Here is a 40,585-nt window from a genome sequence, read left to right on the forward strand (position 1 = left end):
AGAAAGCCTTCGCCGTGTTCGCGTATATATCGCCGTTTTTGGCCGCCAAATTCCTTGTCATTAGAGAGCTTTTCTTCATTGCTAAATATCAGATTAGGAAAGGAACTAAAGCCGATGAGCAAACGACAAATACTACCCTATAGTTACATATCGTAAAAACAGATTTATATTTATCAGAGGGGAAATAAAATGATTAAAGTAGGCAGCCCTACACTTGCAAGAATCGAGGATATGACTATACTGTCTGTTTCAGTAGACAACGGCTACGATGGAACACTATCGGATTTAACATTTACGTTTGAAAGTTCATACGAAAATGGTCTTGCTATTGATCGAGCGGATGGTTTACTTGTGTGTATGCTTCACTGGTTGGCAGCTCACAATTACGATGTAACATTTGATTTGCCGATTTCTGAAAGGCTTTACTATCAAATAACTGAATTTATCATACCAGCACTAAAAAGAGCAACCAAGGTTTATTGTCCATCCATGGCCTCTCCCCTCCCCCGTGGTAAGTATGTGGGAACAGGAATGACCTGCGGAGTCGACAGTTTGACTACTTTTAAACTGAATGTCACAAAAGACATTCCTGCGGAAAACAAAGTCAATATTCTCACATTTTTTGACGCGGGCACGTTCGCGGGACACAATGCTAAGGCGGATATAACTTTGGATAGAAATGGCAATCTGATAGGTGACGCAAGCATCCGAGCTAGTGAAACTTTTCAGAATTCAAAAAAATTCGCGGATGAAGTCGGACTTCCATTATTCTATATTCGGTCGAATTTGGGACAGGTTTTGAAATATAAGGAATTTCAACCGCAGGAATTCTCGTTTACGCTAAATGGATGTATACTACTTTTTCAAAAAATGTTTCGAATATACTATTTCTCTTCGACTCGTAGTTTGGACGATTTTGGGGTTGATCGCGAGCAACTCCTCGATACTTCGCGTTATGATGTTTTTACAATGCCGATGATTTCAACTGACATACTGACATTCTATTCAGCTGGCTCACCCTATAGTCGTTTGGAGAAAACGTCTTTGATAGCCGCGGATAAACTCGCTCAAAAGTACCTTTCTGTTTGCACTGGCTCTGCCCACAACTGTGGTTACTGCGACAAATGCACACGCACTATTCTTTCACTTGAAGCTCTGGGATCTTTAGATTGTTTTTCTGAAGTGTTTGACCTTGAACGATACAGTCATACTCGAACAAAACAAATAGGGAAGGTTATAGCACGGAAATTCACAAGAGACGTATACTTGACGCCAATATACTCTATGTTGAAAAAGCAACATAAAATTCCATGGTTAAGCTACATCTGGGCATTAATCTTTTTAGCAATGAACCCATTTACGCGGATGTTCAAAAATATGGATATTGAAACCAAGAATAAATTGAGACGGTGGGGTGTTAAGCACAACCTTATAAACCCATTTCACTAATATCTTCCTGCTTATAACCTTGACTGTGATACCCGTTACATTTAGCCCAACAGGTATATACCCATACTCTTTCAGTTTTACCCAGCCTAGGCTGGGTATCTTGATTCGATGCTGCCGCGCTTCCGTGTCCTTTTCATTGGATAGAGTTAGATTTTTTGCGGCAAAAAGTACAAAAGTACAGTAGATGATCGCGCGTGATCTTTGGCTTTTGGTAGCCCCAGAATAGGGGGGAGCTATTTTCTCGTGCTCCCCCCTATAAATACAATGAAGTTAAAATATTTCAGCACGCCTAACCGAACACGAGGTTCGGCAGGAACAGTACGACCTGCGGGAAAAAGATCAACACCATAACGAGAATGAATAGCATAATATAAAAAGGAATAGCTTCTTTGGCTGTTTCTTGCGGTGAGCAGCCCATGATTTCGGAGGTGGAGTAAAGCGCCACACCGACAGGAGGCGTCATGATGCCCGCCGTCACCGTGGTCATCATGACAACGCCGAAGTGTACCGGGTCGATGCCGAGCCTCGTGATGACGGGGATAAACACCGGCGTCAATAACAGAGCGATGACTCCCGTCTCAATGAACATCCCCGCCAGAATCAGGAGGAAAATGATCAAGATCAACAGGATGTGTTGGTTCGAGGTGATGCCCAGTAGCATCTCCGCGATCGTCTGAGGCATCCTGTCGAACACGATCGCGTAGCCGAAGGTACCTGAAAGTCCCAGGATGAGCATCAGCACCCCCACGTCCACGAGGGTTTGTTTCGCGGTATCCCAAAACGCTTTGAGCGTCATTTCCTTATAAATCACGCTACCCACAAATACGGCGTAAGCCGCCGCGAAAGCCCCGGACTCTGAGGGGGTAAACACTCCGAAACGAATACCCGCGATAAGAATGAACGGGAAAATTAGCGCCCAAACGTTTTGCACCAAGGCACGACCCACCTCGTTCGCTGTCGGCGCCCGATCGGTGATGGGCATGTAACCCCGTCTCTTTGACGTAATGTGAACGGTGACCATGAAAAACACCATCATCAAGAGACCGGGGAGGACGCCTCCCACGAACAGCCTGCCGATCGATACCTCTCCTACCGAGCCGTAGATGACGAAGCCCATACTGGGGGGGATCGTGCAGGTGATCAGCGCGGTAAGGCCGTTGACAGCGGCACCGTAGCCCCTGGAGTAGCCCTGTTTGATCATTTCAGGACCAAGGATTCGGCTTTCCATGACGGCGTCGGCGTTAGCGGAACCGGAAACGCCTCCCATCAAGGTGCTCATAATGACGCTGACCTGGGCCAGGCTTCCGGGCAGGTGACCGACTAAAACTCTGGAAAGGTTGACCAGACGCTCGGTGATGCCGCTCGAGTTCATGAGGTTTCCGGCGAAAATAAACAGGGGAATCGCCAGTAGGGTGAAGTTCTGCGTCTGCGAAACGATGCGCTGCACGGTAATGCTCACCGGAATATCTGGGCTCGCCACGATAAAAATAAATCCAGAAAGGCCAATGGCAAACGCCACCGGCATCCCCAGAAACAGCAAGATCAAAAACACAGAGACCATCAAAGTCATGAGTTACATCCTCCGCTCGGATAATTTACACGGCGTCGAGTCCGGTGTTTTTTAGCGTTGAAGAATAATCGAGGATCTGTTTTTTCAGTTTGATCGAGGCGGAAATGATCATAAAGAACGAACAGATCGGAAGGCTGGCGGTTACGTAGGAGTAACTCATAGCGATGTTCTGAAACTGCCGTTTTGTGTTGCTGATGCAGAGCGGAATGCCGTAGACGATCAAAATCACGAGGAAAACGATGACCACCAGTGACCATGCAACGGCGATTGCTCTCTGGCAATTCAAAGACAGCCTCGACGTGAGGAAATCCACGTTGATAATCCTGTTCTGGCGTATGCCCACGTCCGCCCCCATGAACGAAACCCATGAAAAAAGAAGCAGGGAAATGTCGACCGCCCAATTCTGAGGTCGTCCTACGCACCGCCCTATAGCCGAGATTAGAATGAGAACGGTCATCACGATAAGGCCGAACGTGGCCAACGTTTCCTCCACTTTGCAGACTATTTCATAATATCGTTTAATTCCGGCCATGACGCAACGTTCCTTTCGTTGTAAAACGTCGCGAAGGCGTATTGGGGGCCGCCGCGACGTTTTGAGATTTTCGTTACTTGCCGATCTCCGTGTAGATTTGCTTGCGAAGCTCGGTAAAGCCAAGAACTTCGTAAGCGGTGTCCGCGGCTTTCTTGAAAGCGTCCAGGTTTACCTCGACAACCTCCATGCCTTTCTCCACCATCTGAGCCTCGTACTGATCGCTGAGCTTGATGTTTTCCTGGGAGGTCAGCTCACCCTGTTTCGTGAACTCCTCTACCAGAAGGTTTTGATAAGATTCCGGGAGAGTTTTGAACCATTGCTCTCCGACCATAAGACCGTTGAGGAGCTGGAAATGTCCCGTTTTATCGATATATTTCAGGACTTCGTACACGCGTGCGCCCCAGTTCGCGGAGTGTTGGCTTTCGCAGCCATCGATGGCCTGTTGCTGTACGGCGGTGTACACTTCGGTCCAGCCCATCGCGACGGGAGTGGCGCCCAACGCCCGGACCGACTCGGACCAAGCGGGCGCGCCGGGAGTACGAATCCGAAGACCTTTCAGATCCTCCGGGGTTTTGATCGGCTTGTTCGTCATGAAATGACGGGCTCCAGCGAACCAGTTGAATGCCAAGATGCGGATGTTATTTTCATCGGCCAGCTTACGAATACATTCCTTCCAGTAGTTGGTGGCTTCGACTTTCAGCAGATCGTCGTAATTGTCGGCGAAGTAGGCGACACCAACGATACCGACGTCCTTGACGTAATTCGCCATACGTCCGGCGTCCGTCACCACAGCGACGTTAACGCCCTGGATCGCCTGCTCGATGACATCCTCGTCGCTGCCCAACTGCGCGCTGGGATAGACCAGAACTTTGAATTTTCCGCCAGTACGCTCGGCCACACGCTCGGCGAGGGCATAAAACCCCTGACAGAATGGGTCGGAATCGGCCATTTGCGTGGAAATTCTGAGAGTATATCCTTTGCCGTCCCCTTCGACCGGTTCGCCGGCTGACGCGGCAAAAGCGGGAAGCACCGCTGACAATAGAAGCATAGACACTACAGATAGTACTGAAAGAAACTTTTTCACATTTCATCCCTCCACTTCAGATTGTGTTTAGTACTTGTTATTCACGACTTGTTCGAGCCAAACGCCGAAAACCCACATTAAAAATTCGATTACTCCGTGTATAATCTCACCATAGTGATCATATTATAGTATAGATATAGAAATTAATATTTAATTATCCTACTATAATGCAACTCTCCTCCGGAATGCAACTCTCCTCCGGGCTTGAATAAAGGTGACAGCAAACCGAATGACCGGGCGAAATTTCCCGCATTTGAGGGCGCGTTTGCTGGCAGATAGGCATCTTTTCCCGGCAGCGCAGGTGGAAAGCGCATCCTTGGGGCACGTTGACGGGGCTGGGGATTTCACCGGAGGAGATAATCTTCTCGGACTTCAGCTTCTCTTCTTCGACCGTTGCAACCGGTATCGAGGAGAGCAACATCTGGGTGTAGGGATGGCGGGGGTTCTGAAAAAACTCCGAGGTTCGCGCCTGCTCGCACATCCGGCCCAAGTACAAAATCGCCACGCGGTCGGCCACATTGCGCATGAGACTCAGATCATGGGTAATGAAAAGATAAGAAAGATTTCGCTCGCGCTGAAGCTTCACCAGCTTCCCAATAACTTTGGCTTGAATCGAAACGTCCAGAGCCGAGGTGGGCTCGTCGAGAACGATCAGAGATGGGCGCGAGGCAAGAGCGCGGGCCACGGAGATCAATTGACGTTCTCCGCCTCCCAAAGCGTGAGGGTACTTGTCCGCGAAGTCACCCGGTAGTCCCACCTCTTCCAACAGTTCTTCGGTCCTCTTGTACATTTGTTCTTTCGAGAGTTCCTTATCGTGAACGGTCAGCGGCACCATCAGACTTTTACGCACCGTTCGCTTGGGGTTAAGGGAGGATCCAGGGTCCTGAAAGACGATCTGGATTTCTCCCTTTTGCCGCGGAGTACGGTAAAGCCCGGCGAGTTTTTCCCCCTTGTAGACGATGTCGCCCTCCGTCGCCTCGTACATCCCCACCAGCATGTAGGCGATGGTGCTCTTGCCAGACCCGGATTCCCCCACCAGACCCAGGGTTTCTCCCTCGCGCAGCTCCAAGTCCACGTCGTCGATGGCCTTCACCACAAGGCGATTTTTCAAGGGGAAATATTTCTTCAAGTGTTTGATTTCAAGTATTTTTCCTGTCGTCATTTTTTCTCGTCCTAATTTTTTTATCGCCCTATTTTGCGAAATGGCAACTGGTGCGGTGACCCAGGGAAATTTCCCGATGTGGTGGTTTCTGTGCGCGGCAAACTTCCTCCACGTGGGGGCAGCGTGGAGCGAAACGACACCCCTTCGGAGGCTGCGTGTAGTCTGGGATGCGCCCCGGAATTCCCTCGGCGAGGCTGTCCCCCGTCAACTTTGGAACACAGGCCATCAGAGCCACGGTGTAGGGGTGTCGGGGGTTCTTGAAAACGTCTTCGGTCGCCCCGCTTTCCACCACCGTTCCGGCATACATGATGTTGACATAACTGGTGGACTCACGGATGACGCCCAGAGAGTGCGAAACCATGATGACCGACAGCCCTTTATCCTCCGTCAGTCCATTGATGAGACGCAAGATTTGATCTTGAATCGTCACATCCAAAGACGTACCGGGCTCGTCGGCCAACATCAGCCGGCGTCCGGCCGCGATAGTGATCGCGATACACACCCTCTGCTTCATTCCTCCGGAAAGCTGGTAGGGAAAGCTCTTCATGATCCGCTTCGGGTCGGGGAGCATCACGTTGTTCAGGGCTTCGATCGCCAAGGCATAAAGTTTTTTTTTCGGTGTGCTCTTGGGGTTGGCGTATTGGAGAGCGGTCAAAAATTGCGATTCAACGCTGAAAACGGGGTTCAAGGCGCTGGAGGGGTCTTGAAAAATCATCCCGGCCCCCCTGCGGCGCATGGCGTTTAGGTCAGTGTCCGGCATTTCGAAGACGTCGCGCCCCTCGAATAAAATCCTCCCTCCGTTCACAATGGCGTTTCTGGGCAGAACTCTGAGGATCGTCTTCAGCATCGTGGTCTTGCCGCAGCCGGACTCCCCCACCAGGCCGACCCGCTCTCCCTCCCCGACGCGAAAGGAGATACCGTCCAAAACGTGGCTGCTCTTTCCATACACGTCGAAGGAAACGGACAGATCCTTGACTTCCAGTAAAGCCTTTTTTTCACTTTCTTTTTTAGCTTCTTTTTTAGCCGCGTTTTCTTGTCTATTTTCGCTGACGCTTGTCAACTTTCATCCGCTCCCAACATGTTGCTGATGCCGTCCCCAAAGAGGTTGAAACCCAAAATGATGACGATAATCGCCAGGGCGGGGAAAACGGTAAACCACCATTGCCCCGGCATATACTTGACTCCCTGTGAGATCATGCTGCCTAGAGCCGGTTTAGGCGCTTGCTCGCCGAGGCCGGCGTAGCTCAGAGTGGCGCCCATGATGATCACGTAGCCCATGTCCAGGGTCATTTTCGTCAGCAGCGAAGAGAGGCAGTTCGGCAAAATTTCCCTGAAAAGGATGTGGAATGTTCCGGCCCCCGTCAGTTCGGCGTAGACGATGTAATTTTCGGTCCGCAGCGACGAGGCCACACCATAAGACAAACGAGCGTACCAAGGCCACCACATGACCGTGATCGCCAGCATCGAGTTGATCATGTTCGGCTCCAGGACGGACGCGACGGCTAAGGCCAACACCAGAGGCGGGAGCGCTAAAAAAATATCGGTGAGCCGCATCAAAACAGTGTCGATTAGCTTTCCTTTGTTATACCCAGCGACGACCCCCACGATGAAGCCCACCGGCGCGGAGACACAAAGCACAATCACCCCCATCAGCAGGGTGTTGCGGAATGAACCGACAATACGGCTCAAGATGTCTCGCCCTATTAGATCGGTGCCGAAGGGGTGTCGGAGGCTCGGAGGCTGGCTCGCGTTGGCGAAATCCACGAAGGAACCGATGTGCTGGGGATACGGAACGACGTACTCTCCCACGCAGGCCAAAAGGACAAAACCAACCACGATCACCAGGCCCAACACCGTGATCTTGCTTTCGGAGTATTTCAGCCAGCTTTTTTTCAGCGTATTTTTAAAAGATTCTTTCAAGAACATCATGATGCCACCTTTATTTACTTGGCACGAGACTGGCGCATACGGGGGTCGAGAATCATCACCACCATGTCCACCAGCACATTGGTCGAGATGAAGATGACGCCCAAGACCAGCACCACACCGCAAACGGCATTGATGTCCTTACCCAAGATGGCGCTCATGGCGTAACGGGACATGCCGGGCCAGTTGAAAATCGTCTCCACCAAAAACGCGTTCCCGAAAATAGCGGCAATATCCAGCCCCATAATGGAAACAGTGGGAATGATCGACGGTTTCAAAAGATACTTGCGGTTAATGACCTCGCGCGGTACCCCCTGAGAGGTCATCATCGTGATGTAATCTTTTCCCTCGTTTTCTAGCATGTAGGAGCGGGTCAAGCGCGCCTCCTGCATGGTGTGCCCCAGAGAAAGTGCCAGTGCCGGCAAAAGCAGATGAGTGAAGGCATCCCACGCCGCCGCTGGCTGCCCGGCGATCAACGCGTCGAACACCATCAGCCCCGTAACCGGCGGAACCTCGAAGCCCATGCTCAGGCGTCCACCGATGGAGGGCAAAATCGGCACCCAGTAGCCGAAGGTCAGCAAAAAGAGAACGGCCCACACAAACGTCGGTGTGGCGATGATAACGTAGCTGCAAAAGCGTATCAGGTAGTCCGGCCAGCGATTTTTGTACATCGCCCCCAACACACCCAAAAGCAGGGCGAAGAATATGGGAGGAATACCCGCCCATATGGCCAGCTCCAGCGTGGCGGGCAAAAATTCGCGCAGGTCTTGGAGAACCCCGCGCTTCGTCACCGTCGAAACCCCTAGGTCTCCTTGCAGCATGTCCGTGAGCCAGTAGTAATATTGAACCGGCAGAGGCTCGTTATAGTGCATACGCTCTCGATACCTTTCCACCACCTCTTCTGGGGCGCTGGGGCCGAGAGCCAGGCGAGCCGGGTCGCCTGGAATGATGCGCATCAAAGAAAATATCAACATGGACAAGCCGATCAGTACGACCAACGCCCAGCCCAGCCTTTTCAAAACGGTTATCAACAGTGACGGCAAGCCCTTAACCCTCCAATACGATGGCGCTCTTGCTACTTTTGACGGTCGGGGTAGATTTTGATGTCTCTAAGGTAAAGCGAAAAACCTTGCAGCCCGATCTTTGGAGCCATTTCGACGTAAGAAGACTGGTACACCAAACGTTCCGGCGTTTCCGTGAGGGGAATGAAGAGAAACCGCTGGGCGCAGTACCTTTGAATTTCTTTATAGGCGGCCGCGCGCTCATCGATGTTCACCAAGGCCAACGCTTTGTCGATCATGGCGTCCAGCGTCGAATCGTTGACCCAGTTCATGTTTTCCCACGTGCCGGTAGTCTTGGATCGCAGTTGCGATACGAACTGAGAGGCCGAGTCGGAGGTGACCGGGGTGATGGACACCAGGGTCGCCATAGGGGATGTGTCCACGTTGGCGGAGTTCGACACAATGGTGGACCAAGGTAGTTCCACGATGGAAACTTTCAGTCCTATTTGCGAAGCCAAAGCCTGGATCATCAAAGCGACCTTTTCCCGGTCGGCGGACTCCGAGTTCCAGACCAATTCAATGGGATAGTCGGCGATCGTCGCCGCGTACTTGGACTCGGAGAGGGTTTTTTTCGCCTTTTCCAGGTCCAGGGAAAGGTCGAACACGGCCTCGTAACCCAGGGAGTTTGAGGGTACGACGCTCTTTTTCTGAACGGAGTCCGGAAGAATCATCGTGCACAAGGTGGTGTAATCCACCAGATATCCCAGAGCCTCCCGCACTTTGGGATCGTCCACCGGCGCTTTCTGGTTGTTCATCCAGAAATTGATGCCGCTGCCCGCGTAGTTGAAGGCCAGTTTGAGGGTGTTATCGGAGTCCAGCATCGACTGGATGTTCTCCGTTGTTTGATAATGGTCGGTGCACTCCAGCTCCTGGCGGCTCATCATGGTCTTGACTCTGACGGCTTCGTTGGAGGCATAAATCAGGAATTTTTCCGGCACATTCGTTTCAAAACCGGTCCAGTAGGCGCTGAAAATGCTGCCTCCCACCGACATATTGGTGCTGACGCTGTCGATGACGTAAGGGCCGGAACCGACGTCGTGCTCCAGCAGGTAGGTCTTGCCGTAGTCGCCCTTGTCCCCATAGTCGCCCACTGAGGTGTAATTGGCCTCCAACAGTTTCTGATCCAGAATGTAGAAGCGAACTAGACTATTCAGCAAAGGTCCGTAAGGCACTTTGCAGTTTAAACGCACCGTGTAGTCGTCCACCGCCTCCACGGAGTCGACGTAAGAGTAGAAGAGGAAGGCAAATCCCTCTCCAATCTCTAACAGCCGCTTCATGGAATAGGCCACGTCGTTGGCGGTCAGCTTGTTGCCGCTGTGAAAGACGATGTCTTGACGGATTTTAAAATCCCACGTCAAGCCGTCCTCTGAAATTTTCCAGCTTTCGGCCACCCAGGGTCTGACCCCGCCGTCCGGAGTCGGAAAAACCAAGCTGTCGTAAACGTTGATCAGAACTGTTCCGGAAGCGTAATCGGAGCCCACAGCCGGGTCCCATTTCGGCATGATGACCTGCGTCACCCGAAAAATGCCGTCTCCTTTTTCGGCGGCTCCCGCCAGGTTGGCCGCTAACAACGCGCAAAGCACCAAAAAACACACGGAAAATTTTTTCATGACTCTTGCCCCCGTTTTCTTATTCAAGCTCAGGAGGGCAGAACTCGTTACCAACCCCCCTGTGAACTCTAATCAATATCCCGGCACGCCAAGTTTTCGACACAGCTTTCGCACGCCCTCGTCCACGTAAATGCCATCTCGCTCGAAGACGTTGCCGTCGAGAACAATTGTGGGGCGCAACAACGTTCCGTCGGTATGGGACGCCGCCGTCCAAAAGGCGCCCATGATCGCTTTTCCCTGACTGCCAATGCCGAACTCCATGCAGCCGAACACCCGCTCGTCCTCCACGATGCGCCCAGTAACAGCTAGCACTCCCGGATTGAAACCCAGAGAATAATGGGCCAGCCGGTACATGTTTTCGTCGCTGAACCCATCGAGCCACGCGCGGAACGTTTCCGCCTGAGCGCCTCCCGAAACCCGGACAACGCGGCCTTCTTTCAACAGAAGTTCTACAGGAGCGTTCAACTTGCCAATGGAAAGAGGCGGCCACAGCGCTCCATCGAACACCAGCTTGCCCTCGATCGTCTCCTCCACCGGACACCAGCTTATCTGTCCGCCCAACATGATGGGGTATCCCTTGCGTGTGGCCTTCTGCCCGGAATGGCGAATCTTTCTCCCTTTATTGTATGCCTTCAGGTCGGTGCCGTTTTGGGCTTTGACGATGATCTCGTCTGATTCTTCCAGAGATTTTTTCATATACTCGCCCAGCCCGATCATTGCGTCATAGTCCACTCTGGCGACGGTCTTCACGATCATTTCCACGTCCATGCCGGTCAAGCAGATATACCGCGTTCCGAAGTCCATCGAATCGCGAAAAGCCTGAGAATGCATGATGTAAGAATACGCCAATTCGATCCAAACGTCCGCGCGGCTCACGGCAGCTCCGATGGGGGAGGGAGGCTCCATGCAGGCGTTAGGAGCTGTGGCGTAAGTGATGACGGTGGGGATTCCGCCCACGGCATACGTCGCCTGAGCGACCGCATCGATTACTCGCCGATCGGAAGACGTGTCTCCGGTGATGACGACGTTCTCCCCAGGCTCGATCAGCATGACGTCTTTGACGAGTGTCATCGCGCCCTTCATGAGTTCCAAATACAGGTATTCATTTCTCGTCTCAATGCCTAAATTGAGTTCCATAACTCGACAAACCCCACAATCCTTTTTTTAGTCTATCGACTCGGTATGAAAATATCGTACAATTCGACTGATCGACTGATCGACCGAGCGCATTGTCTCTCAAACATTGTCTCTCAAAGAAGAAGCACAAAATTATCGATTTTTCGATTGTTGAGCATATTTTATATCCTGGTAATTTTAAGGTAATCTACATAGAATTTTACGATAAAGCGATGAGAATCGCAACGCCGTTGTTGGCGGCGTTTGTTTTATATTTGGTTTCTTGCCATATGTCTACTTTCATGTTAAACTCCTTTTATGGCTTATCAACGCGAGATGCTGGGCGGAACACGACCGGGATATTAATGTGGCTGTAAATATTCTAAGAGTTGGGGCATCCACTCTTAAAGGAAAAGACGTAAGACCGGTTTCAAAGGAGAAGACGTAAGACCGGTTTTAGTCGGCTGTTTTTGTCGATCTTAGAATCTCACAACTTTAGTCGTGGGAGTATGTTAATCCATTATCAATCAATATTCGTTATCATACTCGATAAAAAATAAAAATATTGATAAATATTGATACATTAAATATTGATATATTAAAGAAGAAGAGATTCGAGAGTATAGCGTCGAGGCCAGCAACTGACCCGCTATCTAAACAGGGTATTGCGGGATTGTCACGAAAGAGGGCAGAAAAGAAGGCAGAAATCAAGAGAGATAGGCAAGAGCGGGCTGTGAGAAAGAAGGGCGTCTCTCCCTGGATACATTTTCCTTTTCGGATAGGAACAACTTCCTACATCCGCGAAGCTTGCATTTTGGACAACCTGAAATGGCTTTCTGGCAAAGTGGACGAGGTGCAGCTCGTGCTGTTCGAGACCCCGGAGTTGTCCAACATCCCAACAGCCTCCGACGTGGAGGAGTTCAAACGCATCGCCGAGGACGCCGGGCTCGCTTTTACGGTACACCTTCCTGGAGATATAGAGCTTGCCAGCTCTGACGAAACGCAAAGAAGAACCTCGATCGAGCGTTTCAAAAGAATTGTCAAGCTCTCCCAGCCGCTGTCCCCGATATGTTGGGTGTTGCATCTCTCTCTTCCGCCAGAGGGCGAGGATCCAGAAGTCCATATCGACAGACTGAGAAGCAGTATGAACCAACTGACCGGGGAATTTTCCTCGCCGCGAGATCTCGCGGTAGAAAATATTCACAAGACATTCGAAGTTGAGACCGTCATTGTGGAGTTGTTCGACACGTCAGTATGCGTCGACATAGGGCACTTGCTCTTATTCAACGCGGATATATGGCAGCATTTGGACCAATGGCTGCCGAGATGCCGTAACGTCCACCTTCACGGGACGAAGGACGGACGTGATCACGAAAGTCTCGACTGTCTCCCTTTTGGCTTTGCTGGCGACCTCTTTCGAAGGCTCTCTCTCGAACCCGGTCTGGAGACTGTAACTATGGAGGTCTTCGGGATGGAAGACTTTGAAAAATCCGTCACAGCGCTGTGCGCGGATGATGTGAAAATATATTGATGATGTGGGAATATATGGTCTAACAGAACCTAAAACGAGATTCAGAGGTGGACAGAGACTGAGCATATCGAATTGATTATAAGCGCGACAAATTTATATTAAATTTATATCATACTCCTTCTTATTGACATTACGATAGTAGCTTGTTATGCTCCTTTCGTATTTTAAAAACTGAATATAAGAGGTTGTTTGGAGAAGTTCCGAACGTAAAATATTCAACGAAAACATCGATATTGAAACCGAAAACCAAGATTATATCGAGATATCGAGAATCAATTTTTTAAAAAGTGTTTATCTTTGGATAAACTTTGCAAGATTCAGCTTTTCCTTAGATTATATGGTATATGGTCTTCAGAATACTATGCGAAATGTATCTACTAGCTATAAGTAGATATTAGTACGCTCAAAAAATCGGAAGATCGAAAGACTGCGTTTCAATATTCCCTGTGCATAATTCCCTGTGCATAGGCAATGAGGACACCCAAATTGGTAATGAATATTCCATAACGGCATATCAATATTCGCATATCAATATGCCACTTTTGTCTCTTCTCAAAAAACAGTACGGCGATATAGTGAAGTGACTTATCATAAACAAACCCGATGATCTGCCCATCTGTATTGAGGAGGTAAAATTTATGAGTTTTTTCGTGAAAACCACTATCTCCAAAAGCTACAGTTTTCAGGATTTCCTGCGGCAGTGGCGGATAGGAAATGAAGATCTGCTTATCAGCAGTCAGCGTATAGCAAAAGCCGTATTTACTGAAGAGCCGTTGTCATGCGACGTTCTGTACCAGGACCGCGAAGGTGAACCAGATGACGAAATGGTGGACGCGATGCTCGAAGCCATCGACGAGAACGAAACAAAAAACGGACGGGCGTATAAACATATTGTCGCCGTCGGAGGAAGCACGATTATCGGCATTTCAAAATTGCTCGTGTTCGGAAGCAAGTTACGCTGCGAGGAAATTTTTAACAAGAGGGCAGAGCTTCCACGCAAATGCAAATTGCTGGCTGTTCCAACTACTTGTGGGATTGATGGCGAGGTTACCGACACCACGACTATTGCTGTCGGAAAGCAGCAAACAAAACGAGAGCTTTCCGCGCCCGCTCTATTCCCGGACGAAGCTATATTGATCGGAGACTTGTTGCGCACTCTTCCTTATGAGGTCTTTGTGACCAACTCGATTGACGCGTTGAGTCACGCGATGGAAGCCTACATTTCCCCAAACTCCACCTTGTTCACTCGAACGGTTGTAGAATCGGCCATAGAGCGGCTTTTGACGGGATATAAGAAACTGGCCGAAACAGGAGGCGTAAAAGCTGAAATTGTATCGGACGATCTACAGTCGTTCCTGACGGCAAGCACAATGGTAGGAATGGTCGCTGGCAACGCGGGGCTCGTGCATGCTCTTTCTCATCCCATAAGCGCCACGTGCAACGTACCGCACAGGAAAGCGAATTACCTGATCTTCGAAGAAGTTTTCGCAACGTACCGGCGATTGAACGCGGATACCTCAAGTTTGGAAGCAATGTTGAGGACTCTTCTGAGCTGTGGGCAACGCGATGTAACTGGATCCGATGTATGGAAAAGCCTTTTCGGACTCTTGGCGTGTGTCTCGCCTCGCCAAACGCTTCGCGAGTTCGGCGTCAATGAGGCCGGATGCCGAGAGATGGCGAGGTGGACCGTTCGAGAAGGACAAAGATTTTTGAGCGACAACCCGCTCCCAATCTCGCAAGAAGTTATCGAAGATATTTACAGAAATTGCATTTGACATACTCCCACGACTAAAGTTGTGGGAGTCTCAGATCGACAAAGACAGCCGACTGAAACCGGTCTTACGTCTTCTCCTTTAAGAAGTGGATGCCCCACTCTGAGAATATTTACAGCCGCATTAATATCCCGGTTGTGTTCTACCCTGCATCTCGCGCCGCATCTCGCGTTGATAAGCCATAAAAGAAGTTTAACATAAAAGTAGACATATGGCAAGAAACCAAATACAAAACAAACGCCACCGTTGGCTGTTTTTGTCGGTCCTAGAATCTCCTCGCTTTAGCTGGGGGAGTATGTCAATGACATGGAACAATCTCCCGATAACAAAATTTCTACCGCGTCCGCCAGATCCTCCAGCGTGGCCTTTTTCGCAACCTTGACCTCATAGCCCGCTTCCCGAGCTGTTTTTCCTGTTTGTTCACCGATGCAGACAGCCTTGACGCGGGCATCCGGGCACAGTGCCGCGAAATTAAGGACCGAGGACGCACAGGTGAAGGCCACGGCGTCCACATCTCCAAGATCCGCTCTGGAGATGGCCGGGAGCGTTTGGTACAGTGGCATCTCGTCGAAGCTAAGACCCCCGTTCCTCAAAATCCGCGCCAGGTCCGGCGCGCTATTCAGGGCTTGGAGCAGCAAAAGACGCTGGGGAGGCGTTTGCCTGCTGGACTGATATTCACGAAGCAAGCTCTCCCCAAGCGCGGCTCCACTGTAGAGGGGCGGAATCAGGTCGACCCTCAACCCGTGAGATTCTATGGCGTCTTTCGTAGCCGGACCTACCGCGGCGATCTTCGCGTCCCCGATTTCTCGGATATCTCTGCGGTCCCTCTTTAACCTCTCAAAAAAAAACTCCACGCCCGCTGTGCTGGTGAAGACGAACCACCCGTAGCCGCTCAAAGCGGGCAAAGAATCGAGGGTTGCCTCCATCCGAGAAGGACACGCCTCCAGAACTTCCGCGCCTCGCGAACGCAAAAGCGCCGTCAGACGACCGTTTTTATTGCCTTGAGAAGCTTGGCAGACAAGCACGCGCTTGCCGCCTAAAGGCAAGCGCGCACGCCAATCCAGCGCTTCGGCCAGAGTGACAACGCGCCCAACAACCAAGAGTGCTGGAGACCGAATCGACGGCGAGGCAAATTCGGATTTGACGCGATCCATCAAGTCGGCCAGATCGGCCAAAACCCCCGTGACTCGTCTTTGACGCGCTGTTGTCCCCCACTCGACCACCGCCACTGGCGTGCTTTCGTTCATGCCAGCCTCAGTCAGCCGTCGGCAGATTTCCCCCAACTTCGAGGCCCCCATTAAAAAGACCAAGGTCCCTTCCAATCGAGCCAGAATGTCGTAGTTGATCGGCGCGCCTCCGCGCTTGTGAGCCGTGATGATGTGGAGCGACGAAGCGTAGTCGCGGTGCGTGACAGGGATACCCGCAAAAGCGGGAACCGCCAGCGCCGAGGTTACCCCTGGGACCGGCTCGCAAGGAATTTCCCTGCTCATCAGGGCTTCCATCTCCTCGCCACCGCGCCCGAACAAAAACGGGTCACCTCCCTTTAAACGCACGACGCGTTTACCCTCCAGGGCTTTTTCGATCAGGATTCTTTCGATTTCCTCTTGAGGTATAAGATGGTGTCCTCCGCTTTTGCCTACGTCGATCAGCTCCGCCTCTGGAGAGGCATACCCCAAAACGCCGGAGCCGATCAAATGGTCGTACACGACGGTGTCCGCCTGCTCCAAAAGCCTCCGCCCTTTCACCGTCAAGAGTTCCACGTCCCCGGGCCCCGCTCCCACCAGCCAGACTTTACCTTCCAAAAAATTCACCCTTTTGCAAACGAGACGCCAACGTTTCGCCCAACTTCACCGCGTCCTTTCGATCTCCAGAGAGGGAGCCCACACGGTAGAGATCCTGGTTTTCGTTCACGTAAAGCCCCATGAGATTCATCTCCGTTCCGCTCACCCGCGCGTAGGCCGCCACGGGCAGAGCACACCCTCCCCCCAGGCTCGCGACAAAGGCGCGCTCGGCCCTGGCGCAGCTCTCGGTGTTGGGGTCGTTTATGGCCTCGATAAACTCGCAATCTTCCTGGCGTCCTTGACAAGCCAGGCATCCCTGCCCCGCTGCCGGGATCATGTCTTCTGGAGCGAAGATTCTGGAGATACGCGACTCCAACCCAAGACGCCATAATCCCACCGCGGCTAAAACGAGAAAAGCGTATTCTCCTTTGTCCAGTTTTTTCAAGCGCGTCAGGATATTGCCGCGGATCGGGCGCACGCGGCCGGGCATCAGTCTCGCCAGCTGCACGCGACGACGCGCGGCAGAACAGCCGATGTCTCCGTTTTCGTTTATCTTGCGCTCCAAAGGCGACACCAGCGCGTCCCGCGGATCACCTCTCTCGAAAAAGGCGCAGATCGGGAGACGCTCGTCCTGTTCCATAGGCATATCCTTCAGGCTATGGACCGCCACATCGATTTTCTCGTCCAATAGAGCCTGTTCCAGTTCCTTCACGAAGAGTCCCTTGACACCGAAGCGGTTTGTTCCGAGGCCGTCTTCTCTTTGCACCAACTGATCGAAGGGGCGAAGGTTCAGGTCTCCTGAGGTCTTCATCGTCACCAATTTCACGCGAAGCTCAGAGTAGGCGTGGGTGAGAGCTTCCATGACCAGGCGAGCCTGTTGCACGGCCAGCACGCTATCGCGGCTGCCGACGCGAATAGTTTTCTTTACGCACCTCACGATCTTTCCATTCGAGTTCCCATTTGAGTTTCCATTCGAGTAATCCTCCATTGAGCGTGAATTTTAACTCTTTTTTAGCTCATAATGCAATCCTTTACGTTTTTACTGACTGACGCGTTTGCCCTGAGTGGTAGGTTTTTCGTCGTCTGCCCGCCACTCTATGGCGAGTAGCGTGATGTCGTCGGATTGTTCCGCGCCGTCCGTGAAAGCGTCAATTTCGGCGTTCACCGCGGACACCAGATCTTTCACGGATGATCCGGTGAGGGCTCTCAGTTTTTTCTTCAGGCGCGTTTCGCCAAATAATTCTCCTTGACGATCAGTGGCTTCGGTCACGCCGTCGGTGTAAAGAAAGAGAACGTCGCTTTTGTCCAGAGTCACAAAACCTTCTCGATACCTGACGTCCTCCATAGCCGCCAGAGCAAGCCCAGACTTGAGCTTCATATACTCGAACTCGCCACTCTGAGATAAGAGCGGTGGATTGTGCCCGGCGTTAACGTAGGCCAAATCCCCCGTATTAAGGTCGAGAAAACCCATAAACGTCGTCACGAACATCGAAGTCTCGTTGTTTTCGCAGAGCGCGTTATTAACGTTCGCGAAAACTTCGCTGAGCAATTTACCGGACTGCGCGTAACTCTTGATGAGCGTCCTAGCTACGACCATAAAGAGCGCCGCCGGCACTCCTTTGCCCGAAACGTCAGCGATCACGATGGCTAAAACGCTGTCGTTGACGAAAAAGAAGTCGTAGAAGTCGCCGCCTACCTCTTTCGCCGGGCGCATGGAAGCATAGATGTCGATCTCGCGGCGGTTGGGGAAGGGAGGAAAGACGCGTGGAAGCATATTGGCTTGGATATTCGCCGCTACTGATAGTTCCGCTCCAATACGCTCCTTTTCGGCGGTGACCATGCTCAAGTTCAGAATATAGACGTGAAGTTCGCGCGCCATGCGGGTAAACGCGTCCGCGAGGGATTCCAGCTCGTCGCCCGTCTTGATGTTCACGGAAAACGTGGCAAGATCGTCCATTTGTTCGCGCACAATGGTTTTTGCGGCTTTGCCCAGTGTGTCGATCGGTTTCAACACCGTGAGACGGATGACGAAGAAATACCCGATGATGAACAACGACAAAACACTCGCGATAATCAGAACGATCGTGGCGATAAGTTTGTTTATCCGCGCGTTGATCATATCCATGGATATGTCGACACTGGATAGCGCGACAGGGTTGCCGCGCGAGTCCCGAATGGTGACGTATGCCGACGCGAGATAACCATACTCGTCGTTATTGGTGATTAAAATATGTTCCTCCTTCTCCCGATTCAGAAACACGCCGCGCATAATTTCTTGCCCGCCGCCGTAATAATCGTCGCGGTCGCCGAGGTCACAAACGCCTGCTTCGCCTTTGTCTCCAGCGTCCCAGACATAAAACATCTGGTCTTCATAGGGAATCACGACATAAAAGTATTTGAGCCCGACGATACGCTTCACTTTCTGGAGCGTTTGCCGCACCTGTTCGTAATAATCGTCCTTGGTCAATGTGGAGGCGTATTCCGCGATTTTATTTCCATCGATGGTTTCGGCGGCTATCTTCGCTTCGTTAAACACGACGTTCGCGTAGTAAGCTTCCATGCTTCTACGGTAGTTACGGGCGATGACGACGCTCAAGACCGTGATGAGCACGAGCGCCATGACGAATAACCCTGAAAGGAATTTCAGTTGGAGTTTCCCGCGCCATTTCAGCGCCAGACCAGATTTTTTCATATCTCTCCGCTTCATATCTCTTCGCTTCATATCTCTTTGCTTTATACCTCTCCGCCGTCGGAACTGACGCAAAGTCGTAAGTGTCCGTCCACAACACCGTACAATATTTTATTCTCACGAACGAATAGAATATCCGCGTCACCAGCGCCGATTTTATACATTCCTGTCGCGAGCTCGTTGACGTTGAAGAATAAACCGTTCACAATGACTCTCGTAAGTTTGTTGTATTTGCGATAGACGCTCTTGGCCTCCGCTAGCGTCATATCGTGATGCAACATCATAATCGCGTTTTCAGGACGCTTCCAATAGGGGAACGTTTCGGTCTGTGGCGCCGCAGCGCTCCAATATCGCTCGAAACCACTCATCACTTCCCGCGTCATGTCGTGCGCCGCCGCCGCGCATTTCAAATAGACGTCTACGCTGTCCTCGTTTTCCATTATCGGGAAATGGCGCTGTATTAAAATATCCCCTTTATCGATTTGCGGAGTGATTTTGTGAAGCGTCACGCCGGTTTTCTCCATGCCGCGCTCCATCGCGCACTCCACCGGATAATAACTTCGTCCGACCGGCAGAAGCGAAGCGTGAATATTCATACCTCTAAAACGAGAATCCTCCGGTACGGGAATCTTATAATTATACTCCGCGACGAAAAACAATTCGCAGCCCATCTCGTTTATATACTCCATCATACGCGCTTCCGTTATCTGCGTATAGTGAACGGGTATCCGGTGAAGCCGCGCTAGCGCGACGACATTTCTCTCGCAAAAATAATCCTCTTCTTTACGGTAAGTGTAGAGCGCCACGATCTCGTGGTTGAACAATAAATGTTGAAAAACCTTTAAAAACACGTCGGATCCGAAATAAACTATTTTCATACGTTCACCTATATTTTCACCACAAGGGAATTGAATCCGCCGTACTGCCTGTAAAAGAAATCCTTCGCCTTCTGTTTGACGACGCTCATACCCATAGCGTCCATGTCGAAACCGCCTTTCTCACTCGCTTTGTTCGTGCTCAGAGCGAACGGGTTGAAAAACCTGGCGTTGTCGCGTATGTGCAGCGTGAACATCCCGTCTGTTTCCGCCACAATCGTTATCTTTATATAACACTCGCGAACGTTTAGACCGCGAAAACCGTTTTGCACGATAGCGAGACATAATTCCTCTATGGTCATAGTAACGTAGAACACTTGCTTTGCTTCCGCTCTCCACATTTCGCAAAACGCTTCTGCCTGTACGCTTGCCGCGACGATTTCCTCGTTTTTGCCGCGCACGGAACCATGGTAAATTCGGGAAGAGTCGAATTGTTCTTTTGTGCGACCGTGCAATTTGGCGTAAAGCATCCATGTCGGCAAAGACAAGGCCTCCGTCACGGGAAATAACCACCAGAACATATCTGCGTCCCAAAGCGCGAACGCTACGGTCATGGGCAAAAGCACAACGCAGCCGCGAAGCGTCGCGACGACAAAACTCTCGCGGTCCCTACCACAAGACTGAAAATATCCAGCCGACAGAAGGGATATTCCCGCAAAGACCGACCCCACGCAAAACAATCTCAAAGCGAAAACGCCGGTGCCTATCGCTTCTGCGTCCCAAAGCCCGAACAGCGCGCAGGTCTGTGGCGCGAAGACGGCGATAACGAGGGCCATGAGAAGGCCAGCCGTTCCCCCGTAAATAAACGATAACCGCAGAGCCGAACGCTCACCCTCTTCCCAGTGTTCGCCGTGATAAGTGCTTGCGATAGGCTGCGTGGCCCGGATCGTTCCCTCGTAAAGATACAATATCAGGTACGCGGCGTTTTGCAACATATCGAACACGGCAACAGATGTTTCGTTCCCCGCGCGGATCAGATAATTGTTGCTGAACATGATAAAGACGAGCGAGAAGAGATATTGCACCGAACCGGAAAATCCCTCGCCGAACGCGGAAAAGGCGTAACCGGGCGCAAAGGCAGTTTTTTTTACTTGAAGAACATGCTTTTTTCCAAAAAGTCCGGGCAAATAAATTAGGATGGCGACAACCTGTCCTATAGCTGTTGAAAGCGCCGCTCCCGCCGTTCCCATCCCGAGCGCCAATACGAACAGCACGTTCAAGGTGATATCCAGTATGTTCCCCACGACCGAGCCTATTCCAGCAAGTTTCCCGTTGTCGTCGTTGCGCAGATAGTAGTTCAGCAGGTTCGACAGGTAAAAAAGTGGTGTCGCCGTCACGAGTATCCTTAAATAGCTTTTTGTCGCGCCGTACAATACACCGTCGGTTGGAACTGTGCCGAGAGCCCAAAGCAATTCTTCCATAAAGGCATTTCCCAAGACAGCAGTCAGTACGCTCACGCCGAGCGCCGTCTGCGTAACGCGGTTGAAACTTGAAATCGCGTCTTCGACCCTGCCGTCGCTCAAGAGTTGGGAATAGCGGACGGACCCGCCGATGCCAAAACCGTGAACCAGCGCGCAGTTGATCATATATACGGGCAAAATCAGCGAAACGGCGGCAAGCCCAACGGACCCCATACGCTGGCCCACCACGACAGCATCGGCGATATCGGACAACGCCCAGCCTATGGAAGATACGATGGCCGGGATCCACAGTTTCCGGAAAATATTCGTGGTGAATCTGTCGGTCATGCTTTCGTGCTGCCTATTTCCTTTATTATGGTGAGAATATTCTTATTTTTATCACGGCGATAAGAGATGCTATCCATAAGAGATTTTGCCATAAAAATACCAAGTCCTCCAATCTCACGTTCCTCGGCGGAGAGCGTGATGTCAGGGTCGGCTTTTTGTAAGGGGTCATAAGGAACGCCGCTATCCTCAAACTCAATTGTCGTGTCGCCACTGCTGGCGACACGCACGACCACTTTGCCAGTGTCTGATGTGTAGGCATATTGGGCTATATTGACGAAAATTTCCTCAGCAGCTAACAATATTTTATTCCGTACTTTTCCCGGCAAACCAGATATCGCGTCGACGATAAATTCGAGCACCGTGTCGAGATTCTGCACCTCCGCCTCTATTTCCAGTTCTCTCATTGTCGTTTATCGCTCTCAATATTGAGTATATCCGCGAATCCCGTCATCTCGAACACCTCCATAATCGCGCTCGATATATGGGTGAGCTTCAGATAACTCCCCACGGCCGTCGCGCGTTTGTGCCCCGCGAGCAGTATCCGTAGCCCCGCGCTGGAGATGTAAGGTACATTAGAAAAATCCAGCGTGACATTTTTGTACTCGTCAATCGCGGCGTTAATTTCGGGTTGGACCTGCGGCGACGTGACGGTGTCGAGTCGTCCGTCAAGTGAAAAAACGCATCCACCGTCGGTGGCGATTTGTGTCGTCTTCATGAAAAACTCCTCCTCGCATTTAAAGCGTTACCTCTATGATGTGTATAGATTCTCATGACTTTTCTTTTTTGTCTATACTACTAAAGGCTAAAGGAAATTATTGTTTCTCTGTGATAATGGGGTATATGGCCTAACGGAACCCACTCTTTGGACGTGAGGGCGTAGATTGTGAAGGCCATCGTATAGTATAGATATAAATATCTATTCATATTCACTTATATTATCAGATTCCTTCTTATTGACATCACGATAGTAGCTTGTTATGCTTCTTTCGTACTATGAATAAATACTTATGTCTATATTATACAATGGCCTCCCTACGAAGCCTTCTAAGCTTTTTGTAACAACCTGTTTATTATTCGAACTGTGTTCAGTCAAGATGTTGACATTAAAAACGGAAGGTTGACATTAAAAACGGAAGTGTTAAAATACATCTTAAATTTATAATACATATTATAGATATTATATTTATATATTATATATACGATATTTATGTATTCGAGGTAATTTTTGATGTTTGTCATGATGTGGCGTTGCGCCGGGTCTCCGCTAGAAGAACCGTCCCACGAACGGTGTATTTCCTGAAGAAGCGAAGTAGCTGTTGCTGTAGGAATTTTTTTATTCACCTAAAGACCTAAAGAAAAGAGGATATTACCCATGAAAACGTTATTTTCCCAAACAACGAGAAAAGCCCTGGCCTTTGTATGGCTCACCATTTTCTTCATGACATTCGTCGCGTTCGCGTCTTACGCGGCCGAGGCCGCCAATTTAAAACCCGTGGAAATTACCAACGTGTCTTACGACCCCACGAGGGAGTTCTACGAGGACTATAACAAGGCATTTCAGGAATACTGGAAGAACAAAAGCGGACAGGACGTGACTATCGTTCAATCTCACGGCGGTTCGGGCAAACAGGCCCGGTCGGTGCTGGAGGGTAACGAGGCCGACGTGGTGACGCTGGCCCTGGAACAGGACATTGTGGAACTGGAGAAGGGCGGTTTGATCGAACCAGGATGGATACAGGAACTTCCGAGGAACAGCGCGCCCTATACCTCAACCATCGTCTTTCTGGTGAGAAAAGGGAACCCCAAAAACATTCACGATTGGGACGACATCGTGAAGCCGGGGGTTAAAATTATTACCCCGGATCCCAAAACATCGGGGGGCGCGCAGTGGAATTTCCTGGCAGCCTGGGCCTTCGCGCTCAATTTGTATCAGGGAGACGAGGCCCAAACTACGCAGTTTCTTAAAGACTTGTACGGCAACGTGACCGTGCTGGATTCCGGCGCACGGGGCTCCACCACGACCTTCGTGGAAAACGGACAGGGTGATGTGCTGCTGGCGTGGGAAAACGAGGCATTTCTGTCCCTTAAAAAATATCCGAACGACTTTGAAATCGTGACTCCCAGCATCAGCATTCTGGCTCAGCCTTCCGTGGCGGTCGTCGATGAGGTGGCGAAAAAGAGAAGCACCCAGGAAGTCGCGAAAGCGTACTTGGAGTACCTCTATTCCGACACGGCGCAGCGCCTGGAGGCCCAACACTACTACCGCCCTTCTAATCCGGATATCCTGAAGGAATTTGCCTCCGTTTTCGACTTGCAGGCGAAACTGGTCAACATCAACGACGATTTCGGAGGTTGGCAGGCGGCAAAGACAAGGTTCTTCATAGACGGAGCCATTTTTGACCAGATCTACAGAAAATAGTCTCCGCGCGAACAGGGGGATCTTCATATTGATGGGAAAATTGATTTGATGGGAAAATTGATGGGAAAATTGAGGCTGGCGCGGGGAAACAACGTCATTCCGGGATTTGGGTTGTCGATAGGCATCACCCTCGCCATGCTGAATTTCATCGTGTTGATTCCCCTGCTCTCGATTTTGCTGAATCTTTCCGGTATGTCGTTGGGCGAATTTTGGAAGACCATTACTGACAGGCAGCTTCTCGCGGCCTACAAGCTCAGTTTTTCCTGCGCTCTAGTCGCCTCTGTAATCAACGTTTTTTTTGGTATTTTATTGGCGTGGATTCTGACGAGGTATGAATTCACCGGCCGGCGTATTCTGGATGGATTTATCGAACTCCCTTTCGCGCTCCCCACGGCAGTCGCCGGCGTGTCGCTCACCACGTTGTATTCCGATAAAGGCTGGATCGGAGGGCTGTTCGACAAAATCGGCGTCAAGATATCCTACACCGCTACCGGTATCACGATAGCCATGATTTTCATAGGCATACCCTTTGTGGTCCGCTCCATCCAACCGGTCTTGGAGAAATTGGACAGACAGTACGAAGAGGCTGCTATGATTTTGGGTGCAAGTCGGTCCCGCACGTTTTTCAAGGTGGTTTTCCCGGAGATTTTCCCCGCCGCCCTCACCGGTTTCGGACTGGCTTTCGCTAGGGCCGTAGGAGAGTATGGCAGTGTGGTGTTCATTGCCGGGAATATTCCTTACCGGACGCAGATCGTGCCACTTTTGATCGTGAGCAAGCTGGAACAGTTCAACTACGCCGCCGCCACATCCGTAGCGCTGGTGATGATCGTCTTCGCCTTCGTGGTGTTGTTCTCGATCAACATCATCCAGGCTCGGGTCAGCAAGCGCGCCGGAGAATAACAGAGATGGACGCGGAGCAAAAATTTGTCAAGAAAGCGCTGATTTTCGCGGGAATGGCTTTCATCGTCGTCATGCTGGTCGTTCCGCTCGTCACGGTGCTGGTGTACTCCCTGCGAGAGGGATATGCCGTTTTTTCCGAGGCAATTACGGACAACTACGCGATCAAAGCCTTAAACCTCACTTTATTCGTCACGGTCATTACGGTCGTCGTCAACACGTTTTTCGGAGTGGCCGCTTCTTGGGCGATCACCAAATTCCGGTTCAGAGGCAAACAATTTCTGACCACACTCATCGATATCCCCTTTTCCATTTCACCGGTCATCGCGGGCCTGGTGTTCATTCTGGTCTTTGGTCGGATCGGTTGGGCCTATCCTTTGCTGGAAGCGCACGGCGTCAAAATCGTCTTTGCCGTACCGGGTATCGTACTCGCAACCCTGTTCGTCACATTTCCTTTTGTGTCAAGGGAACTCATTCCCCTCATGCAGTCCCAGAGCAGCGACGAAGAAGAAGCCGCGGCGCTAATGGGGGCGAAATGGCTCCATATTTTTCGCAAAATCACCTTTCCACACATCAAGTGGGGATTGCTCTATGGAGTGATTTTATGCACAGCCAGAGCGATGGGGGAATTCGGCGCCGTATCCGTCGTGTCCGGGCATCTGCGCGGAAAGACCAACACTCTGCCTTTACACGTGGAAATTCTGTTCAATGAATTCCATTTGACCGCCGCTTTTGCCGTTTCTTCCCTCCTGGTCGTCATAGCCGTGATTATCTTGATCCTGCGGAACATCGTCGAATACAAAGTGAAAAAAGGGGACTCGCTTTAAATGTACGTGGAACTGAAAAATATCGACAAAAGTTTCGGCGGTTTCCGCGCCGCCGCCGGTGTGTCCTTTTCCATCGAAAAAGGGAAGCTGGCAGGTATGTTGGGTCCTTCCGGCAGCGGTAAAACCACGATTCTGCGCATGATAGCCGGATTGGAACACCCCGACTCCGGTGACATCTATATCGATGGGGTTCGAGTCAACGACATCGCGGCATCCAGACGAGGGGTCGGGTTTGTTTTCCAGAACTACGCGCTGTTTCGCTACATGAACGTATTCGACAACATTGCTTTTGGACTGGAAGTCCAAAAAAAGGACAAAAAATTCATCAATGAACGCGTGAGCGGTTTGATTAAGCTGATCGGCCTGGAAGGAATGGAAAGGCGCCACCCCCATCAGCTCTCCGGCGGGCAAAAACAACGCGTGGCCTTTGCTCGTGCTTTAGCTCCGAATCCGCATCTGCTCCTCCTGGACGAACCGTTCGGCGCGATAGACGCCAAGGTCCGCAAAGAGCTGCGGATATGGCTGCGGGAAACCATAGTCAAAGTGGGCATCACGTCAATTTTCGTCACCCACGATCAGGACGAGGCAATCGAGGTGGCGGACGAGATTATCGTTACGAACAGCGGGCGTATCGAGCAAAAAGGCTCTCCCTCGGATATTTACAAGCACCCCGCTACGCCTTTTGCCGCGAAATTCATCGGTCAGTCGTCGATCCTGGAAAACTACGCCGTACTGAAGGGGTTCGAGCCCACAGAGGGATACGATAGGGCCCTCATACGGCCAGAGTTCATTCATGTCACGAAGTTCGGCAAACAACAGTACGTCAACGCCGCCGAGGAAGGAATCCTTGAAGGCGTGTTTTTCCGCGGAGGGCTTTTGGAGTTGCGGGTGAAGATCAAAGAAATGCATTTCACCACCTACCGTTCGCCGGAAGAAGAGGAATTATCACCCGGCGAGCGCGTCAGCGTAGTGATTTACCGGCTCTTTTTGTACGACGACACGCGGGTGCTCTTGGTCAAAAACAGTATGCTGGAAGACACGAACCCGGTCTTCATCTAATCGGGTCATGGTTCAGGTCATAAGGTTCAGGTTATGAGGAAGAAATTATCTTTGAAAATATTGTCCACCGACTTTCTCTGTATCGGCGGTGGCGCGGCAGGGTGTTACGCCGCGCTGACTTTCTGTGGGCAGTCCGATGGTTCGGTGATCGTTGTCGAAAAAGCGAACATTCGGCGCAGCGGATGTCTGGCTGCTGGGGTCAACGCCCTCAACGCCTACATCGTTCCCGGTAAAACGCCGGAGGATTACGTCGCTTACGCCCGCGCTGACGCGGAAGGCATCGCGCGGGAAGACCTGCTTCTGACGATGGCGGAGAGGCTGAACAAAACCGTGGCCCGCGTGGAAAAGCTGGGATTGACCATCCTGAAGGACGAACACGGCGCCTACGCCACACGCGGCAATCGAAACATCAAAATCAACGGAGAGAATATCAAACTGCTTCTGGCTGCTGCTGTGGAGCGCGAACCCCGGATCACCGTTCTAAACCGTGTAAACGCCATCGACTACATCATTCAAAATGGGCGCGCTGTGGGGGTTTTCGCGGCGTCCGCGGAAAAAGAAGTTTTGTACGCGATCTACGCCCGCGCCGTGCTCTGCGCCACCGGGGGCGCGGCTGGGCTGTACAAGCCCAACAACCCTGGCTTTTCCCGGCACAAGATGTGGTACCCGCCTTTCAACACTGGCGCTGGGTACGCGATGGGTATTCGCGCTGGGGCGGAGATGACCACCTTCGAGATGCGCTTTGTCGCTCTGCGATGCAAGGATACGCTGGCCCCGACCGGCACGCTGGCGCAAGGAGTGGGCGCAAAGCAAGTCAACGCCTTAGGCGAGGAGTACGAGCGAAGATATGGTTTCACGACCGCGTTACGAGTATACGGCGCGACGCGCGAAAACTTGGAAGGACGCGGGCCTTGTTGTTTGCGCACCGCGGGAATCACCCCGGAACAAGACGAAGATTTGTGGCGTGCCTACCTCAACATGGCGCCGATCCAAACGCTGAAATGGATCGAGAGCGATATGCCGCCGAGCGCGCGCAATGTGGAAGTCGTCGGCAGTGAACCCTACATCGTCGGCGGGCACACCGCCAGTGGATATTGGGTGGATGCCAGCCGCGAAACCATGATTCAAGGGCTTTTCGCGGCCGGTGACGTGGCTGGCGGCTGTCCGCAAAAGTATGTTACGGGCGCGTTCGCCGAGGGGGAAATCGCCGCGGAGTCCGCGCTGAAATACATGGCGGATGAAGCGCCGCAACCCGATCTTGTGAAAATCGAGGATTTTCAGTCTCGTTTGGAAAAAATCCTGAACAGACCGAGCGCCGATAGAGCCGATAGAGCCTATAAAATCGATAAAGCCGATAAAATCAATGGCTCGGAAAGTTTTTCGCCGTCCGCGGACGACCTGGAGGCGGAAATGCAGGACGCCATGGATCGATACGCCGGAGGAATCGGATCGGGTTATGCCTTTTCGGAGGCGAGTCTTCGGGTTGCGGCGCAAAAAATCAACGAGATCGAGGCGCAGACTCAATCGCTTCTCGTTCCCGATATGCGGTCGCTGTTAGAAAGGTTCGAGCTGACGGATCGGCTGACGGTGTGCCGATCGGTTCTCGCTCATTTGGCCGCGAGGAAGGAAACCCGCTGGCGCGGCTTCGCGGAGAACCTGGACTACCCCGATAAAAGCGATGAAGGGTTGAAATTCGTCAACTCCAGATTAGAAAACGGCGAGCTGAAAGTCTTCACCCGCGAAATCGGTCGCGGAGAAAAGGCGGGAGGTGTCGCGTGAGTGTCGAGATTTTGCGGGACCGATGCAGGGGCTGCGGGCTTTGTTCTCAGGTTTGCCCCGGCGGTCTGATCGAAGTATGCGACGGCCGGGCGTATATCGCCAAACCCCAGAACTGCTGGGGCTGCGCTTCATGCCTGAAAGAATGCCCAGAGGGCGCGCTGCGGCTCTACCTGGGCGAGGACATTGGAGGGTTGGGCGGTCGCCTGTGGGTTCGGCGCGACGGCGTACTGCTGCGCTGGCATATCGCAATGCCGGATGGTTCCGTGAAGGTCCTCACTGTGGACAGTCGGGACGGAAATAAATATTGAGCTGACGAAGGTGTTGTCATGACGCATTTGAACGAATTGGAAGCCGAAGCGATCTATATCATTCGGGAGGTGGCGGCGGAGTGTGAACGCCCTGTCATGCTTTATTCCATCGGAAAAGACAGCTCCGTGATGCTGCACTTGGCTTTGAAGGCGTTTTACCCCGAAAAACCTCCTTTTCCATTTCTGCACATCGATACGGGTTGGAAATTTCGTGAAATGATCGAATTTCGCGACCGCCGGGCGAAAGAACTGGGCATTACTCTGTTGGTCTACCGCAACGAGGAGGCCATCGCTCAGGGCATCAACCCCTTCGATCACGGTGCGGCTTATACGGATATTATGAAGACGCAGGCTCTCAAACAGGCACTGACACAGTACAAATTCACAGCGGCCTTCGGAGGTGCCAGGCGGGATGAGGAAATGTCCCGCGCGAAAGAGAGGGTTTTCTCTTTCCGCAACGAACAACATGCCTGGGACCCGAAAAAACAGCGCCCGGAGGTTTGGAAACTGTACAATACGCAAATCGGCAAGGGCGAAAGCATTCGCGTCTTCCCGCTCTCCAACTGGACAGAAAAAGACGTCTGGCAGTACATTAGGCGCGAGCATATCGAAATCGTTCCGCTGTACTTCGCGGCGAACCGCCCGATTGTCGAGCGGGAGGGCAATTTGATCATGGTGAACGATGAACGCATGACGCTTTTGCCTGGCGAAACGGCGCAAATCAAGAAGGTGCGTTTCCGTACTTTGGGTTGTTACCCGCTGACCGGAGGCTACGAATCCGACGCGGACTCGCTGGACGCCGTCATAGAGGAAACGCTGTCCGCGATCACATCTGAGCGCGCCAGCCGGGTTATCGACAAAGAAAGCAAGGGTAGCATGGAACGGCGCAAACGAGAAGGATATTTTTAAGAGAAGATCGAGGGGCTTGATACATGAACGGTTTATTTATGAACGGTTTATTGAAGTTCATCGCGTGCGGGAGCGTAGACGACGGAAAATCCACTTTGATTGGACGTATTTTATACGACGCCAAGCTGCTGTATGCCGATCAGGAACAGGCGCTGCTTCTGGACAGCCAACTGGGCAGCCGCGGCGGGAAAATAGACTATTCTCTGCTGCTGGATGGCCTGATGGCCGAACGGGAACAGGGCATTACCATCGACGTGGCGTACCGCTATTTCACCACCGACGCCCGAAGTTTCATCGTGGCCGACACGCCGGGGCATGAGGAATATACTCGCAATATGGCGGTTGGCGCCGCTTTTGCCGACTTGGCGGTTATTTTGGTGGACGCCGTCAAAGGCGTGTTGAGACAAACACGTCGTCACGCGCGGATTTGTGCGTTGATGGGAATTAAATTCTTTGTTTTCGCGGTCAACAAGATGGATCTGACGGAGTACGACAAATCCCTTTTCGAGGGTATTCAAGCCGATATTTTCGCGTTGCGCGATGAACTTTCCTTAAAAAACGCCGCCGTCATACCCCTTTCCGCCACCGAAGGCGACAACGTTACGCAGCGCTCGGAACGCGTTGCGTGGTACGATGGGCCGACGCTGCTGTCCTATCTCGAAAACGTGGACGTTTCGGATGACGTCTTCGAGACGGGTTTTTACCTTCCGGTACAGCGGGTTTGTCGTCCCGACCAAAGTTTTCGCGGTTTTCAGGGGCAGGTAGAATCCGGAGCGGTGCAGGTAGGAGACGTGGTCACGATTTTACCTGGCGGAGAAAACGCGGTGGTCAAAAGTATTTACGTTGTCGATCAAGTGAATCGAAACATTTCCGAGGCCGCCACCGGTCAGCCGGTCACCCTTCAACTGGACCGGGAGGTGGACGTGTCCCGCGGGTGGGTGCTGGAGCGGGGTGCGAAACTCTCCGTGGGAAGAAATTTTGTCGCCTCTCTGCTGTGGATGGACGACAACGAGCTGACGCCGGGCAAGGAAGGAATCTATTGGGCCAAAATCGGCACGCGGCTGCTGCCCTGTGCCGTAGAGAAAATTCTCCACAAAACCGATGTGAACAGCGGAGAGAGCCTTCCCGCCTCGTCGCTTTATAAAAACGAAATCGGTCTTTGCGACGTCGCCCTCTCGCATCCGGCGGTTTTCGACGTGTTCAAGGCGCACAAAACACTCGGAGAGCTGATTTTAATCGACCGAGTGACCCACTCCACAGCCGCTTGCGGCGTCATCGAGGCAATAGGAGAGAGTCACGAACTTAAAAAGTGTGAACTTAAAAAGCGCGAACTTGAAAAGTGCGAACTTGAAAAGAAGAGTGACGGCCCTATGAAATTCAATACTCTGTTGCTGCACGGCTTCCAAAAATCCTTCGCCGGAGGTCCTTCCGTTACCGATGGAGACGCTGGCGCGACCCTGCCGCCCATTTATCAGAACTCGGCTTTTGCCTACGAATCCGCGGAAATATTGGGGCGGGTGTTCGACAACAAGGCTCCAGGTTTTGTGTATACCCAGATCAACAATCCGACGATTAGCGCTTTTGAGCAACGCATGGCCTTCATCGAGGGCGGGGCGAGCGCGGTGGCCTGCGCTTCTGGTATGGCGGCGATCTCCATGACGCTTCTCAACATTCTGCAAAGCGGAGACGAAATTATCAGCAGCAACGCGCTCTTCGGCGGTACGTTGGATTTATTCGGCGATCTGGAACACTTCGGAATACACACCCGTTTCGTCGAGGACATGACCGGACAGGGAGTCGAATCCAACATCACCGAGAAAACGAAGGTGGTGTTAACGGAACTGATCAGTAATCCCAAACTCAACGTCGTCAACGTGAGGGAGCTGGCGAGTGTGACCAACCGACGGGGCATCCCATTGATCATCGACAGCACTACCGCCACCCCGGCGCTCATTCGTCCGCTGGAAGAGGGCGCGGACATCGTGGTCCATTCCTCGTCGAAATACATCAACGGCAACGGAAGCGCCATAGGCGGAGTCATTATCGATGGAGGAAAGTTCGAGTGGGATTTCGCGAAATTTCCTGTTCTGCAGAAATACGGCAAAATGGGAAAGTTGGTTTTTACCGCTCGACTGCAACAGGATATCTGGCGTAATTTCGGGTCTTGCATGTCCCCACAGCACGCTTACCTTAATTGTCTAGGGCTCGAAACTCTGGGCCTGCGAATGGAGCGCCTCTGCGCCAACGCTCTGGCTCTGGCGAAATCCCTCGAACGGAACCCGGATATCGCGAACGTAAACTATCCAGGACTCGATGGAAGTCCCGACAAAATCAACGTTGATCGTCAAATGAAAGAGGGGCGCGGCGGCGCACTTCTGACGTTGCGGGCAGGGTCGAGAAAACGAGCTTTTAGGCTGCTTGACAACCTACAATACGCGCGTATCGCGACAAACATTGGGGACGTGCGTACCCTGGTGATCCACCCGGCCTCCACAATCTACGCCCATTTCACAGAGGAACAAAAGCGCGCGGCTTCTGTATACGATGATTTGATTCGCGTGAGCGTCGGTTTGGAAAACGCCGAGGATCTGATCGACGACTTTGCACAGGCGGCGGCCCAAGCAAACCGCGACGAATGAGCTGTCGTGAGAGTGGACCTCCGCGCGATGTCTATCCCTGTATTTTTCCCCTTTTTCCGTTTTTCATGAATATCGCGGGACGCAAGGCACTCGTCATCGGTGGGGGCTCCGTGGCTCTGCGGCGTACCCGCGCTCTCCTGACTTGTGGCGCGACCGTGACGGTTATCAGCCCAGAGTTTCACGAAGATTTTTCTGTTCTTTCCCAGATCTACGGGGAAAATTTACGGTTGGTCAAAAAACGTATTGAAAAAGTTAAAGATCTCGATTTTGCCGGTGTTTTTATAGCGGTTCTGGCGACAAACAACAGAGAACTCAACCGCGACCTGGGGGAGCAAGCGCGAAAGGCGGGTATACTCGTTTCCGTATCCGACGCGCCGGAAGAATGCTCTTTTTTCTTTCCCGCCCTGGTGACCGAGGGGGAGGTGGCCGTGGCGGTCTCGGCGGGGGGTTGCCCGTCGCTGACCCGGCGCCTGAGTGATCGCCTGCGCGCAGTGTGGAGCGGTTGGGTTCAGGAAGCGAAACGGGGCGAGGTTATTTTTCTAGATTAGGACTTAGGGTTTCAATTTACTTTACTACCCGTTTTGTTTTTATGACCCGTATCGTTTTCAATACTTATGTTGTTTTCAGGTCCCATTGGAAAAGAGATCAGACACTCTGAGAATATTTACAGCCGCATTAATATCCCGGTCGTGTTCCGCCCCGCATCTCGCGTTGATAAGCCATAAAAGGAGTTTAACATGAAAGTAGACATATGGTAAGAAACCAAATACAAAACAAACGCTGCTGTTGGCGGCGTTGCGATTCTTATCCAACGGCTGAAGCCGTTGGATAAGAATCGCTTTATCGTAATTGATATTATGCAAAGAAAGGGAGTCTGCTACGTTTTTGAAACGTTTTTTTAAACCGCTTATTGTCGTGTTCGCCGTGCTACTCAGCGCAGCCGATGCCGTCGACGCTCGCTTTCGTTAATTTACTGGTGCTGTTGCATTCTCGTCGAGTAAGTCCTCACAAAGATCGAGCTGTGCCTCAACAAATTTTGCAAAGACGCTTTCCTCTCTATTCTATTCTATTCATGATCATAACTGACGCTTTCTGGGAACGCTTCTTTAAGCGCCTCTACGTTGACATAATCACGCACGTCAAACACGTTTTTTATGAAACCTGCTCCCCGGCCCCATTGATTTATAGCGTCGAGCGTGTCGAGTGTGGTTTGGGTAAAATTGACGCTGATTTCGTTCCGCTGCAGATTCATCAACACCTGCTCGGCGGGAATGTTGATCTGTTTCTGTACGATTTCGGCGGTTTTTTCCGGTTCCGCATTGATGAACCGCACTATTTCTTCAAGGGCTTTCACGTAATTCACGACAATGTCTTTATTCTCAGTGAGAAATTTTTGCGTGGACAGCAAGACTGTCACCGTTTGTGAGTCGATGGTCGCGAGATCAGCGATCCCCCGGACGGAGGGTATTTCCGCGAGCGCGACGGACGCCTGTCCACCTCCCCACATCCCTGTCGCTTGTTTGGATTTCAGAGCAGCAACGCCCTCTTGTGGGCTCCCTATGGGCAGTTGTTTGATAGAAACCGGATCGACGCCAACGGTTTGCAGCAGCCTAGCTGTCCAATATTCCTCCACGGTGCCCTTGCGCAGCGCGATGGATTTTCCCGCCAGATCCGACGGAGAGGTGACTGTATCGTCATTGACGTAAAATGCCCAGGAGAACGGCGTGCCCGCTTTTGAAACAGCGAATTTGGTGTAGATACGAAGGTCGCTTTTTTCCATAGCCCCGATGCGGTTCAAAATCGCGAAGTCCGCCGCCATGCCAAAATCGAGCTGGCCAAGCGTGAGCGCGTCGATCGTATTGATCCCGGCTGAAAACGCTTGAGAAATAACGTTCAAACCGTATTTTTTGTAAATTCCCAGTTCTTCCCCGACCGCTGGCACGAAAGAATCGGTTTCTCCTGCCATCACACCCACGCGTATTGTGGGGAGGGTTTCCGCCCCAAGAGCGGAAAACACGAAAGACAAGAAGAACAACATTGTGACCGCGGTTATTTTTTTCAAAGCCCTCATCTCAATCGAACCCCTTTGTTGTTGTTATATCGTTATATCTTGACATACTCCCATGACTAAAGTCATGGGATTCTAAGATCGACAAAGACAGCCTACTGAAACCGGTCTTACATCTTCTCCTTACGTCTTCTCCTTTAAGAGTGGATGCCCCCACTCTGAGAATATTTACAGCCGCATGAATATCCCGGTCGTGTTCCGCCCCGCATTTCGGACACGTCCATCCGCATTTCGGACACGTCCATCCACGGGCCGAACGGGCTCCGCTCCCCTGAGCTTGAACAATGACGTTATATGAAACACAGTTTTATTCAAAAATTCGCGTGCCCTTTCGGCGTTCTCTGGGCAGCAGGTTGATCGCTGGGTACTCGAAAGCCGAGAGACGTTCCAGCCCGACGCCCGTCACCAGGACCGCACTTTCGGAGTTTTCCCCGACGGGCGAACCTGGCACGCGATAATACCGTATATCGGGCGCCGCTATCGATTCTTCTTTTGGTAGATCCCGTTGAGGTATCCACTCGTAGGGCACCCGGTAGGCTCTGTACACCATGTTGTGAGTGCCTCCCATAGAATTTGAGTAGTATGGGTTGATGTACTCCCACACGGTCCTGTGATCGATGGTCACCTCGAAAATTCGCCCGTCCGAACCTTCAGTGATGAGAGTGTTCCCGTTTGGCAGGCGCTGCGCGGAACTCACATACGGACTGTAAAAACGAAATTCATCGGAGAAGCCTGCGTTGACCGCGTTATATTCCCACTCGACCTCCAAAGTGACGGGGTTGAACTCGATCACGCGCGAATAATCCCTGTGCACGCTGTTTTGTCCCGTTTTGGACGTCCCGCCCGGTAGGCCGTACCCTCCCCACCCACCGTTGTCGAACACGAGCAGGTTGCCCTCTCCGGGCAATCCTTTGGGAATCATGTGAAGATGATGCTGCCCTATGATCCAACCCAGTTGTTCAAGCGCCGCGTTCTCCCGAAAATCGGGCCCGATGCGCCAAGCCACCTTACCGGTGGCCTTGCTGGTGATCGCGAGGATATTCGCGTTGCGGGCGTCCCAGATCATATTGTCGGGATGAAAGCGCTCATCGCCTGAGTCGTACCACTTATTGGGGCCGAGCGTCGAAAGACAGTTGACATGCAGCCAATCGCCGAGTCCGCTTGTGACCACCGAAGGATTGCGGAACAGTACGTTGAGAGCCTTTTCGTCGAAACCCAGTTCATCGAAATGTTCATTCGCGTTCCACTCCCAGAGGAGATTTCCCTCCCAGTCGACTTCGATGAAGCGGTCATCCAACAATTTTTTGTCGGATATCCTGTTGTTGACGATGTCCTTATGGACCAAGATCAGCGTGTTTCCTCCATCGACGCGTGGTTTCGAGAGCGGGGAGTAATAACCCACCGACGACCCCTCACGTTCAAAATCGTGATGCTGACGCGCGATGTACTCGGCTGGCCTGTCGGGGTCCTCTATGAATTCGTTTTTCTCGAACTTCCACACGACCTTACCGTCCCAGTCCACTTGCAGCAAAGCCAGGTGATCCTGAAAGCCGTATTTTGGATTTCGCGCGCCTGGAGAACCAAAGACCTGTCCACCCGGCAGGATCTTGTTGGGAAAACCGAGCAAACCCTCCCAAAGTTGCACTTCATTGCCCCTCATGTCGATGAGCAAAGCCCCTTTAGCCGAAGGAAATATCGTGTACCCGCTCCACGCGGACGCTGAATCGTAGTACGTCGTGCCTGTCGGGTATATTCTTGGATGTCCCATGATCATCTCCTCCTATTTCTCAAATTTCTCAAAATCGACGACTTTCTCAAAATCGACGACGCAGAAATTCGACAGCTCGGCCGCGCCGGACGGAGAAAGTTCACGGAAAGGATCGGCGACAAGTTTTTCCGAGCCGCCGGCCACTCCCTCGACCTTGGTCACCTTGCCTCCTGGCCCAAGAGGAGCTCCAGGGACACGGAATTCGCTGACATTCGGAGCCTCTATCGAGTTCTCGTCTGGCGGGTCGAGCTGCGGTATCCAACCGTAAGGCACACGATAGGCCCTATAGGTCATGTTATTCACTAGAATTCCGTCGCGTCCGCGTGTTATCGTGCGAAAATAAGGTGAGACATACTCCCATACTGTTTTGTGTTCCGGAGTCACCTCGAACAGCCTGCCGTCGCGCCCTTCGGTGATGAGCGTATTGCCGTTGGGCAGACGCTGGGCCGAGCTGACAAACGACGTGTAGAATTTGTACGAGTCGAGAGGGTGAATGTGTCCCGCTTCTTTGGGAGAATACTGCCACGCTATCTCAAGCGTCGTTGGGTCGAATTCGAGGATGCGCGAATAATCACGGCGTACATTCGCCGTTCCGTACTTCGAGACGGAGTTCGGCGCTCCATACCCCGCCCAGCCTCCGTTGTCATAGACGAGAAAATTTCCCTCTCCTGGAAGTCCCTTTTGGATGAGGTGCAGATGGTGCTGGCCTATGATCTGCCCAAGAGCGCCCCCGGTTTTCTCGAAGTCAGGACCCACGCGCCACACTATTTTCCCCGTCTTTTTGTCGATGATCGCCATCACGTTCGCGTTCCGGCCATCCCACACGATATTGTCCGGGTGAAAGCGGCCGTCCCCGGCGTCGTACCACTTATTTGGGCCAAGCCTGTTGATGTTATTGATCGCGAGCCAAAACCCCTGCCCGCCGTGCGCCACGTCGGAAGACGGAAGCCGGTATAGAACATTCTTCGCCGCCTCGTCGAAACCCAATTCGTCGAAATGCTCATTCGCGTTCCACTGCCAGACGATCTCTCCATCCCATGTGACCTCGATTATGGAGCTGTCGAGCAGCACTTTGTCCGATACGTGAGGATTGAACACGTTCCGCGTGACGATCATCAGCGTATTGCCGCCATCCGCGCGCGGCGCGCCTCCAGGCGAGTAATATCCGGTCGCGGAGCCCTCCCTCTGGTAATCGTGATTCTGCCTGGCGATCCACTTTGGGGGCCTGCCGGCGTCGGCGACGTATTCGAACCTGTCGAACTTCCAGACGATGTTTCCATTCCAATCCACCTGAACGAGGTCCAGGTTGTCGAACGTGTGACAAGCCGGGGCGCGTTCACCGGTGCTGCCCATCACGTAACCTCCAGGCAAAATTTTGGGAGGATCGCCCTTGAGTCCGCGCCAAACGCGAACTTCTTTCCCGTTCATGTCCATGAGGATCACGCCCTTGGCAGACGGCAGAACAGTGTAACCGCTCCAGGCGGCGTCCTTGTCGTAAATAGTCACTCCGGTCGGATAAATTGTCGGATGGCCCATCTCATACCTCCTCAAACATATTAATCATTTCACGCCATACCTTTTCAGTGCGGTGCTCCCGAAAAGCCTGAGCAGTCTATCGGAGAAATATCCCGACAACCCCAGGGTCAGTATGCCGACGAAGATCCAGTCTGTCCGAAAGTAAAGGCGCGACGTGTAGATCAGGTAGCCTATTCCGCTCTGCGCGGCCAGCATTTCCGCCGCGACGATCGAAACGATCGCCCCGGAAAGCCCAAGCCGTATGCCGGTGAATATGGATGGCGCCGAGGCGGGGACGGTCACGGTGTAGAAAATCTGAAATGGGGAGGCTCCTTGAGACTGAGCGACCCGCGTTTTTATCTTATCGATGCTGACAACGCCCGCAATAGTGTTGATGGTAACCGGAAAGATCGTCGCGTACACGATGATGGCGATTTTCGACTCCTCCTCAACGCCAAACCACATCAGAAACAAGGTCAGAAAACCGATGGCCGGCACAAACCGGAAAAAATTCACGAACGGCTCAAAAATCTCTCTGACGAGGGCAAATTGCCCAACGGCCAACCCGATGGGGATTGCGCACACTATCCCGATACTCCAGCCCGCGAATATTCTCATGAAGCTGATCGCGACGTAATCGAGTAACACTCCGTTCTTGAGGATCTCCCACCCCCCTATCAAAGTCCGCGCCGGTCCCGGCAAAAAATTGGCGTCGTTGTACATCGAAGCCGCCTGCCATACCGCCAACAGCAACGCGAACGTCACGATTCCCTTTTTCAACAAAAAACCGATAATTTTATTTCCTCTGTTTTTTCCTTGTAACGCCATATCTCCACCAGCCCTCATATCTCGTATTCGACGTCAAAGAACCCCTGTATTTTCTGGATAAACGCGGAAACCTGGCTATTGTCGATTTTGCGCGGATAAGGAACCCCGATCTCAATCGTTTCGATGATCGTCGCGTTGGGTGCGCGGGACATGACACTGACTTTTTGTCCGAGAAAAACCGCCTCCTGGATGTCGTGCGTGACGAAAAGAATCGTTTTTTCGGTTTCTCTCCAGATACTGATGACCTCTTTCTGCATCAGCCTGCGCGTTTGAGCGTCGAGAGCGCCAAAGGGTTCATCCATAATCAAAATCTCCGAGTCGTTCGCGATGCTTCGCGCGATTTGCGCGCGTTGCTTCATACCTCCGGACAGTTCATCAGGATACTTGTTCTCGTGCAACTCGAGTCCTACCAATCGGATGCACTTTCGCGCTGTTTCACCACGCTCTTTTTTCGGTGTCCCGCTGAGCCGCAGGCCATACTCGACGTTCTTCTGCACCGTGAGCCACGGGAATAGAGCAGCGTCAGCGTTTTGGAACACCACTCCTCTATCCCTGCCGGGGCCCTCGACATCGTTTCCATACACCGTCACCTTGCCACCGCTTTTCGGGACAAAACCCGCAATAATGTTGAGCAATGTCGACTTTCCGCACCCGCTCCACCCCAAAAAGACGTGAAATTCTCCTCTCGCTATGTCGAGATTGATGTCGTCGAGTATATTGCTTCCGGCCCCGTTTCCCGCTTCCGAATCGTAGGATTTGGAAAGATGCTCGATTCGGATCGCTATTTCTTTCTCCATTTGTCCTTCCCCACTTATTCTTTCTTGTGATATACATAACGCTATAGCGTGTCGTATTGATAAAATATATTAATCATATATGAATTATATAATTACTTTTACACATTATTTCCCCTTTGTCAAGAGAGAGGACAGGAGAAATCAAGGCAACAGTATTTACTTTCCATCAAGCATTCCAATCACTAGCTTCGCATATTCGCATAGGTATTTTTACGATAAAGCGATGAGAAAGCCAACGGCTTCAGCCGTTGTTGGATGAGAGGTGAGATTGGATGAGAGATGAGATTGGATGAGAATCGCAACGCCGCCCACGGTGGCGTTTGTTTTGTATTTGGTTTTTTGCCATACGTCTACTTTTATATTAAACTCCTTTTATAGCTTATCAACGCGAAATGCGGGGCGAAACACGACCGGGATATCAATGTGGCTGTGAATATTCTCAGAGTAGGGACATCCACTCTTAAAGGAGAAGACGTAAGACCGGTTTCAGCCGGCTGTCTTTGTCGATCTTAGAATCCCACAGCTTTAGTCGTGGGAATATGTCAATCGTCGTGTTATTGCTTTCCGATATAAAATGTGGTATAAAAATAGGTATAAAATATGAGATGTGTTTGGCGGAGAAAATTGGGATTCTAAATTTTGTGTCAAGGTTTTGATCGAGTTAATTTAGGGGAGAAAATCATGATTTCAACGCTTGTTTTTCACGTAAAATCGGATATAATAATAAACAAGCAACAAGCAACAAGCAACAAGCAACAAGCAACAAGCAACAAGCAACAAGCAACAAGCAACAAGCAACAAGCATTATCTTCTTAAATTCTTCAAAGCTCTTTGTCTCTTTGATATAATAACTATTGCGGCTTCGT

The 40,585-nt window shown here is 51.7% G+C and carries 35 protein-coding genes; 12 read left to right on the forward strand and 23 right to left on the reverse strand.

Annotated elements, in window-relative coordinates:
- Nucleotides 1-189 precede the first annotated feature (189 nt).
- Entirely contained in the window at nucleotides 190-1,449 is a 1,260-nt protein-coding gene (locus tag LBJ36_01500; protein ID MDR1377716.1) for a hypothetical protein, read from the forward strand.
- Nucleotides 1,450-1,738: 289 nt separating this feature from the next.
- Here LBJ36_01500 and LBJ36_01505 read toward each other — a convergent pair whose 3' ends face one another.
- The 9 genes from LBJ36_01505 to LBJ36_01545 form a co-directional block, all read right to left on the reverse strand.
- The gene (locus LBJ36_01505) at nucleotides 1,739-3,019 is read right to left on the reverse strand and encodes a TRAP transporter large permease subunit (GenBank protein MDR1377717.1); all 1,281 of its coding nucleotides are present in this window, start codon (nucleotides 3,017-3,019) and stop codon (nucleotides 1,739-1,741) included.
- Nucleotides 3,020-3,044: 25 nt separating this feature from the next.
- Nucleotides 3,045-3,551: a TRAP transporter small permease gene (locus tag LBJ36_01510; GenBank protein MDR1377718.1), complete on the reverse strand. Its 507-nt coding sequence runs from the start codon at nucleotides 3,549-3,551 to the stop codon at nucleotides 3,045-3,047.
- A 73-nt stretch (nucleotides 3,552-3,624) separates the two neighbouring features.
- On the reverse strand, nucleotides 3,625-4,635 hold the full coding sequence (locus LBJ36_01515; protein MDR1377719.1) for a C4-dicarboxylate TRAP transporter substrate-binding protein: 1,011 nt from the start codon (nucleotides 4,633-4,635) through the stop codon (nucleotides 3,625-3,627).
- Nucleotides 4,636-4,789: 154 nt separating this feature from the next.
- Nucleotides 4,790-5,797 carry an ABC transporter ATP-binding protein gene (locus LBJ36_01520; protein MDR1377720.1) on the reverse strand — a complete coding sequence of 336 codons (1,008 nt, stop codon included), beginning with the start codon at nucleotides 5,795-5,797 and terminating at the stop codon, nucleotides 4,790-4,792.
- Nucleotides 5,798-5,825: 28 nt separating this feature from the next.
- Complete coding sequence (locus LBJ36_01525; protein ID MDR1377721.1) at nucleotides 5,826-6,857, reverse strand: ABC transporter ATP-binding protein; 1,032 nt, start codon at nucleotides 6,855-6,857, stop codon at nucleotides 5,826-5,828.
- A complete protein-coding gene (locus LBJ36_01530) occupies nucleotides 6,854-7,726 on the reverse strand; it encodes an ABC transporter permease (GenBank protein MDR1377722.1) in 873 nt (290 codons plus the stop codon). The genes LBJ36_01525 and LBJ36_01530 overlap by 4 nt, the downstream gene beginning before the upstream one ends.
- Nucleotides 7,727-7,740: 14 nt before the next feature.
- Nucleotides 7,741-8,766, reverse strand: coding sequence for an ABC transporter permease (locus LBJ36_01535; protein ID MDR1377723.1), 1,026 nt, complete (start codon nucleotides 8,764-8,766; stop codon nucleotides 7,741-7,743).
- A 32-nt stretch (nucleotides 8,767-8,798) separates the two neighbouring features.
- Entirely contained in the window at nucleotides 8,799-10,394 is a 1,596-nt protein-coding gene (locus tag LBJ36_01540; protein ID MDR1377724.1) for an ABC transporter substrate-binding protein, read from the reverse strand.
- A 72-nt stretch (nucleotides 10,395-10,466) separates the two neighbouring features.
- On the reverse strand, nucleotides 10,467-11,531 hold the full coding sequence (locus LBJ36_01545) for a hypothetical protein (protein ID MDR1377725.1): 1,065 nt from the start codon (nucleotides 11,529-11,531) through the stop codon (nucleotides 10,467-10,469).
- A 793-nt stretch (nucleotides 11,532-12,324) separates the two neighbouring features.
- Here LBJ36_01545 and LBJ36_01550 point away from each other — a divergent pair.
- Together LBJ36_01550 and LBJ36_01555 are read left to right on the forward strand one after the other, a co-directional pair.
- Nucleotides 12,325-13,041, forward strand: coding sequence for a sugar phosphate isomerase/epimerase (locus LBJ36_01550; GenBank protein MDR1377726.1), 717 nt, complete (start codon nucleotides 12,325-12,327; stop codon nucleotides 13,039-13,041).
- A 638-nt stretch (nucleotides 13,042-13,679) separates the two neighbouring features.
- Nucleotides 13,680-14,816: an iron-containing alcohol dehydrogenase gene (locus tag LBJ36_01555; protein ID MDR1377727.1), complete on the forward strand. Its 1,137-nt coding sequence runs from the start codon at nucleotides 13,680-13,682 to the stop codon at nucleotides 14,814-14,816.
- 278 nt (nucleotides 14,817-15,094) lie between these two features.
- On the opposite strand, the gene cobA is transcribed toward LBJ36_01555, so the two are convergent.
- The 7 genes from cobA to LBJ36_01590 form a co-directional block, all read right to left on the reverse strand.
- A complete protein-coding gene (gene cobA / locus LBJ36_01560; GenBank protein ID MDR1377728.1) occupies nucleotides 15,095-16,624 on the reverse strand; it encodes a uroporphyrinogen-III C-methyltransferase in 1,530 nt (509 codons plus the stop codon).
- On the reverse strand, nucleotides 16,605-17,531 hold the full coding sequence (gene hemC, locus LBJ36_01565; GenBank protein ID MDR1377729.1) for a hydroxymethylbilane synthase: 927 nt from the start codon (nucleotides 17,529-17,531) through the stop codon (nucleotides 16,605-16,607). Before hemC ends, cobA begins: the two co-directional genes overlap by 20 nt.
- Nucleotides 17,532-17,633: 102 nt before the next feature.
- Entirely contained in the window at nucleotides 17,634-19,286 is a 1,653-nt protein-coding gene (locus tag LBJ36_01570) for a SpoIIE family protein phosphatase (GenBank protein MDR1377730.1), read from the reverse strand.
- Nucleotides 19,287-19,327: 41 nt separating this feature from the next.
- A complete protein-coding gene (locus LBJ36_01575; GenBank protein MDR1377731.1) occupies nucleotides 19,328-20,134 on the reverse strand; it encodes a hypothetical protein in 807 nt (268 codons plus the stop codon).
- Between the two features lie 35 nt (nucleotides 20,135-20,169).
- Nucleotides 20,170-21,906 carry a polysaccharide biosynthesis C-terminal domain-containing protein gene (locus LBJ36_01580; GenBank protein ID MDR1377732.1) on the reverse strand — a complete coding sequence of 579 codons (1,737 nt, stop codon included), beginning with the start codon at nucleotides 21,904-21,906 and terminating at the stop codon, nucleotides 20,170-20,172.
- Nucleotides 21,903-22,310 carry an ATP-binding protein gene (locus LBJ36_01585; protein MDR1377733.1) on the reverse strand — a complete coding sequence of 136 codons (408 nt, stop codon included), beginning with the start codon at nucleotides 22,308-22,310 and terminating at the stop codon, nucleotides 21,903-21,905. Before LBJ36_01585 ends, LBJ36_01580 begins: the two co-directional genes overlap by 4 nt.
- Complete coding sequence (locus LBJ36_01590; protein ID MDR1377734.1) at nucleotides 22,307-22,621, reverse strand: STAS domain-containing protein; 315 nt, start codon at nucleotides 22,619-22,621, stop codon at nucleotides 22,307-22,309. Before LBJ36_01590 ends, LBJ36_01585 begins: the two co-directional genes overlap by 4 nt.
- A gap of 723 nt (nucleotides 22,622-23,344) precedes the next feature.
- Between LBJ36_01590 and LBJ36_01595 the strand changes: the two genes are divergently transcribed.
- Genes LBJ36_01595 through LBJ36_01635 form a run of 9 tightly spaced genes read left to right on the forward strand, consistent with a single transcriptional unit; the run spans nucleotide 23,345 to nucleotide 33,291 of the window.
- On the forward strand, nucleotides 23,345-24,325 hold the full coding sequence (locus LBJ36_01595) for a sulfate ABC transporter substrate-binding protein (GenBank protein ID MDR1377735.1): 981 nt from the start codon (nucleotides 23,345-23,347) through the stop codon (nucleotides 24,323-24,325).
- Nucleotides 24,326-24,373: 48 nt separating this feature from the next.
- Entirely contained in the window at nucleotides 24,374-25,225 is an 852-nt protein-coding gene (cysT, locus tag LBJ36_01600) for a sulfate ABC transporter permease subunit CysT (protein ID MDR1377736.1), read from the forward strand.
- A gap of 5 nt (nucleotides 25,226-25,230) precedes the next feature.
- On the forward strand, nucleotides 25,231-26,049 hold the full coding sequence (cysW, locus tag LBJ36_01605) for a sulfate ABC transporter permease subunit CysW (GenBank protein ID MDR1377737.1): 819 nt from the start codon (nucleotides 25,231-25,233) through the stop codon (nucleotides 26,047-26,049).
- Nucleotides 26,050-27,108: an ABC transporter ATP-binding protein gene (locus LBJ36_01610; GenBank protein MDR1377738.1), complete on the forward strand. Its 1,059-nt coding sequence runs from the start codon at nucleotides 26,050-26,052 to the stop codon at nucleotides 27,106-27,108. It begins immediately after the preceding gene.
- Between the two features lie 33 nt (nucleotides 27,109-27,141).
- Entirely contained in the window at nucleotides 27,142-28,887 is a 1,746-nt protein-coding gene (locus LBJ36_01615; GenBank protein MDR1377739.1) for an adenylyl-sulfate reductase subunit alpha, read from the forward strand.
- Nucleotides 28,884-29,195, forward strand: coding sequence for a ferredoxin family protein (locus LBJ36_01620; protein MDR1377740.1), 312 nt, complete (start codon nucleotides 28,884-28,886; stop codon nucleotides 29,193-29,195). Before LBJ36_01615 ends, LBJ36_01620 begins: the two co-directional genes overlap by 4 nt.
- 18 nt (nucleotides 29,196-29,213) lie before the next feature.
- Nucleotides 29,214-30,104: a sulfate adenylyltransferase subunit CysD gene (cysD, locus tag LBJ36_01625; GenBank protein ID MDR1377741.1), complete on the forward strand. Its 891-nt coding sequence runs from the start codon at nucleotides 29,214-29,216 to the stop codon at nucleotides 30,102-30,104.
- A 38-nt stretch (nucleotides 30,105-30,142) separates the two neighbouring features.
- Nucleotides 30,143-32,743: a PLP-dependent transferase gene (locus LBJ36_01630; GenBank protein ID MDR1377742.1), complete on the forward strand. Its 2,601-nt coding sequence runs from the start codon at nucleotides 30,143-30,145 to the stop codon at nucleotides 32,741-32,743.
- On the forward strand, nucleotides 32,740-33,291 hold the full coding sequence (locus tag LBJ36_01635; protein ID MDR1377743.1) for a bifunctional precorrin-2 dehydrogenase/sirohydrochlorin ferrochelatase: 552 nt from the start codon (nucleotides 32,740-32,742) through the stop codon (nucleotides 33,289-33,291). Before LBJ36_01630 ends, LBJ36_01635 begins: the two co-directional genes overlap by 4 nt.
- Before the next feature lie 518 nt (nucleotides 33,292-33,809).
- Here LBJ36_01635 and LBJ36_01640 read toward each other — a convergent pair.
- The 7 genes from LBJ36_01640 to LBJ36_01670 all read right to left on the reverse strand — a co-directional run.
- Nucleotides 33,810-34,814, reverse strand: coding sequence for an ABC transporter substrate-binding protein (locus LBJ36_01640; GenBank protein ID MDR1377744.1), 1,005 nt, complete (start codon nucleotides 34,812-34,814; stop codon nucleotides 33,810-33,812).
- Nucleotide 34,815: 1 nt separating this feature from the next.
- Complete coding sequence (locus LBJ36_01645) at nucleotides 34,816-35,097, reverse strand: transposase (protein ID MDR1377745.1); 282 nt, start codon at nucleotides 35,095-35,097, stop codon at nucleotides 34,816-34,818.
- A gap of 21 nt (nucleotides 35,098-35,118) precedes the next feature.
- Nucleotides 35,119-36,579 carry an aryl-sulfate sulfotransferase gene (locus tag LBJ36_01650; protein ID MDR1377746.1) on the reverse strand — a complete coding sequence of 487 codons (1,461 nt, stop codon included), beginning with the start codon at nucleotides 36,577-36,579 and terminating at the stop codon, nucleotides 35,119-35,121.
- Between the two features lie 12 nt (nucleotides 36,580-36,591).
- The gene (locus LBJ36_01655) at nucleotides 36,592-38,115 is read right to left on the reverse strand and encodes an aryl-sulfate sulfotransferase (GenBank protein ID MDR1377747.1); all 1,524 of its coding nucleotides are present in this window, start codon (nucleotides 38,113-38,115) and stop codon (nucleotides 36,592-36,594) included.
- Nucleotides 38,116-38,139: 24 nt separating this feature from the next.
- Nucleotides 38,140-38,940, reverse strand: coding sequence for an ABC transporter permease (locus tag LBJ36_01660; GenBank protein MDR1377748.1), 801 nt, complete (start codon nucleotides 38,938-38,940; stop codon nucleotides 38,140-38,142).
- The gene (locus tag LBJ36_01665; GenBank protein MDR1377749.1) at nucleotides 38,937-39,719 is read right to left on the reverse strand and encodes an ABC transporter ATP-binding protein; all 783 of its coding nucleotides are present in this window, start codon (nucleotides 39,717-39,719) and stop codon (nucleotides 38,937-38,939) included. The genes LBJ36_01660 and LBJ36_01665 overlap by 4 nt, the downstream gene beginning before the upstream one ends.
- Before the next feature lie 679 nt (nucleotides 39,720-40,398).
- The coding region (locus tag LBJ36_01670) for a hypothetical protein (protein ID MDR1377750.1) at nucleotides 40,399-40,585 on the reverse strand (187 nt) is incomplete at its 5' end.

Source organism: Synergistaceae bacterium, from assembly GCA_031267575.1.
Lineage (GTDB): Bacteria > Synergistota > Synergistia > Synergistales > Aminobacteriaceae > JAIRYN01.

Bases quoted from the DNA above. Each gene is read 5' to 3' on its own strand.
- LBJ36_01500 (MDR1377716.1), top strand. From the start codon at position 190: ATGATTAAAGTAGGCAGCCCTACACTTGCAAGAATCGAGGATATGACT.
- LBJ36_01505 (MDR1377717.1), bottom strand. From the start codon at position 3,019: ATGACTTTGATGGTCTCTGTGTTTTTGATCTTGCTGTTTCTGGGGATG.
- LBJ36_01510 (MDR1377718.1), bottom strand. From the start codon at position 3,551: ATGGCCGGAATTAAACGATATTATGAAATAGTCTGCAAAGTGGAGGAA.
- LBJ36_01520 (MDR1377720.1), bottom strand. From the start codon at position 5,797: ATGACGACAGGAAAAATACTTGAAATCAAACACTTGAAGAAATATTTC.
- LBJ36_01530 (MDR1377722.1), bottom strand. From the start codon at position 7,726: ATGATGTTCTTGAAAGAATCTTTTAAAAATACGCTGAAAAAAAGCTGG.
- LBJ36_01540 (MDR1377724.1), bottom strand. From the start codon at position 10,394: ATGAAAAAATTTTCCGTGTGTTTTTTGGTGCTTTGCGCGTTGTTAGCG.
- LBJ36_01545 (MDR1377725.1), bottom strand. From the start codon at position 11,531: ATGGAACTCAATTTAGGCATTGAGACGAGAAATGAATACCTGTATTTG.
- LBJ36_01555 (MDR1377727.1), top strand. From the start codon at position 13,680: ATGAGTTTTTTCGTGAAAACCACTATCTCCAAAAGCTACAGTTTTCAG.
- LBJ36_01570 (MDR1377730.1), bottom strand. From the start codon at position 19,286: ATGAAAAAATCTGGTCTGGCGCTGAAATGGCGCGGGAAACTCCAACTG.
- LBJ36_01580 (MDR1377732.1), bottom strand. From the start codon at position 21,906: ATGACCGACAGATTCACCACGAATATTTTCCGGAAACTGTGGATCCCG.
- LBJ36_01585 (MDR1377733.1), bottom strand. From the start codon at position 22,310: ATGAGAGAACTGGAAATAGAGGCGGAGGTGCAGAATCTCGACACGGTG.
- LBJ36_01590 (MDR1377734.1), bottom strand. From the start codon at position 22,621: ATGAAGACGACACAAATCGCCACCGACGGTGGATGCGTTTTTTCACTT.
- LBJ36_01595 (MDR1377735.1), top strand. From the start codon at position 23,345: ATGACATTCGTCGCGTTCGCGTCTTACGCGGCCGAGGCCGCCAATTTA.
- cysT (MDR1377736.1), top strand. From the start codon at position 24,374: ATGGGAAAATTGATGGGAAAATTGAGGCTGGCGCGGGGAAACAACGTC.
- cysW (MDR1377737.1), top strand. From the start codon at position 25,231: ATGGACGCGGAGCAAAAATTTGTCAAGAAAGCGCTGATTTTCGCGGGA.
- LBJ36_01610 (MDR1377738.1), top strand. From the start codon at position 26,050: ATGTACGTGGAACTGAAAAATATCGACAAAAGTTTCGGCGGTTTCCGC.
- LBJ36_01615 (MDR1377739.1), top strand. From the start codon at position 27,142: ATGAGGAAGAAATTATCTTTGAAAATATTGTCCACCGACTTTCTCTGT.
- cysD (MDR1377741.1), top strand. From the start codon at position 29,214: ATGACGCATTTGAACGAATTGGAAGCCGAAGCGATCTATATCATTCGG.
- LBJ36_01630 (MDR1377742.1), top strand. From the start codon at position 30,143: ATGAACGGTTTATTGAAGTTCATCGCGTGCGGGAGCGTAGACGACGGA.
- LBJ36_01635 (MDR1377743.1), top strand. From the start codon at position 32,740: ATGAGCTGTCGTGAGAGTGGACCTCCGCGCGATGTCTATCCCTGTATT.
- LBJ36_01640 (MDR1377744.1), bottom strand. From the start codon at position 34,814: ATGAGGGCTTTGAAAAAAATAACCGCGGTCACAATGTTGTTCTTCTTG.
- LBJ36_01650 (MDR1377746.1), bottom strand. From the start codon at position 36,579: ATGGGACATCCAAGAATATACCCGACAGGCACGACGTACTACGATTCA.
- LBJ36_01655 (MDR1377747.1), bottom strand. From the start codon at position 38,115: ATGGGCCATCCGACAATTTATCCGACCGGAGTGACTATTTACGACAAG.
- LBJ36_01660 (MDR1377748.1), bottom strand. From the start codon at position 38,940: ATGAGGGCTGGTGGAGATATGGCGTTACAAGGAAAAAACAGAGGAAAT.
- LBJ36_01665 (MDR1377749.1), bottom strand. From the start codon at position 39,719: ATGGAGAAAGAAATAGCGATCCGAATCGAGCATCTTTCCAAATCCTAC.